The sequence below is a fragment of the Rhodococcus sp. 4CII genome (assembly GCF_014256275.1).
Lineage (GTDB): Bacteria > Actinomycetota > Actinomycetes > Mycobacteriales > Mycobacteriaceae > Rhodococcus_F > Rhodococcus_F wratislaviensis_A.
This window is the reverse complement of the sequence record NZ_JACCFE010000002.1, coordinates 1,888,678-1,944,183: the sequence shown is the minus strand read 5'-3', so window position 1 is coordinate 1,944,183 and position 55,506 is coordinate 1,888,678. Positions and strand designations below refer to the sequence as shown.

The 55,506-nt window shown below is 67.4% G+C and carries 54 protein-coding genes, 1 tRNA gene and 6 pseudogenes (1 of these 61 only partly in view); 26 read left to right on the top strand and 35 right to left on the bottom strand.

Going from position 1 to position 55,506, the window contains the following annotated elements; all coding sequences use genetic code 11:
- Positions 1–288: 288 nt before the first annotated feature.
- Positions 289–873 (top strand): annotated as a pseudogene (locus H0B43_RS09790) (RNA-guided endonuclease InsQ/TnpB family protein); the annotation flags it as partial.
- 233 nt (positions 874–1,106) lie between these two features.
- Here H0B43_RS09790 and H0B43_RS09785 read toward each other — a convergent pair.
- A pseudogene (locus H0B43_RS09785) lies at positions 1,107–3,120 on the bottom strand (APC family permease).
- A gap of 192 nt (positions 3,121–3,312) precedes the next feature.
- Here H0B43_RS09785 and H0B43_RS43095 point away from each other — a divergent pair.
- Positions 3,313–3,528: pseudogene (locus tag H0B43_RS43095) on the top strand (hypothetical protein); the annotation flags it as partial.
- On the opposite strand, the gene H0B43_RS09775 reads toward H0B43_RS43095, so the two are convergent.
- The 6 genes from H0B43_RS09775 to H0B43_RS09750 form a co-directional block, all read right to left on the bottom strand.
- Positions 3,497–4,732: a fatty acid desaturase gene (locus H0B43_RS09775; protein ID WP_185728099.1), complete on the bottom strand. Its 1,236-nt coding sequence runs from the start codon at positions 4,730–4,732 to the stop codon at positions 3,497–3,499. The pseudogene H0B43_RS43095 and the gene H0B43_RS09775 overlap by 32 nt on opposite strands.
- Before the next feature lie 153 nt (positions 4,733–4,885).
- Positions 4,886–6,421, bottom strand: coding sequence for a bifunctional 3-(3-hydroxy-phenyl)propionate/3-hydroxycinnamic acid hydroxylase (locus H0B43_RS09770; RefSeq protein ID WP_185728100.1), 1,536 nt, complete (start codon positions 6,419–6,421; stop codon positions 4,886–4,888).
- Positions 6,418–6,774 (bottom strand): DoxX family protein, encoded by a 357-nt coding sequence (locus H0B43_RS09765; protein ID WP_185728101.1) that lies wholly within the window; start codon positions 6,772–6,774, stop codon positions 6,418–6,420. Before H0B43_RS09765 ends, H0B43_RS09770 begins: the two co-directional genes overlap by 4 nt.
- Complete coding sequence (locus tag H0B43_RS09760) at positions 6,771–8,660, bottom strand: acyl-CoA synthetase (RefSeq protein WP_185728102.1); 1,890 nt, start codon at positions 8,658–8,660, stop codon at positions 6,771–6,773. The genes H0B43_RS09765 and H0B43_RS09760 overlap by 4 nt, the downstream gene beginning before the upstream one ends.
- Complete coding sequence (locus H0B43_RS09755; RefSeq protein ID WP_185728103.1) at positions 8,657–9,595, bottom strand: fumarylacetoacetate hydrolase family protein; 939 nt, start codon at positions 9,593–9,595, stop codon at positions 8,657–8,659. The genes H0B43_RS09760 and H0B43_RS09755 overlap by 4 nt, the downstream gene beginning before the upstream one ends.
- Positions 9,592–10,725 (bottom strand): VOC family protein, encoded by a 1,134-nt coding sequence (locus H0B43_RS09750; protein ID WP_185728104.1) that lies wholly within the window; start codon positions 10,723–10,725, stop codon positions 9,592–9,594. Before H0B43_RS09750 ends, H0B43_RS09755 begins: the two co-directional genes overlap by 4 nt.
- A gap of 140 nt (positions 10,726–10,865) precedes the next feature.
- On the opposite strand from H0B43_RS09750, the gene H0B43_RS42475 reads away from it, so the two are divergent.
- The 3 genes from H0B43_RS42475 (at position 10,866) to H0B43_RS09740 (ending at position 12,303) form a co-directional block, all read left to right on the top strand.
- On the top strand, positions 10,866–10,994 hold the full coding sequence (locus H0B43_RS42475; RefSeq protein ID WP_282555514.1) for a hypothetical protein: 129 nt from the start codon (positions 10,866–10,868) through the stop codon (positions 10,992–10,994).
- Between the two features lie 38 nt (positions 10,995–11,032).
- Positions 11,033–11,515, top strand: a complete 483-nt coding sequence (locus tag H0B43_RS09745; protein WP_312033843.1) for a hypothetical protein — start codon at positions 11,033–11,035, stop codon at positions 11,513–11,515.
- Positions 11,516–11,640: 125 nt separating this feature from the next.
- Entirely contained in the window at positions 11,641–12,303 is a 663-nt protein-coding gene (locus H0B43_RS09740; RefSeq protein ID WP_185728105.1) for a TetR/AcrR family transcriptional regulator, read from the top strand.
- Between the two features lie 247 nt (positions 12,304–12,550).
- Here H0B43_RS09740 and H0B43_RS09735 read toward each other — a convergent pair whose 3' ends face one another.
- Entirely contained in the window at positions 12,551–12,799 is a 249-nt protein-coding gene (locus H0B43_RS09735; RefSeq protein ID WP_252189834.1) for a hypothetical protein, read from the bottom strand.
- Between the two features lie 353 nt (positions 12,800–13,152).
- Here H0B43_RS09735 and H0B43_RS09730 point away from each other — a divergent pair, with 353 nt between their 5' ends.
- The 3 genes and pseudogenes from H0B43_RS09730 to H0B43_RS43090 form a co-directional block, all read left to right on the top strand.
- Complete coding sequence (locus tag H0B43_RS09730; protein WP_185728106.1) at positions 13,153–13,650, top strand: hypothetical protein; 498 nt, start codon at positions 13,153–13,155, stop codon at positions 13,648–13,650.
- A 38-nt stretch (positions 13,651–13,688) separates the two neighbouring features.
- A complete protein-coding gene (locus H0B43_RS41390) occupies positions 13,689–13,823 on the top strand; it encodes a hypothetical protein (protein ID WP_397517478.1) in 135 nt (44 codons plus the stop codon).
- A 65-nt stretch (positions 13,824–13,888) separates the two neighbouring features.
- Positions 13,889–14,080, top strand: a pseudogene (locus H0B43_RS43090) (thiolase C-terminal domain-containing protein); the annotation flags it as partial.
- Positions 14,081–14,379: 299 nt separating this feature from the next.
- Here H0B43_RS43090 and H0B43_RS09725 read toward each other — a convergent pair.
- The 6 genes from H0B43_RS09725 to H0B43_RS09700 all read right to left on the bottom strand — a co-directional run bounded on the left by H0B43_RS09725 (position 14,380) and on the right by H0B43_RS09700 (position 17,673).
- The gene (locus H0B43_RS09725) at positions 14,380–14,847 is read right to left on the bottom strand and encodes a hypothetical protein (protein WP_185728107.1); all 468 of its coding nucleotides are present in this window, start codon (positions 14,845–14,847) and stop codon (positions 14,380–14,382) included.
- A gap of 60 nt (positions 14,848–14,907) precedes the next feature.
- On the bottom strand, positions 14,908–15,117 hold the full coding sequence (locus H0B43_RS09720) for a glyoxalase (RefSeq protein ID WP_185728108.1): 210 nt from the start codon (positions 15,115–15,117) through the stop codon (positions 14,908–14,910).
- 49 nt (positions 15,118–15,166) lie between these two features.
- Entirely contained in the window at positions 15,167–15,490 is a 324-nt protein-coding gene (locus H0B43_RS09715) for a hypothetical protein (RefSeq protein WP_185728109.1), read from the bottom strand.
- 182 nt (positions 15,491–15,672) lie between these two features.
- Complete coding sequence (locus H0B43_RS09710; protein ID WP_185728110.1) at positions 15,673–15,894, bottom strand: hypothetical protein; 222 nt, start codon at positions 15,892–15,894, stop codon at positions 15,673–15,675.
- 368 nt (positions 15,895–16,262) lie between these two features.
- On the bottom strand, positions 16,263–17,333 hold the full coding sequence (locus H0B43_RS09705; protein ID WP_252189835.1) for a zinc-dependent alcohol dehydrogenase family protein: 1,071 nt from the start codon (positions 17,331–17,333) through the stop codon (positions 16,263–16,265).
- A gap of 94 nt (positions 17,334–17,427) precedes the next feature.
- Positions 17,428–17,673, bottom strand: coding sequence for a three-helix bundle dimerization domain-containing protein (locus H0B43_RS09700; protein ID WP_185728111.1), 246 nt, complete (start codon positions 17,671–17,673; stop codon positions 17,428–17,430).
- Between H0B43_RS09700 and H0B43_RS09695 the strand changes: the two genes are divergently transcribed.
- A complete protein-coding gene (locus H0B43_RS09695; RefSeq protein ID WP_185728112.1) occupies positions 17,672–17,923 on the top strand; it encodes a hypothetical protein in 252 nt (83 codons plus the stop codon). The genes H0B43_RS09700 and H0B43_RS09695 overlap by 2 nt on opposite strands.
- A 14-nt stretch (positions 17,924–17,937) precedes the next feature.
- On the opposite strand, the gene H0B43_RS09690 is transcribed toward H0B43_RS09695, so the two are convergent.
- Positions 17,938–18,420, bottom strand: a complete 483-nt coding sequence (locus H0B43_RS09690; RefSeq protein WP_312033844.1) for a serine/threonine protein kinase — start codon at positions 18,418–18,420, stop codon at positions 17,938–17,940.
- Between the two features lie 176 nt (positions 18,421–18,596).
- On the opposite strand from H0B43_RS09690, the gene H0B43_RS09685 reads away from it, so the two are divergent.
- Positions 18,597–18,845, top strand: a complete 249-nt coding sequence (locus tag H0B43_RS09685; RefSeq protein WP_185728113.1) for a hypothetical protein — start codon at positions 18,597–18,599, stop codon at positions 18,843–18,845.
- 771 nt (positions 18,846–19,616) lie between these two features.
- Positions 19,617–20,264: a PAS and ANTAR domain-containing protein gene (locus H0B43_RS09680; RefSeq protein ID WP_185728114.1), complete on the top strand. Its 648-nt coding sequence runs from the start codon at positions 19,617–19,619 to the stop codon at positions 20,262–20,264.
- A gap of 194 nt (positions 20,265–20,458) precedes the next feature.
- On the opposite strand, the gene H0B43_RS09675 is transcribed toward H0B43_RS09680, so the two are convergent.
- The 3 genes from H0B43_RS09675 to H0B43_RS09665 form a co-directional block, all read right to left on the bottom strand.
- A complete protein-coding gene (locus H0B43_RS09675; protein ID WP_185728115.1) occupies positions 20,459–20,716 on the bottom strand; it encodes a hypothetical protein in 258 nt (85 codons plus the stop codon).
- A 66-nt stretch (positions 20,717–20,782) separates the two neighbouring features.
- Positions 20,783–20,856: transfer RNA gene (locus H0B43_RS09670), tRNA-Gly, on the bottom strand.
- A 96-nt stretch (positions 20,857–20,952) separates the two neighbouring features.
- Positions 20,953–21,777, bottom strand: coding sequence for an oxygenase MpaB family protein (locus H0B43_RS09665; RefSeq protein WP_185728116.1), 825 nt, complete (start codon positions 21,775–21,777; stop codon positions 20,953–20,955).
- A 94-nt stretch (positions 21,778–21,871) separates the two neighbouring features.
- Here H0B43_RS09665 and H0B43_RS09660 point away from each other — a divergent pair, with 94 nt between their 5' ends.
- From H0B43_RS09660 to H0B43_RS09630, 7 genes are all read left to right on the top strand, one after another.
- Entirely contained in the window at positions 21,872–22,492 is a 621-nt protein-coding gene (locus H0B43_RS09660) for a TetR/AcrR family transcriptional regulator (protein ID WP_185728117.1), read from the top strand.
- Positions 22,493–22,501: 9 nt separating this feature from the next.
- Positions 22,502–23,071, top strand: coding sequence for a dCTP deaminase (gene dcd / locus H0B43_RS09655; protein WP_185728118.1), 570 nt, complete (start codon positions 22,502–22,504; stop codon positions 23,069–23,071).
- A gap of 123 nt (positions 23,072–23,194) precedes the next feature.
- Entirely contained in the window at positions 23,195–24,595 is a 1,401-nt protein-coding gene (locus H0B43_RS09650; protein ID WP_185728119.1) for a lipase/acyltransferase domain-containing protein, read from the top strand.
- Positions 24,596–24,609: 14 nt separating this feature from the next.
- A complete protein-coding gene (locus H0B43_RS09645) occupies positions 24,610–27,570 on the top strand; it encodes a CHAT domain-containing protein (RefSeq protein ID WP_185728120.1) in 2,961 nt (986 codons plus the stop codon).
- Between the two features lie 82 nt (positions 27,571–27,652).
- Positions 27,653–29,590 carry a DNA/RNA non-specific endonuclease gene (locus H0B43_RS09640; protein WP_185728121.1) on the top strand — a complete coding sequence of 646 codons (1,938 nt, stop codon included), beginning with the start codon at positions 27,653–27,655 and terminating at the stop codon, positions 29,588–29,590.
- 23 nt (positions 29,591–29,613) lie between these two features.
- Positions 29,614–30,882: a zinc metalloprotease gene (locus H0B43_RS09635; RefSeq protein WP_185728122.1), complete on the top strand. Its 1,269-nt coding sequence runs from the start codon at positions 29,614–29,616 to the stop codon at positions 30,880–30,882.
- 116 nt (positions 30,883–30,998) lie between these two features.
- Positions 30,999–31,367, top strand: a complete 369-nt coding sequence (locus H0B43_RS09630) for a hypothetical protein (protein WP_185728123.1) — start codon at positions 30,999–31,001, stop codon at positions 31,365–31,367.
- 3 nt (positions 31,368–31,370) lie between these two features.
- Here the strand turns inward: H0B43_RS09630 and H0B43_RS09625 are convergent, their stop codons facing one another.
- The 5 genes from H0B43_RS09625 to H0B43_RS09605 form a co-directional block, all read right to left on the bottom strand.
- Entirely contained in the window at positions 31,371–31,958 is a 588-nt protein-coding gene (locus H0B43_RS09625; protein ID WP_185730041.1) for a hypothetical protein, read from the bottom strand.
- 64 nt (positions 31,959–32,022) lie between these two features.
- Positions 32,023–33,711 carry an ABC transporter family substrate-binding protein gene (locus H0B43_RS09620; RefSeq protein WP_185728124.1) on the bottom strand — a complete coding sequence of 563 codons (1,689 nt, stop codon included), beginning with the start codon at positions 33,709–33,711 and terminating at the stop codon, positions 32,023–32,025.
- A gap of 47 nt (positions 33,712–33,758) precedes the next feature.
- The gene (locus H0B43_RS09615) at positions 33,759–35,615 is read right to left on the bottom strand and encodes an ABC transporter ATP-binding protein (protein WP_185728125.1); all 1,857 of its coding nucleotides are present in this window, start codon (positions 35,613–35,615) and stop codon (positions 33,759–33,761) included.
- Positions 35,612–36,532, bottom strand: coding sequence for an ABC transporter permease (locus H0B43_RS09610; RefSeq protein WP_185728126.1), 921 nt, complete (start codon positions 36,530–36,532; stop codon positions 35,612–35,614). The genes H0B43_RS09615 and H0B43_RS09610 overlap by 4 nt, the downstream gene beginning before the upstream one ends.
- Positions 36,529–37,506, bottom strand: coding sequence for an ABC transporter permease (locus H0B43_RS09605; RefSeq protein ID WP_185728127.1), 978 nt, complete (start codon positions 37,504–37,506; stop codon positions 36,529–36,531). Before H0B43_RS09605 ends, H0B43_RS09610 begins: the two co-directional genes overlap by 4 nt.
- A gap of 108 nt (positions 37,507–37,614) precedes the next feature.
- On the opposite strand from H0B43_RS09605, the gene H0B43_RS09600 reads away from it, so the two are divergent.
- Positions 37,615–38,388, top strand: a complete 774-nt coding sequence (locus H0B43_RS09600; protein ID WP_185728128.1) for a S9 family peptidase — start codon at positions 37,615–37,617, stop codon at positions 38,386–38,388.
- A gap of 40 nt (positions 38,389–38,428) precedes the next feature.
- Here H0B43_RS09600 and H0B43_RS42470 read toward each other — a convergent pair whose 3' ends face one another.
- A complete protein-coding gene (locus tag H0B43_RS42470) occupies positions 38,429–38,554 on the bottom strand; it encodes a hypothetical protein (RefSeq protein ID WP_005257351.1) in 126 nt (41 codons plus the stop codon).
- A gap of 138 nt (positions 38,555–38,692) precedes the next feature.
- Here H0B43_RS42470 and H0B43_RS09595 point away from each other — a divergent pair, with 138 nt between their 5' ends.
- Positions 38,693–38,989, top strand: a complete 297-nt coding sequence (locus H0B43_RS09595; RefSeq protein ID WP_185728129.1) for a SelT/SelW/SelH family protein — start codon at positions 38,693–38,695, stop codon at positions 38,987–38,989.
- A gap of 2 nt (positions 38,990–38,991) precedes the next feature.
- On the opposite strand, the gene H0B43_RS09590 is transcribed toward H0B43_RS09595, so the two are convergent.
- Entirely contained in the window at positions 38,992–40,386 is a 1,395-nt protein-coding gene (locus tag H0B43_RS09590) for a wax ester/triacylglycerol synthase family O-acyltransferase (protein ID WP_185728130.1), read from the bottom strand.
- Positions 40,387–40,720: 334 nt separating this feature from the next.
- Between H0B43_RS09590 and H0B43_RS42800 the strand changes: the two are divergent.
- Both H0B43_RS42800 and H0B43_RS40880 read left to right on the top strand, forming a co-directional pair.
- Positions 40,721–41,086 (top strand): annotated as a pseudogene (locus H0B43_RS42800) (gamma-glutamyl-gamma-aminobutyrate hydrolase family protein); the annotation flags it as partial.
- Between the two features lie 177 nt (positions 41,087–41,263).
- Positions 41,264–41,341: pseudogene (locus tag H0B43_RS40880) on the top strand (glyoxalase); the annotation flags it as partial.
- Positions 41,342–41,344: 3 nt separating this feature from the next.
- On the opposite strand, the gene H0B43_RS09580 reads toward H0B43_RS40880, so the two are convergent.
- The 3 genes from H0B43_RS09580 to H0B43_RS09570 form a co-directional block, all read right to left on the bottom strand.
- On the bottom strand, positions 41,345–42,328 hold the full coding sequence (locus H0B43_RS09580; protein WP_185728131.1) for a sigma-70 family RNA polymerase sigma factor: 984 nt from the start codon (positions 42,326–42,328) through the stop codon (positions 41,345–41,347).
- Positions 42,329–42,390: 62 nt separating this feature from the next.
- Complete coding sequence (locus H0B43_RS09575; protein WP_185728132.1) at positions 42,391–42,891, bottom strand: SRPBCC family protein; 501 nt, start codon at positions 42,889–42,891, stop codon at positions 42,391–42,393.
- Positions 42,888–43,205, bottom strand: a complete 318-nt coding sequence (locus H0B43_RS09570) for a helix-turn-helix transcriptional regulator (protein WP_185728133.1) — start codon at positions 43,203–43,205, stop codon at positions 42,888–42,890. Before H0B43_RS09570 ends, H0B43_RS09575 begins: the two co-directional genes overlap by 4 nt.
- 188 nt (positions 43,206–43,393) lie before the next feature.
- On the opposite strand from H0B43_RS09570, the gene H0B43_RS09565 reads away from it, so the two are divergent.
- Entirely contained in the window at positions 43,394–44,821 is a 1,428-nt protein-coding gene (locus H0B43_RS09565; protein ID WP_185728134.1) for an alkaline phosphatase PhoX, read from the top strand.
- A 48-nt stretch (positions 44,822–44,869) separates the two neighbouring features.
- On the opposite strand, the gene H0B43_RS09560 is transcribed toward H0B43_RS09565, so the two are convergent.
- The 3 genes from H0B43_RS09560 to H0B43_RS09550 are packed head-to-tail and all read right to left on the bottom strand — an operon-like array spanning position 44,870 to position 47,759.
- Entirely contained in the window at positions 44,870–45,319 is a 450-nt protein-coding gene (locus H0B43_RS09560; RefSeq protein WP_185728135.1) for a GtrA family protein, read from the bottom strand.
- Between the two features lie 5 nt (positions 45,320–45,324).
- Positions 45,325–47,262 carry an MDR family MFS transporter gene (locus H0B43_RS09555; RefSeq protein WP_185728136.1) on the bottom strand — a complete coding sequence of 646 codons (1,938 nt, stop codon included), beginning with the start codon at positions 47,260–47,262 and terminating at the stop codon, positions 45,325–45,327.
- A complete protein-coding gene (locus tag H0B43_RS09550) occupies positions 47,259–47,759 on the bottom strand; it encodes a MarR family winged helix-turn-helix transcriptional regulator (protein ID WP_185728137.1) in 501 nt (166 codons plus the stop codon). The genes H0B43_RS09555 and H0B43_RS09550 overlap by 4 nt, the downstream gene beginning before the upstream one ends.
- 117 nt (positions 47,760–47,876) lie before the next feature.
- Here H0B43_RS09550 and H0B43_RS09545 point away from each other — a divergent pair, with 117 nt between their 5' ends.
- Together H0B43_RS09545 and H0B43_RS09540 are read left to right on the top strand one after the other, a co-directional pair.
- On the top strand, positions 47,877–48,284 hold the full coding sequence (locus H0B43_RS09545; RefSeq protein ID WP_185728138.1) for a metalloregulator ArsR/SmtB family transcription factor: 408 nt from the start codon (positions 47,877–47,879) through the stop codon (positions 48,282–48,284).
- A complete protein-coding gene (locus H0B43_RS09540) occupies positions 48,281–49,279 on the top strand; it encodes a cation diffusion facilitator family transporter (protein WP_185728139.1) in 999 nt (332 codons plus the stop codon). The genes H0B43_RS09545 and H0B43_RS09540 overlap by 4 nt, the downstream gene beginning before the upstream one ends.
- A 12-nt stretch (positions 49,280–49,291) precedes the next feature.
- Here the strand turns inward: H0B43_RS09540 and H0B43_RS09535 are convergent, their stop codons facing one another.
- The gene (locus H0B43_RS09535; RefSeq protein ID WP_185730042.1) at positions 49,292–50,125 is read right to left on the bottom strand and encodes a sulfurtransferase; all 834 of its coding nucleotides are present in this window, start codon (positions 50,123–50,125) and stop codon (positions 49,292–49,294) included.
- Positions 50,126–50,216: 91 nt separating this feature from the next.
- On the opposite strand from H0B43_RS09535, the gene H0B43_RS09530 reads away from it, so the two are divergent.
- Complete coding sequence (locus H0B43_RS09530; RefSeq protein WP_185728140.1) at positions 50,217–51,299, top strand: beta-mannosidase; 1,083 nt, start codon at positions 50,217–50,219, stop codon at positions 51,297–51,299.
- Between the two features lie 3 nt (positions 51,300–51,302).
- Here the strand turns inward: H0B43_RS09530 and H0B43_RS09525 are convergent, their stop codons facing one another.
- The 3 genes in view from H0B43_RS09525 to H0B43_RS09515 are tightly spaced (each overlapping or abutting the next) and all read right to left on the bottom strand, a layout consistent with a single transcriptional unit that may run on beyond the window.
- Positions 51,303–52,940, bottom strand: coding sequence for a glycosyltransferase family 39 protein (locus tag H0B43_RS09525; protein WP_185728141.1), 1,638 nt, complete (start codon positions 52,938–52,940; stop codon positions 51,303–51,305).
- Complete coding sequence (locus H0B43_RS09520) at positions 52,937–54,433, bottom strand: glycosyltransferase (protein ID WP_185730043.1); 1,497 nt, start codon at positions 54,431–54,433, stop codon at positions 52,937–52,939. The genes H0B43_RS09525 and H0B43_RS09520 overlap by 4 nt, the downstream gene beginning before the upstream one ends.
- Positions 54,430–55,506, bottom strand: partial view of a hypothetical protein gene (locus tag H0B43_RS09515; protein ID WP_185728142.1) — the 3' portion only. The gene runs 384 nt beyond the window's last position; the window shows 1,077 of its 1,461 coding nt (coding positions 385–1,461); its start codon lies beyond the right edge, outside the window; it ends in the stop codon at positions 54,430–54,432. Before H0B43_RS09515 ends, H0B43_RS09520 begins: the two co-directional genes overlap by 4 nt.

Below are 55,506 nucleotides of genomic sequence, written 5' to 3'. Positions count from 1 at the left end.
GCCCGTTCTGTCCCTCTCGGCGAAGGGCCTGACCGGGGAAATCGCGGCGCACTTCGACGACGTCTTCCCCCGTAAGCGGGAAGGTGCACCCAGTGCACACGTGTCTGATTCATCTGCTGCGCAACACGTTCCGTCGTGCGTCGCGACAGTACCGGGACGAGATGTCGCAGGACTTGCGTCCGATCTCTCCCCAAACACTGATCCGTGAATCTTTCGGCGCACACCCGGTCCTTCGGGTCCGGGATAGCCGATCTGGTGTTGTCGGACCGTGGAGCTAGTGTCTGGGTCATGGCGGGGAGGGTGGTGAAGCGGGCGTTCAAGTACCGCTTCTATCCGACTGCGGTGCAGGCGGAACAGCTTGCTCGGACATTCGGGTGCACCCGGTATGTCAACAATCGGGCGTGGGCGGAGCGCTCGCGTGCCTGGGCGCAGGAGCAGCGGCGGGTGACCTACTGCGACACCTCGAAGATGCTCACCGGATGGAAACGGGACCCCGAGACCGCGTGGTTGTCGCAGCCGTCGAAGGGACCGCTGCAGGAGTCGCTGCGGCAGTTGCAGGGCGCGTTCGACAGGTTCTGGCGCAAACAGACCCGCTACCGGCAATTCAAGAGGAAGGGGCAGTCGAAGGATTCGGCGACCTACTGTTCGAACTGCTTCAGCTACCGCGGCGGGCAGCTCCGGTTGGCCGAGCAGTCCGAACCGGCTGGACATTCGGTGGTCGAGGCCGCTGCCGGAGGGGCCGTGCCGTCGCAGGTGACGGTGTCGCGTAATGCTCGCGGTCGGTACCACGTCTCGATCCTCGTCGAGGACACGATTCCCGAACTCGAACCGACCGATCGGACGTGCGATGCGGCGTCGTCCACGACCGGGATGTGAACGCGGCGAGAAACATTTTGGCGGTCGGACTGACGGTGGCAGCCTGCGGAGACGGTGTGAGACCGCCCCGCACCTAAGGTGTGGGGCGGCAACTGTCGGTGAAACAGGAACCTCGAGACGCGAGTCTCGAGGGGAACTCGGTCGTTCACGGCCGAGAGGACGTCAAATAGATCGGGCTAGACCTTCACAAGTACGGCAAATACTTTTCGGCCTGTGGGTCCACGGGGTGTTCACCGCGGGGTGTTGCGGGTGGGGGTCTCCGCAGGGAGGGCGCCGCGGCGAATGTCGCCGGGGGCGGCCTTGGCTGACGGGTAGGAGGCGCGGGCGGCAGAGTCCAGCAGCCAGGGCACACTGATGACCATCACTCCAGGGGTGAACAGCAACCGGCCCTTCAGACGCAGCGCGCTCTGGTTGTGCAGCAGGTGTTCCCACCAGTGTCCGACGACGTATTCGGGGATGTAGATGGTGATCACCTCGCGGGGACTGTCCCGGTGAATGGTCTTGATGTAGTTGACGATCGGCCGGGTGACCTCCCGGTAGGGGGAGGCGAGCACCTTCAGCGGCATCGGGAGGTCGTGTGTGGACCATTCCTGTTGCAGCCGGAGAGTGTCGTCGCTCTGCACGGTCACCGCCTCTAGGGTGGTGGGCCTGGTGGCGCGGGCGTAGGCGAGGGCACGGGCGGCCGGTTTGTGCAGCTGGGAGATCAACACGATGGCGTGCACCTGGGCGGGCAGGTCGAAGCTGTCCTCGTCGAGGACGAGTGCGGCGGCGACCCCGTCGTAGTGCCGGCGGATAGCTTTCATCACGACGAACAGGATCGGCATCGCGATGACCACCAGGTAGGCGCCCTGGGTGAACTTGGTGACGGTCACGATGATCAGCACCAGCCCGGTCAGGGCGCAGCCGAGCCCGTTGACGGCCCGCCGCACCCGGATGCGGTGCCGCTCGGCGCGGTCCGGTTCGGCGCGCAGCAGGCGGTTCCAGTGCCGGACCATGCCGGCCTGGCTGAGGGTGAAGGAGGTGAACACCCCGAGGATGTAGCTGGATCAGGTGGGTGACCGAGGCATCGAAAATGACGATCAGGGCGCCGGCGGCCAACGCGAGCAGCACGATCCCGTTGCTGAACGCCAACCGGTCCCCGCGGGTGTTGAGTTGCCGCGGTAGGTAGCGGTCCCGGGCGAGGATGGAGGCGAGCAACGGAAACCCGTTGTAGGCGGTGTTCGCGGCCAGGATCAGGATCAGCACGGTAGCGGCCTGGATGTAGAAGAATCCGACATTGGTGCTGCTCCCAAACACGGCGGCCGCGATCTGCGCGATCACGGTGCGCTGCGGATCGGTGTCACAGTTCCCGGAAAAGCCCACCAGATCACACGTGTTTTCGGCGATGCGGACCTTGCTGATGATGGCCAGGGCGGTGATGCCGGAGAACATCACGATCGCGGTGGCGCCCATCGCGACCAACGTTTTGGCGGCGTTGGCGCTCTTGGGTTTCCGGAACGCCGGCACCCCGTTGGAGATGGCTTCGACCCCGGTCAGTGCGGTACACCCGGAGGAGAACGCCCGCAACGCGAAGAACACCAGCGCCAGCCCGGTGATCCCGGCATGTTCGGGGGTAATCGAATACCCGGCGCTCTCGGCGACCGGGGCGTCCCCGATCAACACCCGAATCAGGCCGGTGACGATCAGGACCAGGACACCGGTGATGAACCCGTACGTCGGAATGGCGAAGGTTTTGCCGGATTCGCGCACCCCGCGCAGATTCATCGCCGTCAGCACGACCACGAAGCCGACCGCCAGCACGACCCGGTGCGGATTGAGCGAGGGCACCGCGGAGATCAGGTTGTCGACGCCGGCGGCCACCGACACCGCCACGGTCATCACGTAGTCGACGAGCAGGGCGGCGGCCACCGTCAACCCGGCGGAGGGTCCGAGGTTGCGCTGCGCGACCTCATACGATCCGCCGCCGCTGGGGTAGGCGAACACCACCTGCCGGTAGGACAGCACCACTACCGTCAGCAGCACCACCACCGCGGCTCCGAGGTACGGGGTGAGATACAGGTACGCCAGCCCGCCGAGCGAGAGCACCAGCAGAATCTCCTGGGTCGCGTACGCGACCGAGGACAGCGGGTCGGAGGCGAAGATCGGTAGCGCCAGCCGCTTGGACAGCAACTGGTCCCCGAGATGTTCACTGCGCAGCGCACGCCCGAGGATCAGGCGCCGCGCCGCGGATACGGCTTTGGACACCGCCGAAGCGTACGGCCTGACAACCTCACAAATCGGGCGCCGTGCGTCAAGATTCCGCTAAGAAATGGCCGGTTGGAATCGAATCTGACGCTGGGCCGGAACCCGACGGCACGGCAACCGCCGCTGGCGGATGATGACGAGGTCAAGGACCCCGACCCCGACCGTGACGGCGAGCACCGCGACACCGAGCACATGTGGGGAGAGCTGCGGATCTATCTCGGCGCCGCACCCGGCTCGGGTTAGACCTTCGCGATGCTCGGTGAGGCGCACCGGCGTCGGGAACGGGGCACCGACGGTGGTCGCGGTCGCGGTCGCGGTCGCGGTCGCGGTCGCGGCCCGACGGCGGCGCAGCTCGGCGACCTGGAACTGATACTGGTCAGCGCATTCCGAGGATTCGGCGGACGGGACCGCGTTTGCGTTTCTTCTCGATCGTCGTCGCCAGGCCGATGCGACGGCCGGTGAGCGGATCGGTGGCGGGGGTACCGCCGAACCCGGCTTCGGACGCGGTCTCGGGCGCTGCGTCGCGGGTGTCGGTGAGGTACTTGTCGGGGAGTGAGAGTTTCGCGATGGTGCGCCACGACTTCCAGTACTGCACTGCGAGTGGGCCGGTCGTGTATGGCAGGTCGTATTTGTCGCACAGCTGTTTCACGCGGATCGAGATCTCCCGGTAACGGTTGGAGGGCAGGTCCGGGAAGATGTGGTGCTCGATCTGATAGCTGAGGTTGCCGGTCATGAAGTCCATGACGGGGCCGCCCGAGATGTTCGCGGAGCCGAGCATCTGCCGCAGGTACCACTGGGCGTGCGTCTCGTTGTCGACGTCGGCCTTGGTGAACTTCTCGGCGCCGTCCGGGAAGTGACCGCAGAAGATCACGGCGTTGGTCCACAGGTTGCGGACGAGGTTGGCGGCCGCGTTCGCCTTGACCGTGGATTTCCAGGCTTTGCCGGTCAGTGCCGGGTACACGACATAGTCCTTGAGGGTCTGCTTGCCGAGTTTTGCGAGCACTTCCTTGCCGCGCCTCTTGGTGAGTTCGCGGTCGTCGCGGCCCCGGGTCACTTTGCCCAGCTCGAGCAATTGGATGGCGAGGCCGTACTGGAACAGCGCGGCGAGGATCGCGTTGTAGGCGAGGTTGCCGAGGTAGAACGGCTTCCAGCGCTGGTCACGGGTCACGCGGAGCAGGCCGAAGCCAATGTCGTCGTCCATGCCGAGGACGTTGGTGTATTTGTGGTGCGCGTAGTTGTGGGTGATCTTCCAGTGCGCCGACGGATCGGCGTTGTCCCATTCCCAGTTCACGGAGTGCACTTCGGGGTCGTTCATCCAGTCCCATTGCCCGTGCATCACGTTGTGCCCGAGCTCCATGTTCTCGATGATCTTCGACAACGAGAGCATCCCGGTGCCCAACACCCATAGTGAGCGCTTGCGGGAGCCGAAGAGCACCGCGCGGCCGCCGAGTTCCAGGCCGCGTTGCAGCCGGACGGTGTTGCGGAGGTACCGGGCGTCGCGTGCACCGCGGGATTCCTCGATGTCTCGACGGATCGCATCCAGGTCGCGGCCGATGGCCTCGACGTCGGCGTCCGTCAGGTGCGCGTATTCCTTGATGTCTGATATCGCCATGCACCTACGGTACCGTAAGTTACGGTGTCGTAGGTTACGGGCGAGTAGCTTATGACGCGAATCACTTCGACTGGTGCGCAGCGAGTTTCGAATTCGAAGCTGCACGGCACGTGCCGGATACCACATCGCCGGTAGCTCTCCTTCGGGGGTAGGTCACTGGAGGGTTGTTGGCACGCGGTCGGGGTTGAAGCGGGGGAGGGCGGTGCAGAGGGCGGACAGGTCGTTGCCGCTACGAAGGACGGTGCCGTCGGGCCGGATGACGGCAGCGCGCGCGTGTCCGCGGCGTAGCCAGCGATGCAGGTCGGTGCCGGGTCGAGCTAGCAGGACTGCGCCACCACGTTGTGCGATGTCGGTGCGTTGTTTCGGGGTCGGGGAGATGGCGGTGACAATCGCGAACCGGCCCGCGACGACCTCGTCGAATCGGCGACCCTGGCCGAGGTCCGGATTCGGGATCAGGCGGCCCGCTCGGCTTCTGCGTAGTCGAGGTCGTTCCACCAGAGTGGAGCGGTGAAGGGCCGGGGTCTCGCCGTCCATGACCTTGTCGCCGAGACCTGGGAGGCGGTGCAGAAGCGGTATGACGATGCGACGGACGAGGTTGCCGAGTTCGCCACCCTCGGTCATGGCCATTCCGATGAATTTGGCCCGCCGGATCAATGCGAGCGCGTGGGGCTTGCGTTCGATCTCATAGGTGTCGAGTGCGCTTTCGGGCAAACCCCAGGTGAGCACGCCCGCAAGCTTCCAGGCGAGGTTCATCGCGTCGCGGATCCCCGCACCCATCCCCTGTCCGATGAACGGCGGTGTGAGATGGGCGGCGTCGCCGAGCAGGAACACGCGCCCGTCGCGCCATCGGTCCGCGATTCGAGCTCGAAAGGTGTACTCGGCGACGCGGACAAGCTCGAGGTCGTCGACCGGCGTGTTCCGTGTCCAGGGCGCGATGAGGGGATGCAATCGAGCCATGTCGCGATAGTCCTCGGCGGTCTCACCGGGTTGGAGCCGGAACTCCCAGCGGTAGCGAGTGTGTCCGATCCGCATGTACGTTGCCGCGCGCACGGGATCGCACACCTGGTGCGCGCCCTCCCACTCGCCGAGGTCCGCGGTGATCTCGACGTCGACGACCAGCCACCGTTGATCGAACTCCAGGTCCCGCATCGTTGCCTGAATGTGGTCTCGAACTGAGCTGTTGGCGCCGTCGCAGCCCAAGACGTATCGGGTCCGCACCGATTCGTGTGCACCGGTGCTTCGGTCGGTGAAGTCGACGCGAACGCCGGTGGGGTCGTCGACCAGCCCGGTCACTTCCACGCCGCCGCGAAGCGAGGCCCTCGGGTGCCGTTCCAGATTGGTCCGCAGGATCTCCTCGAACGCCGGCTGGTCGAACATGTTGGCCTCGGGGTAACCATGGACGCCCGGACCGGGATCTCGGTGGAACTCGGTGAGAACTCGCATGTTCCGGTCGAGAAGCCGCAACCCGAGGCACGGCCGGGAGATCGCCGCGAACTCCTCAGCGATCCCGAGGTGCGCCACGATCCGGTGAATCTCTCCGTCGAGGTGGACCGCCCGCGGCTGGGCATAGACGCCCTCCCAGCGCTCGAATATCAGGCACTCGACACCGTACTGCGCCAGCAACGTGGCGGCGGTCAGCCCGGTGGGACCGGCACCGACGATGACGACTGGGACAACCCGCTCGCTCATCGGATCGATCCGAACAGGACTACGAGGTAGGCCACGATCAATAGGCCGACGACAACGGCGGGCGTCATCTCACGTCTTCCGTCACCGTTGCGTACGTGCGTAACGACGGCACCCACCATCAGGAGCAGCAGCCCGACGCCGGCCGCGGCGCCGAGCGCCGGCACAAGTCCGCCGATCAGGAGTCCGCCGGCACCGGCGACCTCGAGCACGCCGATGCCCCGATACGTGCTGACGGACACGCCGACGTGGGCGGCCCGTTCCCGCATCGGCGAGGTCGCCGCGAGCTTGCCGCCGCCGAGCAGAAGGTAGAAGACTGCGAGGCAGAGTGCCAGAACCAGTGTTGCGGTGGTCATTTGCGCACCGTTACCTTCCAATTGATCGCATATCGGTTGAGGATCGCCGTGATCGCCGGTTCGCTGGCAGATCCGTCGATCTCGACAGTGGAAAGGATCGCACCGTCCTCGACGGACGCCTGGATGTCGGCGATGCCTGCGATGGCGGCGAGGGCATGTTCGAGCTCGCGCCGTGTCGCGTCGGCGCGCAGTGCGAGCTTGTAGGGCTTGCCGACCGCGGTGACGGGCAACGCCGGGAGGATGGTCACCGACTTGGGTGCAGCGGCCCGTTCGGGAACACGCTCGCCCGCCCAGGCTTGTAGCTCGTGATCGGTGATGGCGGCCTCGGTGGCAACGGTGACGTAGGCGACGGGCACTTCGCCGGCGTAGGCGTCCGGGCGTCCCACCGCGCTGACCGCGGTGACCTGCGGATGTGCCAGTAGGGCGTCTTCGATCACCGCGGGATCGATGTTGTGCCCGCCCCGGATGATGATGTCCTTCGCGCGTCCGGCCAGGTAGATGAAACCGTCGCTGTCGATGCGCGCCAGGTCGCCGGTGTCGAGCCAACCGTCGACCAGGGTGCCCATGCCGTCGAGAACGTGTCCGTGTTCGTCGTGGGCGGCGACATAACCGGCGAACACCGTCGGACCGCTGATCGCCAGCACCCCGGTCGCTCCGGTGGGCAGGTCTTCCCAGATGCCGTCTTCGCGGACTCGAACCACTTTGACCTGTTGATAGGGCATCCGTAGCCCAACCGAGCCCGGTCGTGGCGCGTCGGGAAAGCTGCGTGCGCTCGCGCAGGTCGCTTCCGTCAGGCCGTAGCCTTCGAGTAGGGGCACTCTGGTGTGTTTCTGAAACTTCTCGTTGACCGCAGTCGGTAGCGGTGACGCTCCCACCATGGCGAATCGCAGACTGCTGATATCGGCATCGACGGGGCGCTGTGCGAGGGCCGCGTACACGGTGGGCACCGCGCTCATCGACACGATGCGGTAGTGCTCGACGATTTTCCAGAATTCGCTCGACAGTATCGGGTCGCGGTAGCCGAGCGGCCCGGCCCACACCACCTTCTGACCCTTCAGCAGCGGCGCCAACAGCGTCACCATCAGCGCATTGACATGGGACAGCGGCAGGGCGGCGAACACGACGGAGTCCGAGTTCCCCAACGAGTTCGCGGCCAGCATCCAGGCGTTGGCGACCTCGTTGTCGTGGGTGTGGGCGGCCAGCTTCGGAACACCGGTGGTGCCCCCGGTGTGAAACAGCGCGGCCACGTCGCACCCGCGGGGGGGATCACCGACGAAGTCGGAGGGGTCGATCTCGGCCGACAGCGCACCGAGATAGCCGATCCGCACTCCGTCGATCTCGGGCAGGTCCGCAGGCGCGCCGGCGGCGCCGGTGGGCCGCAAGACCAGCACGGCGTCCACCCGCCCGCTCACGGCAACCTCGAGCGCGGCGGCCCAGGTGTCGGGCGCCAGCTCCGGTCCGGCCGCCACGAGGACCCGGGCACCGGAGCGGCGCAACAGTTCGGCGATGTGCTGCTGCGATTGCGCGGCGTTGACGGGAGCTGCGACGCCGGCAAGCTGTGCGGCGAGAGTCGCGGGGATCAACTCGGCGCAGTTGGGCGCCATCAGGGCGACCGTGTCCCGGCGCCGCACGCCCAGACGGTGGAGCAGGTTCGCGTAGCGGTGCACATCGTCGAGTAGTTCGGAAAAGCTGCGTTGCAACGGTTCCCGCCACCGTGCACCGTCCGGTAGGACGGTGAGCGCGAGGCGATCCGGCCACATGCGGGCCGACCGGGTGAGCAACGCATAGGTAGACTCCGGAAGCCCCCGATCGCGCAGCGGCACGGCCTCGATCGTCGTCAGATCCGTGGGCGCCGCGTAACGCGGCCACAGCAGGTCGGTGGTCATCGCGCGTACCTCACCACCGTGCGCTGGCGCCCCAGGTCGATGGTGCCGTCGTCTGTGAAGACGGTGGCTTCGATGAGGTCGCCGTCCTGCAGATAGTTCGAATTCTTGGCCTGGCCCGCGAAGAAGAGCTTCCATTTGACCGTCGGCGGTAGCAGGGCGGAGAGGATTGCGATCGGCTTCGGGGGCGCGCTCAGCGCCGTACCGACCGGTGTTCCGGTCAGCAGCAAGTCCCCGGCACCGAGGCGTTGGAACCGGGTCAGCGCCTGCAGCGTCTCGACCGGCTGATAGATCATGTCGGCAACGGTCATGTTCTGGCGCGGCTCACCGTTGACCCACAGCCGCAGCCGCAGGTCGGTGAACCGCTTCAGTTCGTCGCCGTCCAGCAGGACGAGCGCGGGGCCGACCGGCGTGAACGTCGGGTATGACTTGGCCTCGTAGAACTGCGTTTTGGGAAGCTGGACGTCGCGCGCGGAGATGTCGTTGGTGACGACCAGGCCGGCCACGTAATCGGCAAGAGTGTCTGCGGTGATCGCCGTTCCGACCGGGATGTCGCGGGCGAGGACGAGCCCGATCTCCACCTCGTAGTCCAGGAGCCGGACATGGGCGGGACGGATCACGTCGTCGGTGGGGCCGCTGATCGACCCGGAGGCCTTTCGGAAGAAGGTCAACGGAACGGTGTCGGGGTTCATCCCGGCGTCCTCGACGTGCGAGGCGAAGTTCGTCATCTGTGCGACCACTCGGCAGGGGGTGGTGACCGGGGAGAGCAACGCGAGGGTCTCGACGGGAACGGTGCCCTCGCTGGACGCCGCCGCCTCGACGGCGGATCGGTCGGCCAGCAGGTGGGCGGTGGTGGTGGCCTCGGTGTCTACCCGTGCGGCACCGGTGGGTGTGACGACCCACCAGGCGTCGACGGTGCGGAGGACGGAGATGGTCATGAGCTGGCAACTTTCAGAAGGCCGCGGAGGCGGTGGAGGTCGAATTCGTTGTCGGCGCGCAGCGCGTGGACGATCGCGCGCAGTTCCTGAAGTGATTCCCGGCCGGGGTTCAATCCGAGGAAGTCTTTGGTGGCGGGCGGCCCCCACTGGGCCAGTCCCGATGCGGTCATCGGTGCCCATCCCGCGTCGAGCGTGTTGTCGAAGAGATCGCCGTCGCTGAAGTGCTCGACCATGAATCCGTCAGGGTCGCGCCAGTAGTCGAAGATCTGGCTGCCCTGGATGTGTCGGCCGATGCCCCAGGATCGGCGGTAGCCCCGGTCGAGCAGGTACTCGCCGCCGGCGGCGAGGCAGTCGAGGTCGGCGACCTGATAGGCCGAATGCACATAGCGGTTCGCCGGGCCGAGCACCATCGCGAGGGTGTGATGGTCGGTGGGGGTGGCGCCCCGGTCGCAGCGGATGAAGCTCATGATCGGGCCCCGGGCCCGTTGCCCGGGGTAGTAGAGGAAATCGCTGACGATCAGTCCGAGGTGCTCGAGGTACCAGTCGAGCGTTTCGCGGTACGTCGTCGTCTGGAGCACGAGGTGACCGAGCCGTTGCACCGTGGCCGGTGCGCGGGGTGGCCGCTGGGTGGCGTTGACCCGCCCGACGTCGTGTCCGACATTGAGGGGGAGCGGAGCGGGGGCGGGAAGCGCCGGCAACTCGAACGTGTCGGACACGACGCGCACGCCCAGAGCGCTGGGATCGGTGAGATCGACGGTGATCCCGCCGAGACTCTCCGGCAGCGGCACGACCGCACCGCCGACCGCGTCCGCCAGTCGCAGCACGTCGGTCGCGTCGGCCGCCCGGAAGGCGGGACCGACGAACCGCGACCGCGGTCCTCGGCGGATGAGCACGCAGGGCGAACCGGGGTCTGTTCCGCGCAATTGCAGTTCGTGGGCGGTGCGCAGCGCCGTCGCAAAACCGAAGGCATGGGCGAACGCCTCCGCCCGCTCGAGGTCGGGCTTCTCGAACTCCAGCCACGCGAGGTCGTCGACCTTGATGATCGGCTCCGCGGCCCGCCCCCCGTGCTCACCCCTCAGCGCGCCCTGCTCACTGTGCAGACCGGTATGCGGGTCATGGTGGTCGCTCATTGACCACTCCTCTCAAGTAACTGACGATATCCTCACTCATGACCTTATCGGCAGTCAAGGGTTTTTGAGGAATTCGTCACTTTTGATGACACGCGGTACGGTAGGCCCAGGTCGGACGGAGTAGAAGGAGGGCACCAGGCATGACCGAGCAGTTCACCCAGGCCGCAGATGTCGGAATGGGGTCGTTCTACAACTACTTTCAGGCCGGCGAGGAGCTCGCTCCCGCGGACAAGGCAGATTCGAACCGATTCGCGTGGTGGCAGAAGTGACTAGCGCGGCCGGCGAGAAGAATCGGGAAGAAGTTCCCGTGGAGCATATCGTCGCGCTCCTGCGGGAGCGTGTGTACGGCGCTATGACGTGTTTGGCGACGCTCGCCGTCCTCGTCCGCTATACGGCTCCCGAGACGAGCCCATGGGATCGGGTTCTCGATGTGGTTGTGGCCACCGGCGGGCTCTGGGCGGCGAGCCTGCTGGCCGACTGGGTAGCACATCTCGGCGCGTATCACAGCGCTCCGCGCGGACGGGCAGTGCTGCGGATGCTGCAGACCTCCGGCCAGATCGTCGAGGCCGCGGTCTTGCCTGTGCTGGTATTGGTCGCAGCCGCCGTCGGACTACTGAGCACGTCCACAGCGATGTGGGTCGCGATGTGGGTCCTCGTCGCTGAACTCGGTGTAATTGCTCTGCTTGCCGTGCGAATGGCCCAATTACGTTGGTGGCAACAGCTGTTCACAATCGCGGGTTTGGTCGGTGTGGGCGTACTCGTGGTCGGCATCAAGATCCTCCGCCATTAGGTCGGACCGAATGTGGGGACTGCTCGCGGATTGGAGTAGTTGCTGATTTTGAGGAATTCGTCAATATTGATGACACGCGGTAGGGTAGGGCCGGGTCGGACGGAGTGGGAGATGGGCACGCAGGCATGACCGAGCAGATCACCGATGCACCGAACCGCTTGGAACGGCGCAAGGCGCGTACTCGCGCAGCCCTCGTACGCGCAGCTCAGTCCTTCATGGCGGCAGGGAAACTGACCGCCCCGATTCTCGAGATCACCCAGGCCGCAGATGTCGGAATGGGGTCGTTCTACAACCACTTCCAGACCAAGGAGGAGCTCTTCCACGCGGCTGTGGAGGAGGCCCTCGACCGCCACGGCGCGGTGCTCGATGTACTGACCGCAGACCTGGACGACCCTGCCCAGATCTTTGCGCAGAGCTTCCGTCTGACAGGACGCCTGCATCGCAGGAATCCCGAACTGAGCAAAGTTCTGCTCCGCGACGGGCCGAGTCTGGTCAGCTCGGACAAAGGCCTGGCGCCGAGAGCCCGCCGGGACATCGAGGCAGCTGCCCGGGCGGGCCGGTTCAGCGTCCGCGATCCCGAACTGGCCCTGACAATCACCGCGGGAGCCGCCCTCTGCCTGGGTCAACTGCTGCACGACCACCCCGAACGTGACGACGCGGAGGACACCGACCAAGTCACCGAGGACTTGTTGCGCATGTTCGGCGTCTCGGCCGACGAGGCCCACCAAATCAGCCACTGCCCGCTACCCGACGCCGACGATCAACTCCAAGGCGCCACCGCCACGTAACTCTTCCACGGCCAATGCCGGCTGGACCGTGCTCGAACTACGAGGTTCACCCTGCTCCGGCGGTATCGCCCCGAGGCCGCCGTTCTGTCCTCGACGAGCCCCGAGGTACTTCGGGCCGGTGAGCACCGGGTGAACAACCGATGCCGCCGCGCTCGCCGAGCTGACGTCCCGCGCAAGAGTTTTCGACGAGAACCCGAACCGTCGTTCCGAGTTCCACAGTGGGATGCTCGTCTGGCTGTGCAGGCTTTCAGCCCAATTTGAGCCCGTACCGAGGGCCGAGGCCGGCAACGGCCTTCTCGAGCTTTTCGCCGATATTGTCGAGTTCCTCCGCTGCCGACGCGTCGACCGCCGCACTGATCGCCGCAATCAGACTGCCGTCGGGCGCCAGCAGGGGCGTGGCGACGGCAAACGCGTCCGCGAGCGCAGCCTCCGGTGTTGGGGAGTTCCTCGCCGGCCACCCGGCCGCCGCCGGCACCCAACGGCGCCAAGTGACCACGATCAACGCCGTCCACACGACCAAACGGGTTTCCGGCGCAGGGCCGCACGGAAACGATCCGGCAATTACTCAACGACTCCCGGGCCGAGTGGATGGAACGTGTCAGGTCGGTTGTGTGGCAGCGGCTCCCGCAAATTCCGATCGCGGGGTGGCCAGGTGGGTTGTTCGGTCGCCGTGATGCCCCAATCCTGACGCTGGTGGCCGGCAGGTTCGGCTTCGAGCACATTGCGCGGCGGCGCCGCACCGAACCTCACCACCGAGGACAAGGCGCTGGTCGTGCGGGGAGCGGTGGATCCGCCGTTCCCGACGCTGGTAACGGCCCGGTGCCCGCGGTCAGGGTGTATCGGCGGTGGGTGGAGGCGCTCGGGTTCGTTGACCGGTATCCGCATCAACTCTGTCAGTACGATGTCCGCGTGCCCAAGTTCACGTTCCAGCTCGACGTGCGCGACCCGCCGGTGAAGGTGATCGGCGCGATGGTCGACTTCTCGGACCGCCGGCCGGAGGTGTGGCCGGCCCTCACTGCGCGCCTCTACCAGCTGCATGAGCTGGGTGACAGAACCGCCGACGTGACGGAGGGCAGCGCGCTCCTCGGCGCGAGTGTGTGGGAGCGCGTCACCTACGAGTGGACAGACTCGGCCGTCCGCTCGGTGATCACCGACGGGACGATCTTCGAGCCAGGCGGCACGTTCGAGTTCCGTGTCGAGCCGCGCGGCGGCGGCAGCCGGATCAGCGTCGACTATCACCGGCGGTCGAAGACACTGCTGGGACGGTGCATTGGCGCGATGTTGCAGCTGACTGGTGGCGCGCCGATCAGGCGGAGCTTCCGTCAGGTCTACGGCAAGCCGGCCTGATGCGCGCCGACGATGGCGCGCAGTGAGTTTTCGACACGATGATCACCGCCGGGCAACCGTTCAGCAGCCGGCACCGCATCCTGGACACGCACGGGAAGGTGCATCACATCGTTGTCGGGGATCGGATGCTGGGGGAGGACGGTCAGGTGGCCGGCACGTCCGGGTTGGGGTAGCTGGTTCGATCACCTGAGGAAATTCGAGCAGAGACCGCGTCACTGCGCCGGCAGCTTGTCAGGACACCGACGCAGCTTCTGCACTGCTCGCCTACGGCGAGCTGGGTCTCTGCGTGCCGGGCGACGAGGCGACGCTGCTGCGAAGCGACGAGACGCACATTGGTGGCCGGATACCGGTTAACCCTCCGGGTGGTCTGCTGTCCAAGGAAGAGCCCCCTCGGCGCGTCCGGGGCTCGGCCCAGTACCCGACTTGGTAACCCAACAGCGCGGACAAGCAGAAGAACGGCAGGCCGACCATGTGCGAGCCGGAATGGGGCATGTGATGGGAGCGGGCCACAACTCATGCGTGATGGTGGTCGAGAAATTCTATTCTGGACGAAAGGCCTTCGGCTTCCGCCGAATCAAGTACAGCTGACATAGTATCCGTTATCGACGATTCGTAATCCATTGTGTAACTGCATTTTTCAGCATTTGGCAACGGGATGGGTTGAGGACCCTTCCGGACACCGTCGCGCCGAGCACCGTGGTTGCGGTACTCGACGGCACGGGGTTGGGTCTAAGTGCGGTTCGCCGGCCGCGGGGTGTTGTTGCGGGCTTCGATGGCGGCGACGGTGTTGTCGAACGCTTTTCCGAGGACGCGGGTGCCGAAGACGCCGAGCACGGCCCCGAGCGCTCGCCCTTTGAGGTTCTTGCCGTCGCGGACGACGACCGCGTCGACGTCGGTGGTTCCGTCGGGTTTCGGGGTGAGGGTGTAGATGTGGCCGGAGTTTCCGCCCCACAGGTTCGAGTCGGTGGTGGTCATGACGACACGGTGCGGGTCGGTCCAGTCGTAGTGCAGGCGTTCCCAGGCCCCGCCCGAGCCCTCGGTGACGTCGGCGGTGTCGGTGCCGAGTTCGTGGACCTGGAGGTAGTCGTCGGCGCTGTTGCCGAAGATTTCCTCGCGGCCGGGCCCGAAGTCGGTGAGCGCGGCGAGGAACTGTTCGGGTGTTGCGGTGGTGTTCTGGTGGAGGTGGATCGTGGACATGGTGTCCTCCGTGGTGGGTGATGGAAGGTGAGGTTGACCGGTGGATGGTGCGGCAGACAATTAGATGGGCAGCTCCGTCCCAGCCTGTTCGGCGACCATGTAGGCGGCGTACCAGTCGGGCCAGTTCGGATCCTCTGCCCCGCTGCGCTTCTCGTGTTCGCCGTGTGCGATCGCCGCGCGAATCAGCGCACTGGTCAGGTCTGCGGCGGCGGCGAATGTTGTTGCCGTGGTGGCGACCGTTTCGTTGGAGCGGGTTTCGGTGGTGCTCATGGTTGCCTTCTCGCGGGTCTCAGTCACTTGGGTGGGAGGGATGGGGGCGCTACATCTGGGTGCTGCCGTTCCAGCCGGCCAGGATCTGGTCGAGGACGGTGGTGTCGGCGCGCCGGTCCTGCCGCTGGTCGCGCTGGCGGTCGTGCTGGTGTTGTTGCTGCATGTCGTTGTCGCGGTCGAGCGGACTGTCGTGGGTGACAGCGGCGGCGACGGGTTGTGCGGGGGCCGGCGCGGCGGCGGCGGTGGCGGCGGTGGCGGCGCCGACCGGGAGGAGGCCGAATGCCGCGGCCGCGGCGGCGACGGCGGCCAGGCGCTTCCACGAGGAGGTGTGGGTGGCGGACTGGGTGAACGGGTGGAGCTGTGTGGTGGCCATGGTGGGTTCCTGATTCGAGTGCCGCGGGCCCAGCGTCTGCGGCTACTTGAACGGTGTCCGGGAGGGTCGGGAACGTTACACCGACCACACCCGAGTCGTGTGTGGCGTGTGTCACACTTCCCGGTGGGTTTTTCCGGTGGATCGGGGTCGATGTGGCGCAGCGGGGTGCGGGCATCGAGCAGTCAGGCCCCGCCGTTCGCGGTGTGTCCGATAGGGAAGGCGGGTGTGCCGTCGGCGCGGGTGCAGGCGGCGAGCGCGGTGAGGATTTCGCGGTGGGTGCACCACAGGGTGTCGACGAGATCGGCGGCCTGGTTCCGGCCGAGGCGCTGAGAGGCCGGTGGGCGTCGGGCCCGGTCCAAGGCCTGCTGGGCTATCGCGTGGGCGTGCCGGAGCAGAACGAACATTTGCAGCCCCCTTCCGGACGGGAGCGCGTGTCTGCGGACCAGCATGTGCGTACGGGCAAGCGTAGGCGCCGGTGTCGGCGGTCGAGACGCGTAAACCCGACAGCGCAACAAGTTCCGGTCCGCCTTGGGTCGAACGTCAGTCGGAAGTCGGCGGGGTGGGGGTCCCGGGCGCACCCAGCCCAGGATCTGCGGCGTCGATCTCGTCGGAACCCGTGTGCGTGATCGGCAGGAACGGTTCGTTCATGGACATGGATTCATCCTGCCGCGACAGCGGGGGACGCGCCCGAAAGCAGCGGGGTTCCCTCCACCGGAAGGCCGGTTCGATGTGCAGGGATATGTGCGGCGCCGGGCGAAAACGGCGGTCAGATCTACCTGTCGACTGTGTCCGGGCTGTGGTCGAAGACGAAGAGTGGTTTGGTGCCGTGTGCGGGTGTTTCGGCGAGTGTGATGGCTTCGAGGAAGCGGTCGAGCGGGAACGGCCGGCCGTGGGGGATGCTCAGCACTTCCTCCGTGACGAGACTGCGGACCTGGGACAGCGCGTGCATCACCTCCTCGGGTGAGGCAGTGCCGAACCAGCGGTTCAGCCAGAATCCACGGACCGTTTTGGTCTCGTAGATCACCGAGCGAGCATGCAGTGGGATCGTCAGCGCTGCCGGGTCGGTTTGCCGATGGGTCGAGAGCGCGCCGTAGACCACGACCTCTCCTCCCGGAGCCAAAGCCTGGGAGACCTGGGCACCCACCTCGCCCGCGACGCAGTCGGTGGCCTTGCGCACGCCGGCCGGTCCCGCGATGTCGGCTACACGCTGCACCAGGTCCTCGTCCTCGGTGCAGATGACCTCGTCACCACCGAGCGTCGTGATCTCCTCGACGGCCGCGCGTCGCCGCACGACGTTGATCGTGCGGATACCCAGATGCCGGGACAGCTGTATGACGAGACGGCCGACGGTGGAGCCCGCGGCCGTCTGCAGCAACCATTCTCCCGGCTGCACATCGAGTTCGCGGGTCACGAGGAGTAGCGCGGTCAACGGGTTGACGGCGAGTTGACAGGCGCTGGAGTCGCTCAGCTGGTCGGGGACCGGCAGAAGCCGCCCAGTTTCGGCAACGAGGTATTCCTGCCAGGTGCCGGCCACCGGGGGCCCGGGTACCGCCGGGATCGCAGCGACCACCACCCGCTCGCCTAGCTTCAGTCCCGCGGTATTCGGGCCCAGGGCCTCGATGCGACCGACGCATTCCATGCGACCGCCGACCGTGGGAAATTCGGGGGTGAAACCGTAGCGGCCACGCAGCACGTGCAGATCACTGGCGTGAATCGGAGTCGCCGTCACCCGGATCAACGCCTGACCGGCTTGTGGTGTGGGAACAGGCCGGGATTCGAGCCGCAGGACATCGGTGGGCTCGCCGACCTTCTCGGCGACGAGCGCGCGCATGGATTCAGGCATGAGTGACCTTTCGTCTCTCGGTGTACGACGGACTCGCCGGGGCGGTGGACGAGCGAACGATGCCGGTACCGGCATCGTCGGTGTGGGCCGGTGGTTATCGCGTTTCGGGCGCTGCCGGGTATGCCGTGGTGGGGGTGATGGTCAGGGATTCGTCGAGGGCGCGGGTGGCGGCGCGTTCGACGAGCAGGGGCACGAAGTCCCGGATCTGGCATCCGTCGAATCGGTGGTGGGCGGTGTCGATGACGGTCTCGATCTGGTCGGGGTCGGGGTCGAGGTATTGGTATCGCCGGATCAGTTGGGTGCGGACCGCGTCGAGGTGGTGCTGTTCGGTGATGTCCATGACAGAAATTGTCGTCCCCGCAGATGGCGTCGGGGAAGGGGTTCAGCGGGGTTACCAGCGGGAACAGGCGCGGCTGTTCCGCGACCTGCTGCACGAGGAGATCGAGGTGCTCACGGCCCGGATCGACACCACCCGAGCGCAGGGCGGCCGGCTCGGTGCCGAGGACCCGGAGCCGGGTGCGAGGCTCGGTGAGGCGCGTCAGCTGGTGGCGCGGCTCACCGCCCCGGCCGCCCAACGATGTTGCGGGTGATCCGGTATGCGAGATCAGCCGCGGCGAGGCGTTCCCGGCTGGCTGATCGGGTCCAGGTGCATGGTCGTCACCGCAGTGGGTAACCCGATCTGCGGCCATCCGGTGGCCAGGGTGAGCGCCCGCGCGGGTGAGGCGGGTAGCCAGTACAGCGGTTCGCTGCGGTAGGAGCAGATCCCAGCGTCGGCGGCCTGCAGGTCCGGGCGCAGGAAGTAGGGGTCCGCCGGCGCGAGGTCGCCGGTTCCGAGCCACACGTCCAGGTAGGACCAATGCGCCGACAGGTCGGTGGGGTCGGTCAGCGGCCGGGTCTCGTGCCAGGCCCGCCGCGCCGGGCGGCCGGTCGCGGTCAGGGCGAGCTGCACCGCGAGCCCGGACGGGTACGAGGTGATCCGCACCAGTTCCAGGGTCAGGTCGGTGTCGGAGGTCAGCGGCAGCCGGTCGTGCACCCGGTCACCGCCGCAGGGCGGTGGGGCGGTCGCGGGCCAGCGGGCTCTGCGCACGACCCTGATGGTTCCGTACCGCCTCGCCTAAGGCAACGGTTCGATTCGGTGAAAGTGGCTGTACGCGTGAGTAACCTACCGCAGACCGGATGGTGCCGGGGTGTTCGGGTCGCCTCGCGGTGGGGAGATGTTTATGCTCCACTTCCGGGGAGTTCGCCGAACGAAGAGGTGCAGCGATGGCCCACAGAAGCGGTACCAGGCGGGTGTCCGGTCCCGAGTTGACGATCGGTGCCCGGGTGCTTGTCCGCCGGCACGCGGGAGCCGACGTGATCGGGGAGGTCGTCGAGGACTACGGGTCGCTGACCGAATCCGGTGGTCGTGGGCACGAGTGGGCGCCGGCGCATCGGTGGGCGGTCGCACTCGACGACGGGCGGCTGATCTTCGCGGACACCGACGATGTGACCGTCGATCCCGGGTCCCGCTGAATCCCGTTCATCGTGGTGAATAGATCGGATCCGGGCGAAGGCCCCACCGGTGCGAAACACGACTGACCCACCGGTGGGGCAGTAGTGACACCGCCGGATGGCCGGTACGCGTTACACATAGCGGGAGTTCGCCGACCCTTAGCGCTGCGCTTCGGTGGGCGGCTCTGGTTCCTGCGTGCCGGGGCGCGGGGGATGGCGCCGGGTAGCTCGTGCGTTCCCGGTGAGGAACTCTTCGGCGAGGACGGCGGAACGGTCTTCTTCCGTTCCCGGTGAACTGCGGGTCGCAGTCCTCCGCCTTCATTCGTGTGATGGTATCGGGACTCCGCTCGGTGGCACTGCCGGCTGAGGCGAGGATTCCACTGGTGGGGATGCGAGGAGTGAAGTCGTCCGCGTCGGGTATCCAGCACGAACGTTGCGCGCGGGTGGGACGGCCTCGCGGGCAGCCAGACTCTCGCGCCGGCTCCCCCTCCCGACCCGAGAGCCGCTCGTCACCCGCGAGCCCACGGTGATCGACCCCTTGTCACCGAAGGGTTTCGCGGGTGACCCGCAGGTTCGGCGGCTGAGGCCTGTGCGCCGGCAGGAACGTCGGGCGGGGCGGGACACCCGTGCCGCAGAGCCTTGTCGGGCCGGCCCGCACACCGCGGGCAACCCCGTTCGAGGATGCGACGGGGCCGTTCTGGGGGTATGGCAAAATTCCGGTGTCCGCCGAGCCTGTGCGGCAGCTAGGCCGGTGGCAAGGGTTCAGGATGTGCTGGGCGGGAGGTATATCGCGTGAGTGATCGCGACGAGGGGGTCGGGGCCGATGCCCCGCAGCGGGTGGGCAGTTTCCGGTTCTTCCGCGACGGTCACCGCTGGGAGTGGTCCGACACCGTCGCCGCCATGCACGGCTACACCCCCGGCCAGGTCACCCCGACCACCGAGCTGTTGCTCTCGCACAAACATCCCGACGATCATCCGCATGTCGCCGCGATCTTCGACAAGATGATCACCGCCGGGCAACCGTTCAGCAGCCGGCACCGCATACTCGACACCGACGAGCAGGTGCATCACGTCATCGTCGTCGGGGACCGGATGCTGGGCGAGGACGGTGAGGTGGCCGGCACGTCCGGGTTCTACATCGACGTCACCGATCTGCGGGCTCAGGATCGTCGGGACATGACCGATGAGATCGTCGCCGAACTCGAGGAGTCGCGGGCGGTGATCGAGCAGGCCAAGGGGATGCTGATGTTCGCCTACGGCATTCCCGCCGATCGTGCCTTCGACATCCTCACCTGGCGTTCGCAGCAGACCAACACCAAACTGCGCACCGTCGCCGAACACCTGGTCGCCACCGTCGCCGGGACCACCCTGCTGCCCGATGCGGTCCGGACCCGGTTCGATCATCTGCTGCTCACCACGCACCACAACAACCACCAGTAGGGGGGCGGCTCCGCGCGCTGCTGGGACTGAACGCACGGAACCTGAATCGCCTCGGCCGCCGGCAACCGACAACGATCTTGAGGCAGACTTGCCCATCCGTGCGGACGCTAAACAACCACAGTCTCAGTCCGCCCTTCCAGGGCGCCACGCAGACAGCGTGTGTCAACCACTCGTCCACGGCAGAAACATGCAGGTCATGGGTGCCAGTGAGCTGCCGCCGACGTGGTGTTCATTACCGCCCGCCCCCAGGAATGGTCGGCAGAGTCAACCCAGTCCAGGCCGCCCAACACGGCGATGTCGCGGGAGCTGGCAACAGCCACGCTCATCGACAACAAGTTGTTCGACTCGAGCAGGGCGTACATGCGGTTCGCGTAGGGGTGGTGGCCGTCGGTTCCAGCGCGCCGGAATTGATCGAAGTTCGAAAAGTCCTGATAGTCGTCTCCCTCGGTCACCCGAGGTACCGGCCACGACGACAACGCGCAAGACCCGGTCAGAAGCGCTCTGGCCGGGTCTCTTGCTGGAGCCGATGACGGGAATCGAACCCGCGTATTCAGCTTGGGAAGCTGATGTTCTGCCATTGAACTACATCGGCGCGCACGATATTGGGCGCCCGTAGGCAGGCCCAACACCCTGCGGCGGAAACAGTATCAGATGGTGACCCGGACTACCCGGGCACACGCGCGGAGTGTCATACGAGGGGTTTGCCGGTCCGCATTCTGCGTCGCAGATCGCGCATGAGCAGGATGTAGGGGAGTTCGCGGAGGGTGACGGGGATGCGTCGGCTGACGGCGCCGATGGTGCTCATCGTCCGGTCGAAGCGCCGTTGATCCTTGTCGGTCCAGGTGAGGTGCATCTGGTCGCGGAACAGGGGTGGGAGGAATCCGGTGGTGAAGAAAAGGTTGAGGCGGCCGAAGAGGCGGGATACGACGGCGGGCATGAACTCGACCTTGGCGACGGACAGCAGGTACTCGCGAATGGTGTCGTCGATCGACACGTCGGCGAGCGACTTCTCCCAGTATTCGTCGAACGCGGCCCGGTTCTCGGGCCACATTTCCTTGGGTACCTGCAGGGTGGTGCCGAACGTGGCCCCCTGCTGGTAGAAGTATTCGCTCTCGGTCGCGGTGAGTTCGCCGTGCATGGCGCGGTGGACGTCCTCGAACCCGTGGTAGATGCAGGCGGCGACCCACAGCTGCAGTTCGGGGTCGAACGCGTTGTACTGCACGGGGCTGTCGGGCCCCGAATTCACCTTGGCGTGGACGCGGTTGACGCCTTCGCGGAACTGGGCCTTCTCTTCCTCGGTGCCGCGTGCGGCGACGACGAGGTAGGTGAGGGTGGTCCGGGTTCGTTTGATCGGGTGACGGAAGATCTGTCCGCTTTCGACGCGGCTTTCCACGACGCCGTATCCGACGGCGGGGTGGGAGAGCTGCATGATCACGTTTGCTGCACCGGCGAGCAGGCCGGCGCCGTCCATGACCAGTTCGAGTTGATCCGGCACCTCGAGAGATGTCGACATGTGCACTCCTGTCGCAAGCGGTGAATTTCCTATCTGAATACGACCGTAGTCACATATATGTGAGGAGTCCAGGGGCAAGTGCGAAGATGTTTCCATGGCAACCGCGTCGGACAGGGTTTACGGCGGCCAAGAGGGTGACCAGCGTCGATCGGAACGCCGCGCCCAGCTCATCGAGGCCGGGCTCGACCTGCTCGGCAGCGCGGACGGCGACGCCCTGACCGTGCGCGGAGTCTGCAAGCAGGCCGGACTCGCCACCCGCTACTTCTACGAGAGCTTCCCCGACCGCGACGCGCTCACCGTTGCCGTCTACGACCACGTCGTGGAACGCATCGCCACCAGCACCCTGGACGCCGTGACGAACGCCGGGCCGGGGGAGCGTGAGATCGTCCGCGCCGGGGTCCGCAACATCGTGCGGGAAGTCGCCGAGGATCCGCGGCACGGCCGGCTGATGTTCTCGGTGGCGCAATCGAGTGCGGTACTGGCGCAGCGTCGCCTGGACAGCTCGCGACTGTTCGCCGGCCTGGTCACGAAGCAGACGGTCGGCTACTACGAGGTGGCGGAGAGCCCGCGTCTCGACCTGGCCGCGCACTTCATGGTCGGCGGCCTGGCACAGACCCTGACGGCGTGGTTGAACGGGACCGTCACCCTCTCCGAGGACGAGCTCGTGGACATCTGCACGGAACTGCTGCTCTCGATGGCCATCCACACCCGTTAACCTCTACGTGTGCTCCTCTCCGATCGCGATCTCCGTGCCGAAATTTCCTCTGGACGTCTGGGCATCGACCCGTTCGACGATTCGATGGTCCAGCCCTCGAGCGTGGATGTGCGCCTCGACAGCCTGTTCCGGGTGTTCAACAACACCCGCTACACGCACATCGACCCAGCTCAGCGGCAGGACGAGCTGACGACGCTGGTCGAACCGGCGGAGGGGGAGCCGTTCGTCCTGCACCCCGGCGAGTTCGTTCTCGGTTCCACGCTGGAGGTGTGTTCGCTGCCCGACGACCTGGCCGGACGCCTCGAGGGCAAATCGTCGCTGGGCCGCCTCGGTCTGCTGACGCACTCGACGGCCGGGTTCATCGACCCCGGTTTCAACGGGCACATCACCCTCGAGCTTTCCAATGTCGCGAACCTGCCCATCACGCTCTGGCCGGGCATGAAGATCGGGCAGCTGTGCCTGCTGCGGCTGTCGAGCGCGGCGGAGCACCCGTACGGCAGCTCGGCCGTCGGGTCCAAGTACCAGGGCCAGCGCGGTCCGACGCCGTCGAAGGCCTACCTCAACTTCGCGCAGCGCTGAGCCCGCGCCGCCGGCCACATCGGTGCAAACCGAGTGGTCCGCTACTCGTGTGTATTGCGGCGAGGAAGAGAAGACTGGGATTCGAAGCCGCCCTCTCCTGGGCGTTCGATCCCGGAGGCCGCCATGAAAGACGTAGTCGTGTTGTTGCCGGGCATCGGCGGGTCGGTCCTCGCCCGCGACGGCAAGGACGTGTGGGCGCCGACGCCGGGTGCCGCGCTGGCGGGCGTGCTGTCGCTGGGTGGGAACATCAAGCGTCTGCGCCTCGACGGGGACGATCCGGACCTCGACGACCTCGGTGACGGCGTCGTCGCCACCCGGCTGGTCCCCGACTTTCACCTCGTCCCGGGGCTGGACTGGAAGATCGACGGGTACACGAAGTTCCGCGACGACGTCATTCGGCGGTTCGGGGTGGTTCCCGGCGACAACTATTTCGAGTTTCCCTACGATTGGCGACGCGACAACCGGGTGGCGGCACGCGCCCTGGCCCGGCGGACCCACGAGTGGCTGGCGCGGTGGCGCGAGAAGTCGGGCAACGCGGACGCGAAGCTTGTCCTGGTGTGCCATTCGATGGGCGGGATCGTCGCTCGCCTCTTCCTCGAACTGCTGGACGGCCGGCGCGACACCCGTACCCTCGTCACGTTCGGCACCCCGTACTCGGGCTCGGTCAACGCGCTCGAATTCCTGGTCAACGGGTTCCGCAAGGGGTGGGGTCCGTTCACCGTCGACCTCGGCGCACTGATCCGCTCGTTCACCTCCGCGTACCAGTTGCTGCCGTCGTATCGGTGCATGGCGGGCGACGACGGGGCGTGGCTCGCGCTCGACGACGACAAACTCGAGTGGTCGGGGACCGGTCTCGACGCCGACCGGATGGCTGCGGCGGTGCGCCTGCAGCGGGATCTGCGAGGGACGATCGACGAGCGGCTGAACTCGGGAGACGACGGCTACGACATCCGCCCGGTGATCGGCGACTTCCAGCCCACCAAGTGGGCCGCCCGATTGGCCGGGAACAGGGTCGAGACGCTGACCGTGCGCGGACCGGGGGAGAGCGGCGGCGACGGCACCGTGCCGAAACTGTCGTCGATCCCGCACGAACTCATGACAGGATGGAAGAACGCCGCCTTCTTCAGTCAGAAACACGCTTCCCTGCAGAACGACGACCCGGTGATCGACCACGTCGGCGGCATCCTGACGACCGCAGTGCTCGCGCCCCCGAACGTGTTTCCGGCGGTGAGCGAATCGGTCGCGTTGGACGTCGACGACGTCACGACCGCCGAGCCACTCGTGATCCGCGCCCGCACCGACGCCGAGGGGGCGCGGCTCGTCGCGACGGTCGAGCCCGTCGCCGGCGGCCCCGGCACGCAGCACCACCTGTCGACGACGGTCGACGGCTGGCAGCAGACCAGTCTCGACGGGCTCACCGCCCAGGACTACCGGATCACCGTCCGCGCCCCGGGGGTGCACCCGGTCACGGACGTCGCGAGTGTGGTCGACCTCGACGAGATCGCCCGGTCGGTCGACGTCTAGAGGAGTGCGGAGACATGAGACCGCAGGCCGTACCCGGTTTCGAGGAACTGGAGATCAGCGTGCTGCGGGCAGGCGACCACGTCTGGCTCTCGGCGCAGTCGCGGATGGGCTCGGTGTTCGCGGTGCGGCGATCGATCCCGGAATGGAAATTGCCGAACGACGTCACCGGACAGTCGATCGACGCGCCGTCCGACTGGCTGACCGACACGGTCCGGCACGCGCGCACCGACGCGGCCTCCCCGGCGCTCGACGTCGGAAAGGTGTTGACGGACCTCGTGTTCGGGGTCCCCGAGATCGTCACGCTGCTGCAGCAGAGCCGGGGGATCGCGCAGACGTCGGGAACTCAGCTCCTGCTGCGCGTCCTCGCCGCGCCGCAGGACGTGTGCGCGTGGCCGTGGGAGCTGCTGCTCGATCCGCAGCGACCCGACAAGTTCCTCGCCATGGCCCGCGACGTTCACGTGGTGCGGTCCGGGCGGTCCCGCACCTACCCGATTCGGCAGGCACCGATCGAGCCGCCGCTCAATCTTCTGCTGGTGATGTCGAGCCCCCTGCGGGCGGGTCCCGAGGACTCCGAGGCCCCGTTCGACCTGTATGCCGAGAAACGCAGTCTGTTGTCGGAACTGCAGCCGCTGATCGACCGCGGTCTGCTGCGGGTGGTGGTCGAGGACCGTCCGTCGGTCGAACGGCTCCGCAGTCGAATGGCCATGCAAAGGCGCGGTTTTCATCTCTTCCACTACCTCGGTCACGCCAATCCGGACGGGCTCAAGCTGGAGCGCCGCAACGGCCGCGGAAGGCTGCTGCCCAGCCAGGAATTCGCGTTGCTGCTGCAGCAACTGCCGGACCTGCGGTTGGCGGTGTTCGCGGGCTGTGAGACGGCGCGCGCGCCGGAGGGCGTCGTCGACGACGACCCGTGGCCGGGACCGCTGTCGTCCGCGGACGTCTGCGTGCGGGACGCCTGCCCGATGGTGATCGGGATGCAGGCAGTGCTGCCGTTCCGGACGGAGCGGCTGCTGACGCGGTTCTTCTACCAGGCGCTGACCGCAGGCCAACCCGTGGCCGAGGCGTTGCGGCTGGCACGGCTGGCGGTCAACGGGGACGAGAACAGCGGCGAACCCCTTCTCGACTGGGCGGTGCCGTGCCTGTTCGTCGGCGGCAGTGAGCCCGGCGCGATCATCGACCCGGAGGCGAAGGCGCGGCCGGAGCCCGCCCCGCGCCGGATCGAACTGCGACTCGGGATCCGTCAGGGCGAACTCCGCTTCATCTCCCGGCTCGCGGAACTGCGCGAAGGAGTCGATGTGCTGTCGGGGCAGACGTCCGCGCGACTGCTCCACGTCGTCGGGATGCCGTCCACGGGGAAGACGGCCCTCCTCGACCGGATTCTCGAAGAACTCGACCCGCGAATCGCGCTTCTGTTCATCAGTGCCAAACGTCTTCTCGCGGAGCCCGATCCGATGCGCGAGTTCGCCCACCTGGTCGCCGAACTGATGCGCGACGCGGGGGTTCGCACCGTGCGCGAAGGCAGATTCAGCGCCGGTGACTGGTGGGAGCGACTGCTCGGCGACCTCACCGAAGTCCCCGCCGCGATCGTGATCGACGACGGCGACCTGCTCCTCGCCGACACACCGGGTGCCGCGGACCTGCTCACCGCGCTGATCCTCCTGACCGAGCGTCGCGGGTGTGCGCGGCTGGCAGTCGCAACGACCGGGGACCTCGTCGAACTGACGGCGTCGCTCCGGCCCTCGGAGGTACGCACGATCCGTCTGGACGCATTGTCGTGGCCGGAAGTGTGGCAATGGATCCGGCGCAACCTGCCGGCTCTGACCCGTTACCCGGAGAAGGACCTCTCCCTGCTCTACACCGATGTCCGGCACCTGGAACTGTGGGAGCAGTTGGCCGATCTCGCCTCCCAGAACGGGACCTTCGAACCGCAGGATCTGCCGATCCTCGTCCGGCAACTCGGCGTCGGTACCGCGAAACCCCCGGAGCCGGACACGGGATCCGACTTCTTCGGGGCCGGGACCGCGGCACCGGCGGTGGCCGAGCCGGAACCCGCTCCGGTGCGGCGCGCGTTGCGGTTGGCGGTGGCAGGCCCGTTCACGATCGGTAGGCGCGAGGAGATCGCCGTCGCGGTCACCCAGTGCGCCATCGAGCACGGGGTTCCGGGACGGGTGGTCGCCGGCGAGACGGGCGAGGGGGAATCGGCTCTGGCCGAACTGCTTCCACAGGAGCTGGTGTTCGCGGACGGTGTCCCCGCGGAGCGCGACGTCTGCCGGTGGATGGAGGACGCCGCCGCGGCCGACGCCGACATCCTGGTGTTCGACTACGGCAACGCTGTGCCCTCGGACGAGCAGAACGCGGTGATCGCCCGCCTGGTCGGCGAGGGCCGGCTCGTGATCGCGTCGGGCGATCACTCCGACGAGTCCGCCTATCCCGCCTGGACCGCGGACGCGTTCGCGGTCGGCGCGATCGAGGACGACGGCACACTCACCCACGAAACCCCGTACTTCGCCGACGTCGGCAAACCCGACGTCTACGCGCCCCGGACGATCACCGGGACGACCTGCGAGAGACTGGTCGACCGACCGGAGATGGAGGGCACGACGTTCGCCGCGCTGTATGTGGCCGTCGCGGCAATGCTGGTGTGGGCGACCGACCGCGATTTGTCCGCGCGTGAGGTCCGGGAGCTGCTGGTCGAGACGGCGGCGCCGATACCGGCGGGGCACGGTGACACCGCGCGGAAACTCGACGTCGACGCGGCACTGGACCGCGCACGGCGCACGGTCATCGTCGGCGCGATCGGATCGGACGCGCTCGAACTCGGGCAACTCCTCGCGGAGACCCCGATCCGTCCGGAACTGGCCGTGCCGATCCTCGACGACCTCGTCGCGGACGGCACCCGCATCCGGCGGGTCGTCCGCAACGGTGTCGAGCAATACGAATGCGTCGATGACGGCGCCGGCCCGAGAAACGAGTAGCCGACTACGCATGACCGCGACGCCCGCGTCGACGAGGCTCGTTGCCACAGCACACAGCGGCCGACTACGTGAGGACAGCGTCATGACCATCGTCGACAGCATCGGAGACGGACAGTCGCAGCGCGACATGCGCGCCGGAACGTTCGAGGCGGAACGGCAACGGCAGCGCGATGCCGCGGAACTGCGTGCCCGCGAACGGGCACCGGAGCGCGGCGAGCACGTGGACGCGCTCACCGGACCCGGCGGCATCGCCGCGGCCGACACTCCCGAACGGATCGCGAAACGGGTGGACCGACTCGGCCGCTACTACGCGTCGGGGGAGTGGGCGGCCGACACGATCCCGGATCAACTGCTCGAGAAGATCGTGGGCACCGCGGATTTCGTCGGTGCCCGGTACCTCGACGCCGGCGTCGCCGCGGCCCGGTCCGTCGGACGCGTGAACATCCGCGACGCACGCGGCGTCCTGCAGGGGTACGGCACAGGTTTCCTCGTCTCGCCGACGCTGCTGCTGACCAACCATCACGTACTGCCGGACGCGGGCACCGCCCGAAGCAGCGCCATCGAGTTCGACTACCAGGACGGTGTGGACGGCACCCCACGTCCCGTGCAGATGTTTCCCCTCGACCCGGCCCGGTTCTATCTCGCCGACCGGGAACGCGACTTCGCCCTCGTCGCGGTCGATGCCGAGCCCGGGACACTCGCCCGGTTCGGGTTCACCCCGCTGATCCAGGCGGAAGGCAAGGCCATCATCGGTGAGTTCGTCACCATCGTCCAGCATCCCCGCGGCGAGAAGAAGCAGGTCGCCCTGCGCGAGAACCGCATCGTCGACATTCCGGAAAAGTTCCTGCACTACTCGGCGGACACGGAACCCGGATCCTCGGGATCACCGGTGTTCAATGACCAGTGGGAGGTGGTCGCGTTGCATCACGCGAGTGTGCGGGCGCCGCAGCACACCGAGTTCGGCGGGTTCCTCAACGAGGGGGTGCGCATCAGCCGGATCCTCGAATTCGTGCGGGCCCAGAACCTGCCACCACACTCGCGCGGACTCGTCGACGAACTCCGTACCGCCGAGCGGACCGAACCGACCGTCCCACCGGAGGTCGCACGCGACCGGGAAGTGACGGTGCGGGTGCCGCTCGAGATCACGGTGCGGCTCGGATCCACCGAGTCCGTCGCCGCCGCGCAACCTGCTGCGCCCGAGGCGATCTCGATCGACCCGGACTACGGAACCCGGGGTGGGTACGACGCGAACTTCCTGCGGCTGCCGCTGCCGCTTCCGCGGCCCGGGGTGCCGGCGGTGGCGTCGCCCGAGCTGAAGTATCACCACTTCAGCGTCGTGATGCACCGTGAGCGGGCGCTCGCGCTGTTCACCGCCGTGAACATCGACGGCACCCAATCGCAGAGCCCGAGACGCGACAGCGACCGGTGGATTCTCGACCCGCGGCTTCCGGCCGATCAGCAGACCGGCGAGGAGGTGTACCGGGACAATCCCCTCGACCGCGGTCACCTCGTGCGCCGCCTCGACCCGGCGTGGGGCCCGCTCGCCACGGCCGCGAACGACGACACGTTCCACTTCACGAATTGCACCCCGCAGCACCACAATTTCAACGCCGGGCAGACGCTGTGGCTGGGGCTCGAGGACTACGTCCTGAAGAACGCGGACACCGCCGATCTCGCCGTCAGCGTCGTCACCGGTCCCGTGCTTGCGCCGGACGACCCGGTGTACCGCGGTGTGTTGTTGCCGCGGCAATTCTGGAAGGCGGTGGCCATGGTGAAGCAGGACGGCACACTGTCGGTCACCGGCTATCTGCTCAGTCAGGCCGCGTTGCTCGACGAGTTCGCCGCGGGGGAGGAGGAGTTCTCCTACGGCGCCTACCGCACGTTCCAGGTTCCCGTCCGGCGAATCGCCCAGTTGACCGGTCTGGACCTGGACCCGTACGTCGCGGCCGATCCACTCGAACGGATCGAGGCGAGTAGCCTGCCCCGCGAACTCGTCCGTCCCCAGGACCTCGTTCTCTGACGCCGGAAAGGACCCACGTCATCATGAGCAGCACCGAACCACTGTTCGAACCCCCCACTCGCCGCACGTGCGGCGCGATGGACGTGCACCGCCGGCTGCTGACCGAGTCGGAGTCGTATCGGATCGCCCGGTCGGAGATCGAGAACCAGACCATCGAACTGGAATCGCTGCAGTCGATCTCCGCCCGCGGGGTGGCCCGGATTCCGGTGGTCGTGCACGTCGTGTCGAACACCGCGGCACAGAACATTTCCGACGCGCAGATCGAGAGCCAGATCGCGGTGCTCAACAAGGACTTCCGCGCCGCCAACGACGACGTGGACACGGTCCCGGAAGTCTTCGCGCATCTGGTCGGTGACGCGGCAGTCGAGTTCTTCCTCACCGACACCGACCCGGCCGGACGTCCCACCCACGGAATCACCCGCACCGCAACCGAAGTCGACGCGTTCGATCAGAACGACGGCGTCAAGTCCGCCGCCCGGGGCGGCGCCGATCCGTGGCCGACGCAGCGATATCTGAACATCTGGGTGTGCGCGCTCGGCGGCGGACTGCTCGGGTACGCGCAGTTCCCGGGCGGCCCGGTCGACACGGACGGCGTCGTGATCACCTACACCGCGTTCGGGACGACGGGCACCGCACGGGCCCCGTTCGACCTCGGGCGCACCGTGACCCACGAGATCGGCCACTACCTGAACCTCTTCCACATCTGGGGTGACGACGGCACCGGCTGCCGGGGCTCCGACGAGGTGGCCGACACCCCCAACCAGGGCGGACAGAACGTCGGGATGCCGCGGTTCCCTCACGTCAGCTGCGGAAACGGGCCGCACGGCGACCTGTTCATGGACTACATGGATTACACGGACGACGCCGGGATGGTGATGTTCACCAAGGGGCAGGGCGCCCGGATGGGTGCATGCCTCGACGGGGTCCGGAAAGAGTTGTGGACCGGGCGGGCCGCGAGTCCGGCATCGTCCGCCGTGCTTGCCGCGGGCGCCGCCGGCCGCTGGGGGCATTCCTTCGAGGAAGACCACGACGGGCTCCGCGTGTACCGGCCGGCGGGGTTCGACTTCCCGCGGGCACGGGGCCGCGGCGGTATCGAATTCCGGCCGGACGGCTCCTTCGTCGACTGGGCGATCGGCCGGGGAGACGCCGGTGAACCACGAGAGGGCACGTGGGTGTCCGCGGACGACGACGGGGCCCTCGAGGTGACCACGGCGTCGGGGGAATCGCGCACCGTTCGCGTGGTCCGGTTCGATGGCGACCGGCTGGAATTGGACCTCGGTGATGCGTCCTGACCCTAGCGGTGGCACCTACCTGCGGAGATATAATTCTCGGAGCTGGTATTCGCACTCAGTGACGCGGTTCCGCCGTACTCGGGGAGACGGATTGTCGCGCCCCGAAAGGAATTCCGATGTCTACTCGACAAGTGGTGGGTCGGCTGGGAGCAATGATCGCCGTCGCCGGCGCACTGTCGTTCGCAGTGCCCTCGGCAGTCTCCGCAGCACCGTTCGTTCCCGGCTCGATGTCGACGTGCGCCCCCGGCGCGTGGCTGACATTCAACGCGGAGCGGGTCGCACCCGACCGCATCCGGTACACCACCGCGGCGCCTCTCGCGCAGTGGAACGGCGCCGTCGTGCAGTTCACGAACCTCACCACCGGGTTCCGGGGTGTCGCGTTCGTCAACGACCCGGTTCCGGCCGCCGTCGGGTTCGGGCCGGTGCTCAGTGAGGTCGCCGGACTGCTCCCGTGCTTCGTGTCGTCGGGCGTCACCATGTCGTGACGGTCAGCTGGGGTCGGATCCCCGGACCGCCGCGAACCACACCGCGACGACCGCCGCCACGCACGTCGCTCCGGCGAAGGCGGAGAACCCGCCGCCCGCGCCGTACACCCACAGTGCGCCGGCGAACGGCGCCACGACCGCGAACTGCGCGTCGAGGACGATTCGCCGCACCGGCCGGGCGGCGATCCGGGCGCGCCCGGGACCGTCCGGGTTCGGCCGCGACGGGTTGTCGATCAGCCGGCCGTCCGGCTCCGAACGACGCGCTCGGCCGGAGGGGAGGAGTCGCCGCCCGTTCCAGGTCACGACGCTGCGCCTGCCGGCGTCGTGCACGGTTGCCGTCGTCGGCGTAGGCATCGTGACCAGGGCCGGATCGAAGAACACGGGTATCCACCGCGGTCCTGGTTCCTCGTCGATCTCGATCCAGGACCTGCTGGTGAGCCGGTGCTGCTGGCGGACCCGGTGCACGGTGGCGGGACGGCCCGGCTCCGATCCCGTCCGGGTGGCCGCGAACCAGGTGTAGCCGGTGACGGCGAGCACCGTCGCCGCCACGACGACCAGTGCGCTGAGCTGGTCGGCGTCGGCGAACGGCATGAACGCAGCGCACACCAGCACGGCGCACACGCCGGCGACCACGGGGTAACGCACGGCCACGGGATTACTGATTCAGGAACCCGATCGTGGTGTAGTCGTACGACGCGAGACCGGGCGCACCGAAGTTCGCCAGGTTGTCGCGCACCGCGACATTGCCCGGTGCCTGCACGAGCGGCAGCGAGAATCCCTCCTCGAACACCGCGGTGTCCACCTCGTTGGCCAGTTCGATCGCCTTCTGCGGATCGAGTTCCGAGATGGTCCGCTCGATCAGCGCGTTCAACTCGGGCGACCCGATCCGGCCGTAGTTGCCCTGCAGATCGTCCGGGTTGTACGCGTAGATCTGGGGCAGGCCGCTGAGCGGGAACGGATCACCCACCCAGGAGAATTGGGCGATGTCGAAGTCGCCGGGCTGGATGACGTCGGTGAAGAATCCGTTGCCGCCGCGGGTGTCGATGTTCAGCTTCACGCCGATCTGTGCGAGGTTCTGCTGCACGATCTGCGCAATCTGGACCCAAGTGGTCGACTGGTACATCACGTCGCGGATCTCGAGCCTGCGCCCGTCCTTCTCGCGGAAATCGCCGTTGAGCGTCCACCCGAGTTCGTCGAGCCGCCGCGCGGCCTCCTCGGGGTCGTAGGCGACCGATTCGCTGTTGTCCTGATAGCCCTGCTGACCGTCGAGATACACGTGATTGTTCAGCGGCTGGGGATCGTCGACCAGGCCGTTCTGGATCGCGGTCGCGATACCCTGCCGGTCGATGCCCTTCGAGACTGCCACCCGCAATTCCGGATCGGCGAGGATGGAGCCCTCAGCTCCGTTGAACGTGATGTGCGAGAACTGGTTTCCGGGTGCCCGGCGGATCGCGATGCCTGCCGAGCCCTGCGCCGTCTTCACCTCGTCGATCGTGGCCAGTCCCGACGCGTCGATCTCGTTGTTCTGCAACGCCGGAATGCGGGCCGAGTCGTCGAGCACGCTGTAGGTGATGGTGTCGAGTTTGGGTGTGTCACCCCACCACGCGGGATTGCGGCCCAACGTGATCCGATTCTGCGCCTTGTCGGTCGACTCGATGCGGAACGGGCCCGAGGTCAGGGGGATTTCGTCGCGCAGACTCACATTGAACGCCTCGGGGGTTGCGGTCACCGACTTCGGGTAGAGCATCGAATTGCCCGCGAACTGGCCCCGCCATTCGGCGTACGGCTCGGCGAACGTGATCACCGCCTGCCGGTCGTCGACGCCGCGCTCGACCCGATCGACCCGCTCGAACCCGGACGTGTTCGCGATCAGAAATTCCTTGTTCGTTCCGTTCAGCGCCGCGGCCTGAGACTGGATGTCCACCCACGTGATCGGGGAGCCGTCCGACCACACCGCCTTCGGGTTGATCGTGTACGTGACCTGCTGGGGGTCGGTGCCGGTGAGTGCGACGTCGGTGAAGTAGTCGTGGTTCACCGACAGGGCTCCGGCCGCGTCGGTGCTGAACGCCCGCGGCATCATCGGCTTCAGGAGGCCGGCGATCTCGGAATCGTTGCCGTCGTTGGACAGGGCGTTGAAGTTCGCGGGGAACGACGACAACGCCAACCGCAGATTACCGCCGTCGCGTATCTCGCTCGGATCGTGCGGATTGATGTCGTTGGTGCTGCCGATCGCCCCGGATCCGGCATCGACACCACCGTTGTCCGAACTTCCGCAGCCACTGAGAATCAGGCCGACGGCCAGGACCGAAACCGCGAGGCGGGTGCGCACCGAACGAATCCTCATGGCAATGGCCCTCCTCGACGTTCGCTGACCCTAGTGTGCCAAAAACCCTAGTGTGCCAAAAACGTCGGATCCGGAACGGGAATTGCCTCGAGCAGTGCCCGGGTGTACTCGTGCTGCGGATCCGCGAAGATCGCCTCCGCAGGCCCAGACTCGACGATCCTGCCCTGGAACATCACCGCGACGTCGTGGGCGATGTTGCGGACCACCGACAGGTCGTGGGAGACAAACAGGTATGACATGCCCCGCTGCTCCTGGAGGTCGCGCAGGAGGTTGAGCACACCGGCCTGGATCGAGACGTCCAGGGACGAGACCGGCTCGTCGAGGATCAGCAGTTCCGGATCGAGGGCGAGTGCGCGCGCGATGCTGATCCGCTGCTTCTGACCGCCCGAGAAATCGGCCGGATACCGGTCGGCGTGCTCGCGTCGCAACCCGACCAGGTCGAGTAACTGCGGCACCCGGCGCCCGATCTCGTCGCGTCCGCGCCCGTCCAGCCGCAGCGGTTCGGCGAGCACGTCGAACACCGGCAGCCGAGGGTCCAGCGACGCCGTCGGATCCTGGAAGACGATGGCCATCTTACGGCGGAGCTCGCGTTTCCGGTGCTTGCTCAGCGCCGCGACATCGGCACCGAGTACCTCGATCGAACCGGATTCCGGTGCGGCCAGTTCGAGGATCTGCGTGAGCGTGGTCGATTTGCCGGAGCCGGATTCGCCGACCAACGCCAGCGTGCGGCCGCCGCGGATGTCGAAGCTGATGCCGTCGACCGCCCGGATCTCGCCTCGGGTGCGGCGGAACACCAGACCCCGGGTGATCGGGTACGTCTTGACGAGGTCCGTCACCCGCAGCACCACCCGGTGCTCGGGCGTCGGGTGGCCTGCGGCGGCGGGGTCGGGCTGGCTCCGGCGGTAGGCGGTGAACAGGTCGGCGGTGGCCACCTCGTCGACGCGGATGCAGGCCGCCCGATGGCCCGGCCCGGTCGCGACGAGATCGGGCTCGGCGAGCCGGCAGGCGTCCACGACCAGGGGGCAGCGCGGCGCGAACGTGCAGCCCGGTGGCAGCGCATGCAGCGCAGGCGGTGCGCCGGCGATCGGGACCAGGCGGCTCCGGATCGGCGCGTCCATCCGGGGCACCGACACGAGCAGCCCGGCGGTGTAGGGCATTCGGGGTTCGGCGAACAGGTCCCGCACCGGGGCGGACTCCACCACCCGGCCCGCGTACATCACCACCACGCGGTCGGCGAGCGTCGCGGCGATGCCCATGTCGTGGGTGATCATCACGACGCCGGCGCCGGTGAGGTCGCGGGCTTTGCGCAACAGGTTCAGGATCTGCGCCTGCACCGTCACGTCCAGTGCGGTGGTCGGTTCGTCGCAGATGATCAGCGCGGGGTCGTTGGCGATGGCGATGGCGATCACCACGCGCTGGCGCATGCCGCCGGAGAACTCGTGCGGAAAGGCCTTGGCGCGCGCCGCAGGATCGGGTATCCCGACGAGGTCCAGCAGGTCCACCGCCCGCTGCGCCGCGTCCTTCTTGTTGCTCGCCCGGCCGTGCACGAGCAGTGCCTCCGCGATCTGGTCGCCCACCCGGTGCACCGGCGTCAGCGCGGACAGCGGGTCCTGAAACACCATGCTCACCGTCTTGCCGCGCAGCGCCGACAGCTCCCGGTCGCCCAACCCCAGCAATTCGCGGCCCTGCAATCGGATGGACCCGGTGACCCGCGCATGCTCGGGCAGCAGACCCATCACGGCCAGCGACGCCACCGATTTCCCCGAGCCCGATTCGCCGGCGATGGCGAGCACCTCGCCGTCGGAGACGCCGTAGCTGACGCCGCGCACCGCGTCGATCCGGCCTTCCTCGCTGGGAAAGCTGACCCGCAGGTCCTCGATCTCGAGCAGCGGTTCCCCCGTCACCGCTTCGCCTTCTTCCTGCGGGAGCGGGCGCGCTTCGACGTGGGGTCGACGGCGTCGCGCAGACCGTCGCCCACCAGGTTCGCGGACAGCACGGTGAGCACCAGCAGTCCGCCCGCGAACAGGAACAGCCACGGGTAGGTGAGGGCGGATTCGGTGCCGTCGGCGATGAGGGAGCCGAGGGAGATGTCGGGTTTCTGGACGCCGAATCCGAGGAAGCTCAGGCCCGTCTCGGCGAGGATCGCGGCACCGACGTTCAGCGTCGCGTCGATGATCAGAATGGACGCGATGTTCGGGACGATGTGGCTGGTGATGATCTTGTGTGTCGGTGCCCCCATGTAGCGGGCCGCCTGGACGAATTCCCGCTCACGCAGGCTCAGCGTCATCCCCCGCACCATCCGGGCTGTGATCATCCATCCGAACACCGCGAGCAGCAGGATCAGCAGGACGATCGAACTCGCGGCCTTCAGCCGGGGCGTGAACACCGCGATGATGATGAAGCTGGGGACGACGAGCAGCAGATCGACCAGCCACATGATCACCCGATCCGGCCAGCCCCCGACGTACCCCGCCAGCGCACCGACGAGCGCCGCGATCGCGGTGGAGAAGATCGCGACGCAGACCCCGATGATCAGCGACTTCTGCAGGCCCCGCAGCGTCTGCGCGAGAACGTCCTGACCGATCTGGTTGGTGCCGAACGGATGCTGCGCACTCGGCGGCTGCAGCAGCGCGGTGTAGTCGAGTTGCTGATAGTCGTAGGGCAGCAGATACGGCCCGACGAAACTACCCACGAACAGCAGCAGCAACACGCAGGCGCCGGCGATGGCGGGCTTGTTGCGGAGGAACCGCCGCCACAGCAGGGTCCGGCGACCGACGGCCGACACCGCCGCATCGGTGGACGCGATCTGGATCTCGGTCATCCGACACGCACCCGCGGGTCGAGGGCCGCATACACCACGTCCGACAGCAGTCCCGACAACAGCACGATCAGACCGGTGAACGAGGTGATCGCGACGACGATGTTGGTGTCCTGGGTGTCGATGCCGATCACGATCCACTCGCCGATCCCATGCCAGCCGAAGATCTTCTCGGTGAACGTGGCACCGACGACCAGTGCGCCGAAACCGTAGGCGAACAGCGTCGCCATCGGGATCAGCGCCGTCCGCAGCCCGTGCTTGAGCAGCGCCGTCCGCCTGGTCAGACCCTTCGCCCGCGCGGTCCGGATGAAGTCGCTTCCCAGAACGTCGAGCATCGCGTTGCGTTGATACCGGCTGTAACCGGCGATGCTGCCCAACGCCAGCGCGATGGTCGGCAGCACCAGATGCTGTAGCCGGTCGACCAGTTGCGGCCAGAAGCCGGTGATCGTGCTGGCCGACGATTCACCGGTATACAGGAAGATCTGACTACCGGCAGCCGAGTTGATCTGCAGAGCACCGTATTTCAGGAGGGTGGCGACGAGGAAGACGGGCGCACTGAGAATCAGCAGCGACACGACGGTACTGAAGTAGTCGCTGAACTTGTACTGCCGGATCGCGCCGGCGGCGCCGATCAGCACCCCCAGCACGGCGCCGATCACGGAACCGAGGATCAGAAGCCGCAGGCTCACCAGGATCCGGCGCCCCAGTTCGTCCGACACCGGCTGTCCGGTGATGGTGGTGCCGAAATCGCCGTGGACGACGCCGCGGAGCCAACTCGCGTATCGCACCGGAATCGGCTCGTCCAGATTCAGTTCGTCGGCCTTCGCGTCGATCACCGACTGCGGGGGCCGGGGGTTGCGCTGCTCCAGGCTGTCGAGCGGACGGAACGTGAGTGAGGCGAGGCTGAACGTCAGGAAGGAGGCCAGCAGCAACAGCACAAGGTAGTTGAGCGCTCGTCGTAGCAGGAAGCCGACCATCGATACCCCTCGCAGGTAGGGCTCACGCTACGAAGTATATGAGCGTGCCCGCGGGGTTCTGCTCGACTCGGCGAAACCGGTGCCGGGCCCGCTTGTTAGCGTGGCGGAGTGACCGTTCGTGACGAACCCGGCGACCCGCCGGTGCGCCGCACGGCGCAGCTCACGCGGTACGACGAATACGCGGTGACGGTCCCTCACACGGGCGACCCGGCCCTGGTGGCGGTGCCGCGCGGGGCGCCGCCGTCGGCTGTCGTGTACTACCTGCACGGCCGCACGGGTGACGAGCGGTCGATCGACGACCGGTTCGGTCTGCGGGACGGACTGATCGACGCCGGCTACGTCGTCGCCGCGCCCTACCTGCACGGCGACCTGTGGGGAAACCGGCGCGCGCAGGACGACGTCGTCGCGTTGGACCGGTGGGTCTCGCACGGGTGGCCGGTGACGCGCCGATTCCTGATCGGAGAATCGATGGGCGGCAACGCCGCCGCCAACGCCGTGCGTCTACGGGAGGTCGCGTGGGACGGAGTGGTGCTCGTCGCCCCGTCGCTGTCGTTGCGCACGGTGTGGGAGCGGGGCGAACACGGACGCGACACCGTGCGGGACGCGTTCGGGCTGGCGGCCGACGGTCACGACCTCGAACCGAGGACCGCGGGCTGGGACGCCGTACGTCATCACCCGGGAGACTATGCCGGGGTGCCGATTCGGGTGTACGCGTCGCGGGAGGACGAGGTGGCGAACATCGCCGGTGTCACGGGACCGTGGGTCGAGAGGCTGCGCCGCGACTCGGTCTCCGTCGAGCTCGTCGAGGTGAGCGGCGCACACGTCTCCGAAGACCATTTCCGGACCGCGGAAGTCGTGGACTTCTTCGGTGCCCTCCGCTGAACCCGGGGGAGGCCTTCGAGCAGAAGGCCTCCCCGATGGCTCAGGCCTCGGTCCGGTGCGTGGTGTCGAGGCGGAAGATGTTGGTGAAGAAGTCCTTGACGGCCTGGATCTTCTCGTTGGTCAGTTCGATGGCGTGGCGACGCGATTCTTCGAGCGCGGTGGACATGGCGGCTTCCTTTCCTCGAGGGGGCACAGCATGGCGATCGACAGTCTGCACCAGGATCCTGACGTCCGCATGACGAACAGGTGTCGCGCGTGCAACTCGAACAGCAAGCGGCGGAGCGCGTTCGGTTAACCTGGCACGATGACGACGAGCAGCGCCAACGGTCGGGTCGCGATCACCTACTGCACTCAGTGCCAATGGTTGTTGCGCGCGGCGTGGATGGCGCAGGAACTACTCGGCACGTTCGGGCAGGAACTCGGCGAGGTCGCGCTCGTCCCCGGCACCGGAGGCATCTTCCGGATCACCGTGGACGACGAGCTGATCTGGGACCGCAAGGAGCAGGGCGGCTTCCCCGACATCACCGTGCTCAAGCAACTGGTGCGCGACCGCGTCGCGCCCAACCGCGACCTCGGGCACAGCGACCGTAAGACCCCCTGACGTCAGATTCCGACCGCCCGCTCCAGCGCCCGCAGTTCGTGTCCGAGCCGGGCCGGGATCGACTTCAGGTCGGGCACCGCGCTGCGGCAGCCGGTGACCCCGAACGAGATGATGTCGTCGTTACTGGTGCACGTGATGTTGAGGCCCTGGCCGTCGACGGGCACCGACAGCGGATAGATGGCGTCGAGCCGCGCGCCGTTCCAGTACAGCGGTGAGGTGGGGCCCGGGACGTTCGAGATGATGAGGTTGAACGGCGGGCGCACCCGCGAGTTGTGGCCGAACAGCATGCTCGCGCCGATCGGTGCCGCCCCGAGAGCGCTCATCGCGAGGATCTGCGTGGCCGTCATCGAGCCGTACGCCTCCTTGCCCTCACGCATCGACGTCCGGATGGTGTCGAGGCGATCCGCCGGTTCGCGCAAGTGGGTGCCGAGGTTGCACATCAGCACGCCGATGTTGTTGCCGGTCGCGGCCTCGCGCTGACTCTTGAGCGACACCGGCACCATCGCGATCAGGGGGTCGGAGGGAAGGGCGTTCTGATCCTCGAGGTAGCTGCGGAGCGCTCCCGAGGACATCGCGAGCACGACGTCGTTGATGGTGCTGTCGGACAACTTGGCGACGAGCCGGAGACGCTCGAGCGGCCACGACTGCGCCGCGAACTGGCGGGCGCCGGTGATCGGCACGTTGAACGGGGTCTTGGGTGCGGACAGGGCGAGCGGGCCACCCTGGTCGCGGAAGGCGCGGGTCACCGTCCCGGCGAGCGCGGGAACGAGTCCGGCGACCTCACCGACCGTGTCGCGGGCCGTGCGGAGGGTGGAACCGGCCAGACCCGACAGGCTGAACCCCTTCGACGACGTCGTCCGCTCCTGCCGTGGGCCTCGCGGCTGCCACGGAGCCGGCACGTCCCGGTCCTCCGAGTTCTCGCTGAGCGCGTTGCGCAGCATCTTCATGGCGGTGACGCCGTCGGCGACCGCGTGGTGGATCTTGGTGTAGACGGCGAACCGGCCGTCGCTCAGTCCCTCGATCAGGTGCATCTCCCACAGCGGGCGGCTGCGGTCGAGGAGCGATCCGTGCAACCGTGAGCACAGTGCCATCAACTCGGCCTCGCCCCCGGGTGCGGGGAGCGCGTCGTGCCGGATGTGGTGACCGAGGTCGATGTCGTCCACGGTCTCCCAACTCCACTGGCCGAGCGAGGAGAAGGACCGACGGGCGCGCTTGGCGAGCCGCGGCGTGACGATGCCGTCGCCGTCCGCGAGCGCGCGGTCGAGCATCGCGCGCATGTCGTACGTATCGGCGCCTTCGGGAAGCTGGAAGATCTCCACCCCACCGACGTGCATCGGGTGCTCGCGGGACTCGCCGAGAAGGAACATCGAGTCGAGGGGGGACATGGGTAGCGGCATCTGTGGCCCTTTCCATCCCGTAGACGTCTCTCCGGATCGCGGGGAGGCTCGTCTGTGGTCTGAGGTAACGGGAAATGGTGACGTTCCGTTTGTCAGGGACTACCACCGGATAACTATTCGATATGGGACTGGTCACGAAAGCGTGACGTCGTATTTTTACAGGTTTTGGGTGAGGCATGCCACTAGACAAGCGTCCAGTTTTACGGCTGTCATTCGTGCGATGTACAGCCGAAGTGAACTCCGTGTGAACATCCCAATTTTGTGCACTCAGTGCGGAATTCGAGTTTCCGAACCTGCCTAGGGCCGAAAGTCCCTACTCGGTAGGAATTGTGGCATGAACAAGCCGTGGCCGGTTGTCACGCACGTGTCGTCCGAAGGACCGGCGCTCGTCGGTACTTTGCTGGCGGAGCGAGGATTTCGCTACACCGAGTACCCCATGTACCGAGCTTCCGAACTGCCGGCCGTTCACGACATCGGCAGCCTCGTGGTGATGGGCGGTCCGATGGGCGCACTCGATGACGTTACCCACCCGCAACTTCCGCGAGAGCGAAACTTCATCAAAAAGATTGTGGACGCCGGGCTCCCCATGCTCGGGATCTGTCTCGGCGCGCAACTTCTCGCGGCCTCGTTCGGCAGCGCGATCCGCCGCGGACCGGATAACGGTGCCGGGACGGTGACGGTGTCCGACGACGGAACTCGCGACCCCGTGTGCGGTGCCGTCGGCGCGGAGGTGCCAGTCGTCCACTGGTACGGCGACACCTTCGACCTTCCCGGGCGACGCGGTCCGGTTGGCGAGCAGCCGCCTCTACGAGAATCAGGCGTTCGCGATCGGTCGCAGACCGTACGGCCCGAGAACCTCGACGCGACCACGCAGTTCTACGGGCGCGCGTTCCGCGACCTGGACGCGCACGTCTGGAAGGTCACGCGGATGGATCCCAGCGCAGTCCCGGCGTAAGGATCAGGCAGGCGGGGTCTCCGGCAGTCCGAACTTCTCGAACAGATCGACGTCGAAGAAGCAGACGACGTGCGAGACCCCGTCGGCCGTCACGTCCAGCACGTGGACCTGGAACGGCCGGTGGACGTCGTCCTCGCCGCGCATGTACAGGCCGAGCGCCGGCTGCCCGTTGGCTGCCGTGGGCACCAGGCGCATGTCGCCCGGGCCCTTGGCTGGACAGTTTCCGGTGATCAGGGTGCCGATCGAGGGGCCTCCGCGGTACCAGCCGTCGAACGGCGGCATCTCCCACACGGCGTCCTTGGTGAACAGTTCGACGATCGCGTCGATGTCGTAGTCCTCGAACGCGGCGACGTACCGGTCGAGGAGTTCGCGCTCCTCCCGGGACTCCGGTTCCACCAGGGTGTCGGCGGTCGGCGTGGCCAACTCGAGCTGCGCGCGCGCCCGCTGCAGCAGGCTGTTGACCGCCGTCGTGGTGGTGCCGAGAGCCGTCGCGACCTCCGACGCCTTCCACTGCAGCACGTCGCGCAGGACGAGGACGGCGCGCTGACGTGCGGGAAGATGCTGAAGAGCGGCGATGAACGCCAGGCGCACCGATTCGCGCGACGTCACGACGGTGGCGGGATCGCTCGCGTCGTCGTCGATGAGCCGGTTGGGGAGCGGTCCGAGCCACGGCACCTCGTGTCGTTCGACGAGGTCGGCGGTGGGGTCGGAGTCGGGAGCGCCCAGTCCGCTGGGCAGCGGACGCTTCGATTTGCTCTGCAACGCCGTGAGGCACGTGTTGGTGGCGATCTTGTACAGCCACGTCCGCAGCGACGCCTGCTGCTGATACCCCTCGTATCCGCGCCATGCCCGGATGAAGGTCTCCTGCATCTGGTCCTCGGCGTCGTGCAGTGACCCCATCATGCGGTAACAGTGGGCGAGCAACTCGCGCCGGTAAGGGTCGGCGAGTGCGAGGAAATCATCGTCGAGCGACTGCGCAGCCGTCATGGTTGGAGCTTACTGCGGCACTCCGACAGATGTCGGTCCTCGCGCCCGCCGGCCCGGGGCTCTCAGCCCCAGTCGACCATCGGCCGCCCCGTCTCGAGCAGCGACTTCAGTCCGCTGAGCACCTCGTTCCAGCCACCGCCCGCACCCTCGGACTCCCTCCTGCCCGCCACCAGCTCGGCCACACCCGGTGCGTTGGTGAGGTCGTGGGTGACAGTCAGTTTCGCGACACCCGGCCTGCTCGACTGCGCGATCTCGTAGGTGAGGGTGGTGAATCCCTCCACGTTGTCGGCGTCCATCAGCATCCGCCACGTCTGGACCAGCTTCTTCGGCGGATCGGATTCGATCACCTCGCCGTCGATGATCACGTCGGGCACACCCGGGTATGCCTTCATCGCCTCGTCGGCGTGGGCGCGGAAGGCGCCGCCCGACCGGAGGTCGTAATCGACCAGGCCGCCGTACCCGTACTGCTGCGACCACTCGGGTTTGGTGATGGCGTCCCAGATCGCCTCCGGTGTCGCCTTGATGTACACGGCGTAGATCTGGATTGCGTCGGCGGTTGTCATTTCTCTTCCTCCAGTTCGGATTTCAGCTGAGCGAGCGCCGAGGTGTGACGCTCGGTGTACTTGTCGATCCACCGGTTGTGGATCAGCTGTATCGGCACGGGGTTGAGATAGTGCAACTTCTCCCGGCCGGAGCGGCGCGTGACGACGAGCCCCGCGTCTTCGAGTACGCGCAGATGTTTCATGACCCCGAATCGCGTCATCGCGACCTGCGATTCGAGTTCGGTGAGCGTCTGACCATCGTGGGCGAACAATCGGTCGAGAATCAGGCGGCGGGTGGGATCTGCCAGCGCCTTGAAGACGTGATCGTCGTCCATGAACCGAGAATAGGTGACCATTTAGTCACATGTCAACGCCTGTGAGTACTTGTCAACCGCGGGCGGTCGACAAGTACAGGCGGAAGTTCGCACCCGGTTCACGCGCGGGCCACGGTGCGTCCACGAACCGAGGCATTCCGGTACCTACCGTCCGGAGGAACCGGTCAGCCACATGGAGGTTTCACACAGTGACCACTGCACCACTCAACCGCCGCGGATTCCTCGGTCGCACCGCGCTCACCGGCCTCGGTGTGGCACTCGCGGGCAGCGTCGACGCCCTGGTCCGTCCGGCGTTCGCGTCCGCGGCGCCCGGACGGGCGATCGGCTACGGACCGCTCGTGCCGGACCCGAACCGCATTCTCTCACTGCCGGTGGGCTTTTCGTACACCGTCGTGTCGCGCTCGGGTGAGACGCAGTTGGACGGTGGCGTCCCCGTGCCCAGCGACCCCGACGCCAACGGGGTGTTCGCGCGTGCGGGCGGATCCACCCTCGTGACAAATCACGAGATCGGCAGCGACGAACCGTTCGGCGTGCCCGCGCTCGACGGATTGACGTACGACACGGGCGCGCGCGGCGGGACGACCACGACGACGGTCGGCGCCGACGGGACTTGGCAGGGTCAGTACGTCAGCGTCGCCGGCACGGTCAACAACTGCGCGGGCGGCATCACCCCGTGGGGGACGTGGCTCACCTGCGAGGAGACGGAAGACCGCGCGGGAACGCGCGGATTCCTCCACGACCACGGCTACGTCTTCGAGGTCGACCCGGCGAGCCAGGACGCGAACAAGGGCAAAAGTCCTGTGCCGCTGAAGTTCCTGGGCCGGTACGCGCACGAGGCCGTGGCGGTGGACCCGTCGTCGAGCACCATCTACCTGACGGAGGACGCGTCGGGGCTGAACGGACTGTATTACCGGTGGACGCCGCCGCAGGGTTTCCGGGGAGGGCCGAACGCGCTGCGCGAACTCGCGCAGTCGCCGGGCGGCGACACCGCCGGTGCCCTCCAGGCGATGGCGTGCTTCCAGGGCGGAACACACGTCCCCGACCTGTCCCAGGCCACCGAACCGGGCACCGTGTACTCCGTGCAGTGGGTCGGTGTGCCGGACCGGAACGCGACGAGCACGTCGGTGCGCAAGCAGTTCGGGAACGACGCGATCACCCGGAGCCGCAAGCTGGAGGGACAGTGGTGGGCCGACGGCGGCGCCTACTTCGTCGCCAGCTACGCACGGACCAGCGACGGCAGCGTCGCCGAGCACGACGGCCAGGTGTGGTTCTTCGACCCGGCGAAGCAGACGATCACGCTGAAGACGCTGTTCGGTGTCAATCCCGACCCCGCTGTCGATACCGGGAACTACGACGGGCCGGACAACATCACCGTCTCGCCGTACGGCGGCGTGATCCTCGCGGAGGACGGCGAAGGCATCAGCCACCTCGTGGGCGTGACGGCGGAGGGAGAGCCGTTCGCGATGGCCCGGAACGAGTTGAACGACAGCGAGTTCTGCGGTCCGGCGTTCAGCGCGGACGGGAGGATATTGTTCGCGAACATCCAGTCGCCGGGTCTGACCCTGGCGATCACGGGTCCGTGGCACCGGCCCACGAATTCGATCTTCGGGTCCTGACCTCCAGCCGTGAGTACTTGTCAAACCGCCCCCGCGGTTGACAAGTACTCACGGGGCGAAGACCCAACCGCGGAGGGCGAGGAATCGCAGCCCCCCGACGACCGCGCTGACCGCGACGACGAGTGCGACCTGCGCCAGTCCGTCTGCGCCGGGGAAGAGCGCGCCGAGGAGGGCGAGTGCGAGTGTGCTGACGGCCAGGCCGATCAGCGCGAGCGTGCCGCCTTCCCACTGGGCGACGAACCAGCGGACGCGGTCGGCGGCGCGGAAGGTGAGCCGTCGGTGGAGTTCGTTGGCCAGCATCGAGCTGGTCACGACGCCGACCAGGTTGGCGACGAACGACCCGTACCCGTCGAGGGTGAAGAACGCGAGAGCGTAGAGCACATTGCTCGACGTGCCCACCAGGGTGAACCGGGTCAGCTGAGCGAACAGGCCACCGGCCCGTCCACGTAGAGGGGGATACGTGGACGGGCCGACGGCGTCGTGGAACTGGACGATCATCGCATTCAGCGGATGAGGGCGCCGTTGCCGGTGTCCGTCACCTGGCCGCCGCCGAGGACGCCGGCCACCTGCTCTTCGCTCAGTCCCAGCTCGCGCAGGCGATCCCAGACTGCGTCGAACTCGACGAGCTTGGCATTGAGATCGTTGCGGAGGCGGTTGACCTCGTCGCGGATCTTCTCGGCCTCGTCGATCGCCTCCAGGGTCTGCTCCGGCTGGGGCAGCAGCATGGAGAGGAGACGGTCGCGGGCGTCGGCGCTCAACCCGGCGAAGGGCTGGTGCTGATCCGCCGGAGCCTCGTGCCTGCCGCCGCTGATATCGGACGACTGGATCGGCGCCGTGACGGGCTCGGGTGCGTACTCCGGAACGGGGGCGTACTCGGGTTCCTGGACGGGCTCCTGCTCGCTCGACAGGTCGATGGTGCGACGCAGCGGGCGGTTGGGCAGCAGGATGACGGCGATCAGGGTGATGATGGCGACGACGGCGGCGATCAGGAAGATCCGGCCGGTCGCGTCACCGTAGGCGGCGCGGATGACGCCCTGCACGGGAGCGGGCATGGACGTCAGGTCCAGGCTTCCGCCGCCGCCTCCGGTCTTGATGCCGATCTTCGCGAAGCCGTCGGCCGACAGGTCGGCGACCCGGGTGGCGAGCACCGAACCGAGAACCGAGACGCCGATCGCGCCGCCGAAGGTCCGGAAGAAGGCGACCGAACTGGATGCGGCACCGATGTTCTGGACGCTGACGGTGTTCTGCACCGCGAGCACCAGGTTCTGCATCAGCATGCCCATGCCGAGGCCGATGATCGCGATGTACGTGCCGACCAAGGTCAGGCTGGTTTCGTGATCGATGGTGCCAAGCAGTCCGAAGCCGATGATCATGAGGACGGCGCCGCCGACGACGAACGGCTTCCACTTGCCGAAGCGGGTGATGAGCTGCCCGGATCCGACCGTGCCGATGAGCATGCCGGCCACCATCGGGATGGTGAGCACGCCGGCCATCGTCGGGGTGTAACCGCGTGCGGTCTGGAAGTACTGACCGAGGAACGTGGTGGAACCGAACATGCCGACACCGACGGCGATGGACGCGATGATGGCGAGGCCGGTGGTCTTCTCGGTGACGATCTTCAGCGGGATGATCGGGGCCTTGGCCTTGGCTTCGACGAGGATCGTCGCGGCCAGCAGGAGCACACCGGATCCGACGTACATGGCGGTCTCGCGGGAGAACCACTCGTAGTAGCCCGCCTTGCCGGCGAACGAGACCCAGATGAGCAGGATGGACACACCGGCGGTCAGCAGCAGGGCGCCGAGCCAGTCGATGGAGACGTCGTCCTTCTTCTCGGTCGCGAGGTGCAGCGTGCGCTGCAGCAGGATCAGGGCGATGACCGCGAGCGGCACACACACGAAGAAGCACCAGCGCCACCCGAGGGGGCTGTCGACGATGACGCCGCCGAGGATCGGGCCGCCCGACATCGACACGGCCATGACGGCGCCCATGTAGCCGGAGTAGCGACCGCGCTCACGGGGAGAGACGATGGTGCCGATGATGGCGACGACCAGTGCCGTCAGGCCACCCATGCCGATGCCCTGGATGACACGTGCGGTCAGCAGGATCGGGACGTTGTGCGCGAAACCGGCGATCACCGAACCGATGACGAAGATGACGATCGCGCTCTGGACGAGCACCTTCTTGTTGAACAGGTCGGCGAGCTTGCCCCAGATGGGAGTCGAGGCCGCGTTGGCGAGCAACGCGCTGGTGATGACCCAGGCGTACGCGGTCTGCGTGCCCTTCAGGTCACCGATGATCGTCGGGAGGGCGGTGGCGACGATCGTGCTGCTCAGCAGTGCGGTGAACAGCGCTGCGAGCAGGCCCGTGAGGGCCTCGAGGATTTCGCGGTGCGTCATGGCCGTCGTTTCTTCAACCGGCGGCCGAGTCTGTGTTTCGGTCATACGCTTTGTGTTCCTATCGGGTTCGAGCTCGTGACGATCCGGTGTTCTGGATCGAAGAGTGTTTCCTTCAGGTGCCGGATGGAGTCGAGGGCGGTTGCTGCCTGGGTCTCGTTCCACCCGCTCAGTAACTTCTGCATTCGTGCGGCGCGCTGTGTTCTCACGTGCCTGACGTATGCCATTCCCTCCTCCGAGACGCGTATTCGGAACGCGCGTCCGTCGGCGGGGTCCGGGTGGCGGGTGACGTAGCCGACCTCCACCAGATCGGTGATCTGGCGACTGAGAGACGACTGACCGACGCACAACTCGGCAGCGAGTTCGTTCTGCCGGCATTCCCCCCGAGCGGCGAGGACGAGGAGGACCCCCGTCAGCGCGCGTGGAATGTGGCCGTCGACTTCCGACATCAGGGCGTCGCGAAGCACTCGGCCGAAGAGGAAGACCTCGTCGATGAGCGCTTCGGTGGTGCCCAGAGATACGGAAGGCACTGACGTGACGGACATGGCAACCCCTGAAAGACGACTTACTTGATGCAAGCAACTATATACATCGTTAGTGCAAGCAAGTAAGTCCTTTCGGTGTCTGATGCATCACAACCCGAAGGGGCCTATTATCTGCGTATGAATGCAGATAAGCGCGCATGCCGGCGCAGACTCGACGAAGACCAGGTGGGTCTGGTGGTCGAGGTCTTCCGCATGCTGGCCGACGCCACCCGGGTCCAGGTGCTCTGGCAACTGGTCGGGGGCGAACTGTCGGTGAACGAGCTGGCCGAGCGGGTGGGGAAACCGGCGCCGTCGGTCTCGCAGCACCTCGCCAAGCTCCGGATGGCGCGGCTGGTGCACACGCGCCGGGAGGGGACGTCCATCTACTACAGCGTCGCCAACGAGCACGTGCAGCAGTTGGTCACCGACGCCGTGTTCAACGCCGAGCACGCCGGCCCCGGCATCCCCGGGCACCATCGCGCGTCGGGGGACCTGCAGGTCATCCACGAGGGTGCGGATCGCGCCGCGGAGGAAGGTGCCTCGTGAACGACCACGGTCACGGACACGGTCACGTCCACGGCCATCCGGGCGGCGTGCGCGGGGTGTTCCACGAGATCTTCGCTCCGCACAGCCATGATTCCGCGGACAGCGTCGACGACGCACTGGAGGCGAGCGAGGTCGGAATCCGGGCGGTGAAGATCAGCCTGGTGGTGCTCGGTCTCACGGCCCTCGCCCAGGTGATCGTGGTGGTGCTGTCGGGTTCCGTCGCGCTCGCCGCCGACACGGTGCACAACTTCTCGGACGCGCTGACAGCGGTGCCGCTGTGGATCGCGTTCGCCCTCGGCCGGCGGGCGGCCACCCGTCGGTTCACGTACGGGTACGGCCGGGCGGAGGACCTCGCCGGCCTGTTCGTCGTCGCGATGATCGCTTTGTCCGCGGTCGTCGCGGGTGGGGAGGCGACCCGGCGCCTGCTCGATCCCGTGCCCGTCCAGCATCTCGGGTGGGTGGCCCTCGCCGGTGTCATCGGGTTCGCCGGCAACGAGTGGGTGGCGCTGTACCGCATCCGGATCGGCCGGCGGATCGGCTCCGCGGCCCTCGTCGCGGACGGACTGCACGCGCGGACCGACGGATTCACCTCTCTCGCCGTGGTATTGGGAGCCGGCGGCGTCGCCGTCGGAATTCCCCTCGCCGATCCGGTGGTGGGCCTGATGATCACGGCCGCGATCCTGCTCGTGCTGCGCACCGCCGCCCGCGACGTGTTCCGGCGGCTGATGGACGGCGTCGACCCCGGACTGGTCGACGCCGCCGAACGCGCACTCGCCGCCGAACCCGGGGTCGTCGGTGTGCGTAGCGTGAAGATGCGCTGGATCGGGCACCGCCTGCACGCCGACGCCGAACTCGACGTCGACCCGTCGACCAGCCTGCGCGAGGCGCACCGCGTCGCGCACACCGCCGAACACACACTCACCCACGCGGTCCCGAAGCTGAGTTCCGCCCTCATCCACGCCTACCCGGCGCACGACGTGGAGCCGGTCAGATGAGGTGACCCGTCGTCACTGCGCGTCGGGACCGACGGCGACCGGACGGCCGGGATCGGACGACCACTGCGACCAGGACCCTGGGTACAGGGCGGCGTCGACACCCGCGATCGCCAGCGCCGCGACCTGATGGGCCGCCGTCACGCCCGATCCGCAGTACACCCCGACTGTCGTGCCCGGCTCGGCGCCGACCGCGGCGAACCGTTCGCGCAGCGCCTCGGCGGGCGCGAACCGTCCGTCGGGCCTCAGGTTCTCGGACGTCGGGGCACTGCGGGCGCCGGGAATGTGCCCGGCGCGCGGGTCGACGGGTTCGGTCTGCCCCGAATACCGTTCGGCGGCGCGGGCATCGAGAAGGCGACCGCGGGCGGCGAGCTCGGCGGCCTCGTCCGCGGTCAATGTCGGAAGGTGTCCCGCGGTGAGCACGACGTCACCGGGCAGTCGTGCCTGCTCGTCGCCGGAGCGGACGGCACGGCCCGCCGCCGTCCATGCCCCGAGGCCACCGTCGAGCATCGACACGTCGGCGACACCGGCCCATCGCAGCAGCCACCAGGCCCGCGCGGCGGCGAGGTTCCCGGTCGCGTCGTAGACCACGACGCGGCTGCCCGTCCGGATGCCCCACCGGCGTGCGGCGTCCTGGAGGTCCGCCACCGCCGGCAACGGATGCCGCCCCAGTTCCGGGGTCGCGGGGGCGGCCAGTTCGGTGTCGAGGTCGACGAACACGGCCCCGGGAATGTGCGCGTCGAGATAATGCTGCCGGCCTTCGGCGTCGCCGAGCGCCCACCGCACGTCGAGGAGGATCGGGGGAGCGTCGCTGCTCAGCGATTCCGCCAACTCGTCGGTCGTCACCACAGGACTCGTCACCACAGGACTCATGGGCACCACTGTCGCACAACACGAGTTCGGTGTGCCGCGGAGACGGGAACCTGGCACCCTGGCACGAATGACGGAACGTCTGTCGACGGCGCTGGTGGCAGCTGCGCTGTTCGGAGTGGTCGGGTGCGCCCCCACCCCGGCGCCGACGGCGCTGCCCCCGGCGCCCCGGGTGCAGGCATCCCCGTCCGGTCTGACTCTCGACGGCCGCGCGTGGTGGCCGGCCGGACTGAACGCCTATCAGCTGGCCACCGACTGGTCCGTCAACCGCGGGTGCGGCGCGGAGGTCGACCTGGACGGTTTCTTCGGCAGCCTGCCGCAGGGGTCGCTGACCCGGTTCAACGCGTTCCAGTGGCTCGCGATCGACAAGGCGACCGGTGCGCTGGATTTCACCGGGATCGACCGCGTCTTCCGGGCGGCCGAGGCTCGGCGTCAGCTGGTGATCCCGGTCCTCGCCGCGCAGGACGGGTCGTGCGGTGACGAGATCTTCAAGGCGAGCGACTGGTACCACGACGGGTGGCATGACGTCGCGCCGGGCTCGGTGCTGAGCTACGAGGACTGGGTTGCGACAGCGGTGAAGCGGTGGCGGGACTCGCCGTCGCTCGCGATGTGGGAGTTGATGGGCGAACCCGAACCACTGACCCCCTACCGCAGTTGTGCGGTCACGGCGGGGGAGACGCTCCGGACGTTCGTCGACGAGGCGGGCGCCCTCGTCCGCAGTCTCGACGACCGTCACCCGATCACGCTCGGCCTGATCGGCGGCGGTCAATGTGGAACGGCAGGCCCGGATTACGAATTCGTCGGTGCGTCGCCGGGACTCGACGTGCTGCAGTACCACGACTACGGCGCCGACGGCGTTCCGCTGCCGGGCGACGTCTACAACGGCCTCGCCTTGCACATCGAGCAGGCGCAACACCTGCGTAAGCCGATCCTCGTCGCGGAGATCGGGCAGTACGCCGGGGCGGGCTGCGTCTCCGTTCTCGAGCGGGCCCGGGCAATGGCCGTCAAATTGGACGGACAGCGTGCGGCGGGAACGGCGGGGGCACTGCTGTGGGCGTTCGTTCCCGACCCGCGTCCCGGGGAGTGCACGTACGACATCGGTCCCGACGACCCGGTGCGCGGGGTGCTGCGGGAACGGAACGGCACCCGCTGACGGTCACAGGATCCGGTACAGCCGCCAGGTGGGTTGGTCCTGGCCGTCGTTCGGTATCTCGAGTTCGAGGGTGGCAATGTCCGCGCCGGTCTCGTAGAGGGTCGGGTACCTGCGGTTGACGGCGTCCGATTCGCCGCGACCTACGTTGGGCACGGCCAGGACGTACTGGACGCCGTGGTCGGCGGGCCGGTTGACGATGGACGTGAAGTCCTGGTCGGAGGGTATGACGAACGTGCGGGGATCGCGGGTCGCGGTGTAGACGGCGAACCCGTAGACGGTGTCCATCAGCACCGACCCCTCGGGCAAGTGCATGGCGTCGATGTGCTCGGCCAGTTCGCGTTCGGTGCTGAACGAGGCGATGATCCTGCGCTCGGTGCGCCGCTTGTCGGAGGTGTCTGCGGGCGCGGGGAACACGATGGATTCCAGCGCGTACTGCTGACCGGACAGCGCCGGCGACACCATCAGCGCGCCGGTCGCGACGGGCGTGAGGACGACGAGCGCGACGGCGAGGACGGCCGGAACGGACCGGGATCCGACGGATACGCGTCGTGCGTACCCGTGCGGGCCGTGGCGCCGCTCGACCAGCGCCCCACCCGCAGGCACCAGTTGGAAGGCCAGCACCGCCATCCACGGCAGGGCACAGATGTAGAACCGGAGGAACGGGAACGTCAGTCCCCGCATGTAGCTGAGCGTGGCGAACGCGATGACCGAGGCCAGGACCACTCCGGCCGCGACCACCTCGAGGTCGCGGCGCCGCCAGGCCAGCACCGAGACGATCGGGATCAGCAACGGGAGGACGGGCCCGAGGACGACGGTCTCCGCGATCGAGAACACCAGTGCGTAGGACGTGTCGGTTGATCCGCCGCCGCTCTGCTCGAGAATGCTGGAGTTGCCGTACGTGGACGAGAACTGTTGCAGCGCTTCCCCCGTGATCAGCCAGCTGGTGGCCGCCCACGCCAGGAACGCGACGCCGGTGGGCAGGGCCACCAGTACGGCGTCCATGGTGGCGGGAAACAGCAGCTCCCGCTTGTTCTTCCAGCCCTGCCGGAGCAGGGTCGTCGCGAACACGAAGACGGTGACGGCGAGTCCCGCGGCGAGCGCGTCGTACCGGGTCAGGTAGGCGAGGCCGAGAGCGACTGCGACGGCGACGAGGTCGTGGATGTCGTCGGTGGTGCACCAGCGGATGAGGCGGCGGGTTGCCCAGCACATCATCAGCAGGAACGGCGCCTCGCTCATGCCGTTGCCGCCGTAGAACACGATCATCGGGTTGAGCGCGAACAGTGCGGTGACCGTCCAGACGAGCCACATCGGGCAGCGGCGGTCGGTGCCGATCTTGAAGATCTGCACCACCGCGCCGGCCATGAACGGAGCGGACATGACCACCCCCGTCACACCCCAGGACGTGAGGCCGGACCACCACTGGCTCAGCAGCACCGTCGGCAGCTGCACGACAGCCGTCAGCGGGGTGAAGACGAAACCGATGGCGGCCAGATGCGGATCGCGGCTGAACAGCACACTCCGCGCGGCGGAGACGCGGCTCAACGCATCGCCCATCAGAAAGCCGTGTCCGACCGACAGATACAACCCGATCACCACGTAGAGGGCGGTGCAACCCCAGAACAACCACCGCGTCGGCCTCACCTTGTGGGCCCCGTCGCGTCTGCCGCACTCGACTCGGCCGGCTTCGACCCGTTGGGTGCGGACAGTCCGTGGAACGTCTTCTCCCAATAGGACGGGTTGCGGATCAACTGGTAGGTGCCCTTGATCGCGGCGATGCTCATCATCACCCAGTACAGGGGTGTCGTCAGCCCGGCGATCAGGAGCGCCGAGTTCCGCCTCTCCCGGCACGCGATCAGATTCATGTAGAGCACCGCCACGTTGCCGAAGATCAGCGAGACGAGCGCCGGGAAGTACACGTAGGCGGGGAATTCGTCCCGGATCACCTGAGGCTGCCCCATGATCCAGGCCAGGCTGATCAGCCAGAACGCCATGTTGAGGCAGGCGATCAGCGGTGTCCCTGCCATGAGGGCGGTGAACCGGAAGAATCCGACGGCGCCGAGACCGCGCCACAGTCCCACCGGCCGGCGCATGTGCACCAGCCACGTCTGCAGGTAGCCCTTGTACCAGCGGGACCGCTGCCTGATCCAGTTGATCGGGTCGCTGTTCGCCTCCTCGAGGGTCGTGGAGTCGAGGACGGCCGTGCGGTACCCGGATTCGGCGATGCGCACACCGAGGTCGGCGTCCTCGGTGACGTTGAACGGATCCCAGGAGCCGATCTCGTCGAGAACACTGCGCCGCAGATGATTCGACGTGCCCCCGAGCGGGATGGGGGAATCGCTCCGCATCAGGCCGGGCAGGATGAACCCGAACCACAAGGCGTAATCGGCGGTGAACCAGGCGGTGAGAAGATTCTGGGTTCCGTTGTGGAACGCGAGTTTCGCCTGCACGCACGCGGTGTTGTCGGGGAGCCGGTCGAACGCCGCCACCACCCGGCGCAACTGCAACGGGTCGGGGTGATCCTCGGCGTCGTAGATGGTGACGATCTCGCCGGTGGAGAAGTGCAGACCGTAGTTGCAGGCCTTCGGTTTGGTGCGCGGATCGGCCGGCGGGACGAGGAGAACGGTGACCACGTCGCCCACTCCGGCGGCGTCGGCCGCCGCGATGGTGACGTCGTCGTCCTCCTCGAGCAGCAGGAGCACCTGCAACTTCTCCTCCGGGTATTTCAGTGCCCGCATGGCCGCGATCAGATCGGCCACCACCTCCGGTTCGTTGTAGGCGGGAACCAGAATCGTGTACGGCGGCAACTGGTCGTCGGTCAGCGCGAGGGCCTCGTCGTCCGGGATGTTCACGATGGTGCTGCCGTCCAGTCCGCGGAAGAACAGGATCAGCCGGTCGGTGAGCGTCCAGACGTAGGCGATCGTGCAGAGGAACGTCACCGTCACCAGCGTGGGGATCGGAAAGAAGTACGCGCACACGACCACCAGGGCCAGCAGGAACACCAGCAGATTGCGCTGCCAGGGGTAGAACGCGACCGACGCGGACGACATCGGATGTTTCTCGCGGAGGCCGTTGACGGCGTCGTGCAGTGCGGCCGCCGCGAACTCGGTGTCGTACGTGTCGTCTTCGCGGATCACCACTGCTGCGCCTCCACGATCTCGCGTGCCAGTGTTTGAAGCATCTCCCGGTCCTTGTATTCGGGTTCGGTGTCGGAGACCGCGGTCCTTCCCCGCAACAACACCGCCAGCGAGTTGGTGCCGTTGGACGCCATCGACGGCTCCGGCTCCGGGAAATAGGCGTCGGGTTCGTGATTGTCGACGGTGATCAGGCTGATCCGCTGCGTGAGCCCGGGACCCCGGACCCACACGAAGTTGAGGTTGCTCCAGGTGAGGAGGAGGTCGTCGTCCACCACGGTGTACATCTCCGCGGTGATCCCACGGCCGACGTCGACGAACACCTTCGGGCTGACCCGCGCGTTCTGCAGCCGGTACTGAGTGTGGCTGGGATACACCTCCAGCGTGGAGGGTCGCCGCACCGACAATGCGTCGACCTGAACGGTGCGCGGGCGGTTCAGCACGTCCCAGGCGGGATTGGGCTCGGTGGTCCGGATGGTCTGCCGCGTCAGGCGAGACGTGGAACCGTAGTACCGCCGCGGCCAGTTGTACTCCGTGAACGCCAGCTGGTCCCAGCCGTCCGGCACCACGATTCCCGCCTCGGCGGTCGGGGCCGGTCCCGGTGACACCGGGGTGAGGTTCTGGTCGGGCAGCGGCGTCGCGAACAGCACCGCGGCCGCCACGAACACCGCGACGAACGTGAATCCACTGTTGATCGTGGTGGGGCGCCGGACCGGTCGGTCGAACGGCGCCATGCTGCCGCCGCGGCGCTTGTACACGTAGAAGCAGATTCCGACCACGATCGAGGTGGCGAGCGCCGGCCCCAGCTGGGTGACGAACGTCGGCGCCGTCGGAAACACCTTGATGGTCACCCACAGTGCGACGCTGCCGAGCACCACCGAGCAGCCGAAACCGACGGCGGCGCGACGATTGCTGCGGCTGACCGCGATCGCCGTGGCGCCCGACGCCAGGATCACCATGATCAGGCCGTAGTGGAACCGCTGGCCGCCGAGCAGGATGGCCAGCGATCGGTAGGTCAGCGGACCGAGCCCGAGCGCGAGCACCCACACCGGCCAGAACCGCGACACCGGGCGGAG

What these genes read in the sequence shown, in the direction of transcription:
- H0B43_RS09645 (WP_185728120.1), top strand. Translation starts at nt 24,610, where the DNA reads ATGAGACCGCAGGCCGTACCCGGTTTCGAGGAACTGGAGATCAGCGTG.
- H0B43_RS09685 (WP_185728113.1), top strand. Translation starts at nt 18,597, where the DNA reads ATGGCCCACAGAAGCGGTACCAGGCGGGTGTCCGGTCCCGAGTTGACG.
- H0B43_RS09545 (WP_185728138.1), top strand. Translation starts at nt 47,877, where the DNA reads ATGAATGCAGATAAGCGCGCATGCCGGCGCAGACTCGACGAAGACCAG.
- H0B43_RS42470 (WP_005257351.1), bottom strand. Translation starts at nt 38,554, where the DNA reads ATGTCCACCGCGCTCGAAGAATCGCGTCGCCACGCCATCGAACTGACC.
- H0B43_RS09765 (WP_185728101.1), bottom strand. Translation starts at nt 6,774, where the DNA reads ATGACCACCGCAACACTGGTTCTGGCACTCTGCCTCGCAGTCTTCTAC.
- H0B43_RS09725 (WP_185728107.1), bottom strand. Translation starts at nt 14,847, where the DNA reads ATGTCCACGATCCACCTCCACCAGAACACCACCGCAACACCCGAACAG.
- H0B43_RS09580 (WP_185728131.1), bottom strand. Translation starts at nt 42,328, where the DNA reads ATGACGGCTGCGCAGTCGCTCGACGATGATTTCCTCGCACTCGCCGAC.
- H0B43_RS09705 (WP_252189835.1), bottom strand. Translation starts at nt 17,333, where the DNA reads ATGCCTGAATCCATGCGCGCGCTCGTCGCCGAGAAGGTCGGCGAGCCC.
- H0B43_RS09640 (WP_185728121.1), top strand. Translation starts at nt 27,653, where the DNA reads ATGACCATCGTCGACAGCATCGGAGACGGACAGTCGCAGCGCGACATG.
- H0B43_RS09630 (WP_185728123.1), top strand. Translation starts at nt 30,999, where the DNA reads ATGTCTACTCGACAAGTGGTGGGTCGGCTGGGAGCAATGATCGCCGTC.
- H0B43_RS09650 (WP_185728119.1), top strand. Translation starts at nt 23,195, where the DNA reads ATGAAAGACGTAGTCGTGTTGTTGCCGGGCATCGGCGGGTCGGTCCTC.
- H0B43_RS09660 (WP_185728117.1), top strand. Translation starts at nt 21,872, where the DNA reads ATGGCAACCGCGTCGGACAGGGTTTACGGCGGCCAAGAGGGTGACCAG.
- H0B43_RS09695 (WP_185728112.1), top strand. Translation starts at nt 17,672, where the DNA reads ATGACAGAAATTGTCGTCCCCGCAGATGGCGTCGGGGAAGGGGTTCAG.
- H0B43_RS09590 (WP_185728130.1), bottom strand. Translation starts at nt 40,386, where the DNA reads ATGCCGCTACCCATGTCCCCCCTCGACTCGATGTTCCTTCTCGGCGAG.
- H0B43_RS09665 (WP_185728116.1), bottom strand. Translation starts at nt 21,777, where the DNA reads ATGTCGACATCTCTCGAGGTGCCGGATCAACTCGAACTGGTCATGGAC.
- H0B43_RS09620 (WP_185728124.1), bottom strand. Translation starts at nt 33,711, where the DNA reads ATGAGGATTCGTTCGGTGCGCACCCGCCTCGCGGTTTCGGTCCTGGCC.
- H0B43_RS09555 (WP_185728136.1), bottom strand. Translation starts at nt 47,262, where the DNA reads ATGACCGAAACACAGACTCGGCCGCCGGTTGAAGAAACGACGGCCATG.
- H0B43_RS09595 (WP_185728129.1), top strand. Translation starts at nt 38,693, where the DNA reads ATGACGACGAGCAGCGCCAACGGTCGGGTCGCGATCACCTACTGCACT.
- H0B43_RS09740 (WP_185728105.1), top strand. Translation starts at nt 11,641, where the DNA reads ATGACCGAGCAGATCACCGATGCACCGAACCGCTTGGAACGGCGCAAG.
- H0B43_RS09610 (WP_185728126.1), bottom strand. Translation starts at nt 36,532, where the DNA reads ATGACCGAGATCCAGATCGCGTCCACCGATGCGGCGGTGTCGGCCGTC.
- H0B43_RS41390 (WP_397517478.1), top strand. Translation starts at nt 13,689, where the DNA reads ATGATCACCGCCGGGCAACCGTTCAGCAGCCGGCACCGCATCCTGGAC.
- H0B43_RS09605 (WP_185728127.1), bottom strand. Translation starts at nt 37,506, where the DNA reads ATGGTCGGCTTCCTGCTACGACGAGCGCTCAACTACCTTGTGCTGTTG.
- H0B43_RS09700 (WP_185728111.1), bottom strand. Translation starts at nt 17,673, where the DNA reads ATGGACATCACCGAACAGCACCACCTCGACGCGGTCCGCACCCAACTG.
- H0B43_RS09560 (WP_185728135.1), bottom strand. Translation starts at nt 45,319, where the DNA reads ATGATCGTCCAGTTCCACGACGCCGTCGGCCCGTCCACGTATCCCCCT.
- H0B43_RS09635 (WP_185728122.1), top strand. Translation starts at nt 29,614, where the DNA reads ATGAGCAGCACCGAACCACTGTTCGAACCCCCCACTCGCCGCACGTGC.
- H0B43_RS09575 (WP_185728132.1), bottom strand. Translation starts at nt 42,891, where the DNA reads ATGACAACCGCCGACGCAATCCAGATCTACGCCGTGTACATCAAGGCG.
- H0B43_RS09720 (WP_185728108.1), bottom strand. Translation starts at nt 15,117, where the DNA reads ATGAGCACCACCGAAACCCGCTCCAACGAAACGGTCGCCACCACGGCA.
- H0B43_RS42475 (WP_282555514.1), top strand. Translation starts at nt 10,866, where the DNA reads ATGACCGAGCAGTTCACCCAGGCCGCAGATGTCGGAATGGGGTCGTTC.
- H0B43_RS09770 (WP_185728100.1), bottom strand. Translation starts at nt 6,421, where the DNA reads ATGAGCGAGCGGGTTGTCCCAGTCGTCATCGTCGGTGCCGGTCCCACC.
- H0B43_RS09530 (WP_185728140.1), top strand. Translation starts at nt 50,217, where the DNA reads ATGACGGAACGTCTGTCGACGGCGCTGGTGGCAGCTGCGCTGTTCGGA.
- H0B43_RS09570 (WP_185728133.1), bottom strand. Translation starts at nt 43,205, where the DNA reads ATGGACGACGATCACGTCTTCAAGGCGCTGGCAGATCCCACCCGCCGC.
- H0B43_RS09625 (WP_185730041.1), bottom strand. Translation starts at nt 31,958, where the DNA reads ATGCCGTTCGCCGACGCCGACCAGCTCAGCGCACTGGTCGTCGTGGCG.
- H0B43_RS09775 (WP_185728099.1), bottom strand. Translation starts at nt 4,732, where the DNA reads ATGGCGATATCAGACATCAAGGAATACGCGCACCTGACGGACGCCGAC.
- H0B43_RS09550 (WP_185728137.1), bottom strand. Translation starts at nt 47,759, where the DNA reads ATGTCCGTCACGTCAGTGCCTTCCGTATCTCTGGGCACCACCGAAGCG.
- H0B43_RS09710 (WP_185728110.1), bottom strand. Translation starts at nt 15,894, where the DNA reads ATGTTCGTTCTGCTCCGGCACGCCCACGCGATAGCCCAGCAGGCCTTG.
- H0B43_RS09755 (WP_185728103.1), bottom strand. Translation starts at nt 9,595, where the DNA reads ATGACCATCTCCGTCCTCCGCACCGTCGACGCCTGGTGGGTCGTCACA.
- H0B43_RS09715 (WP_185728109.1), bottom strand. Translation starts at nt 15,490, where the DNA reads ATGGCCACCACACAGCTCCACCCGTTCACCCAGTCCGCCACCCACACC.
- H0B43_RS09760 (WP_185728102.1), bottom strand. Translation starts at nt 8,660, where the DNA reads ATGACCACCGACCTGCTGTGGCCGCGTTACGCGGCGCCCACGGATCTG.
- H0B43_RS09750 (WP_185728104.1), bottom strand. Translation starts at nt 10,725, where the DNA reads ATGAGCGACCACCATGACCCGCATACCGGTCTGCACAGTGAGCAGGGC.